The 56,846-nt window shown below is 70.9% G+C and carries 53 protein-coding genes and 2 pseudogenes (2 of these 55 cut by a window edge); 29 read left to right on the forward strand and 26 right to left on the reverse strand.

Features of this window, described 5'->3' with window-relative positions; translation table 11 throughout:
• Positions 1-261 carry the 3' portion of an SRPBCC family protein gene (locus BLS95_RS12400; protein ID WP_245765005.1) on the forward strand. Its footprint begins 165 nt before the window's first position, so only the last 261 of its 426 coding nucleotides appear in the window; the start codon falls outside the window, past its left edge; it ends in the stop codon at positions 259-261.
• Between the two features lie 36 nt (positions 262-297).
• Here the strand turns inward: BLS95_RS12400 and BLS95_RS12405 are convergent, their stop codons facing one another.
• Entirely contained in the window at positions 298-999 is a 702-nt protein-coding gene (locus tag BLS95_RS12405; RefSeq protein WP_090931104.1) for a CTP synthase C-terminal region-related (seleno)protein, read from the reverse strand.
• A gap of 70 nt (positions 1,000-1,069) precedes the next feature.
• Between BLS95_RS12405 and BLS95_RS12410 the strand changes: the two genes are divergently transcribed.
• Positions 1,070-1,951 (forward strand): LysR family transcriptional regulator, encoded by an 882-nt coding sequence (locus BLS95_RS12410; RefSeq protein WP_090931105.1) that lies wholly within the window; start codon positions 1,070-1,072, stop codon positions 1,949-1,951.
• A gap of 118 nt (positions 1,952-2,069) precedes the next feature.
• Here BLS95_RS12410 and BLS95_RS12415 read toward each other — a convergent pair whose 3' ends face one another.
• A complete protein-coding gene (locus BLS95_RS12415) occupies positions 2,070-3,203 on the reverse strand; it encodes a hypothetical protein (protein ID WP_090931106.1) in 1,134 nt (377 codons plus the stop codon).
• A gap of 308 nt (positions 3,204-3,511) precedes the next feature.
• Between BLS95_RS12415 and BLS95_RS12420 the strand changes: the two genes are divergently transcribed.
• Positions 3,512-5,398, forward strand: a complete 1,887-nt coding sequence (locus BLS95_RS12420; protein WP_176993156.1) for a calcineurin-like phosphoesterase C-terminal domain-containing protein — start codon at positions 3,512-3,514, stop codon at positions 5,396-5,398.
• Between the two features lie 54 nt (positions 5,399-5,452).
• Here BLS95_RS12420 and BLS95_RS12425 read toward each other — a convergent pair whose 3' ends face one another.
• The 5 genes from BLS95_RS12425 to BLS95_RS12445 all read right to left on the reverse strand — a co-directional run bounded on the left by BLS95_RS12425 (position 5,453) and on the right by BLS95_RS12445 (position 11,900).
• The gene (locus BLS95_RS12425; RefSeq protein ID WP_090931107.1) at positions 5,453-6,658 is read right to left on the reverse strand and encodes an MFS transporter; all 1,206 of its coding nucleotides are present in this window, start codon (positions 6,656-6,658) and stop codon (positions 5,453-5,455) included.
• 23 nt (positions 6,659-6,681) lie between these two features.
• Positions 6,682-8,013: a serine hydrolase domain-containing protein gene (locus BLS95_RS12430; RefSeq protein ID WP_090931108.1), complete on the reverse strand. Its 1,332-nt coding sequence runs from the start codon at positions 8,011-8,013 to the stop codon at positions 6,682-6,684.
• An 18-nt stretch (positions 8,014-8,031) separates the two neighbouring features.
• On the reverse strand, positions 8,032-9,597 hold the full coding sequence (locus tag BLS95_RS12435; RefSeq protein WP_090931109.1) for a hypothetical protein: 1,566 nt from the start codon (positions 9,595-9,597) through the stop codon (positions 8,032-8,034).
• A 30-nt stretch (positions 9,598-9,627) separates the two neighbouring features.
• Entirely contained in the window at positions 9,628-10,593 is a 966-nt protein-coding gene (locus tag BLS95_RS12440) for a CE1 family esterase (protein WP_090931110.1), read from the reverse strand.
• Between the two features lie 68 nt (positions 10,594-10,661).
• Positions 10,662-11,900, reverse strand: a complete 1,239-nt coding sequence (locus BLS95_RS12445; protein ID WP_090931111.1) for an MFS transporter — start codon at positions 11,898-11,900, stop codon at positions 10,662-10,664.
• A gap of 77 nt (positions 11,901-11,977) precedes the next feature.
• Here BLS95_RS12445 and BLS95_RS12450 point away from each other — a divergent pair, with 77 nt between their 5' ends.
• The gene (locus tag BLS95_RS12450) at positions 11,978-12,367 is read left to right on the forward strand and encodes an ArsR/SmtB family transcription factor (protein ID WP_090931112.1); all 390 of its coding nucleotides are present in this window, start codon (positions 11,978-11,980) and stop codon (positions 12,365-12,367) included.
• A gap of 18 nt (positions 12,368-12,385) precedes the next feature.
• Here BLS95_RS12450 and BLS95_RS12455 read toward each other — a convergent pair whose 3' ends face one another.
• Positions 12,386-13,534 (reverse strand): macrolide family glycosyltransferase, encoded by a 1,149-nt coding sequence (locus tag BLS95_RS12455; protein ID WP_090931113.1) that lies wholly within the window; start codon positions 13,532-13,534, stop codon positions 12,386-12,388.
• A gap of 72 nt (positions 13,535-13,606) precedes the next feature.
• Entirely contained in the window at positions 13,607-14,254 is a 648-nt protein-coding gene (locus BLS95_RS12460; RefSeq protein WP_218135724.1) for a CatB-related O-acetyltransferase, read from the reverse strand.
• Between the two features lie 93 nt (positions 14,255-14,347).
• On the opposite strand from BLS95_RS12460, the gene BLS95_RS12465 reads away from it, so the two are divergent.
• A complete protein-coding gene (locus BLS95_RS12465; protein WP_090931114.1) occupies positions 14,348-14,968 on the forward strand; it encodes a TetR/AcrR family transcriptional regulator in 621 nt (206 codons plus the stop codon).
• Between the two features lie 70 nt (positions 14,969-15,038).
• On the opposite strand, the gene BLS95_RS12470 is transcribed toward BLS95_RS12465, so the two are convergent.
• Positions 15,039-16,175, reverse strand: coding sequence for an NAD(P)/FAD-dependent oxidoreductase (locus BLS95_RS12470; RefSeq protein WP_090931115.1), 1,137 nt, complete (start codon positions 16,173-16,175; stop codon positions 15,039-15,041).
• Between the two features lie 101 nt (positions 16,176-16,276).
• A complete protein-coding gene (locus BLS95_RS12475; protein ID WP_090931116.1) occupies positions 16,277-16,738 on the reverse strand; it encodes a MarR family winged helix-turn-helix transcriptional regulator in 462 nt (153 codons plus the stop codon).
• A 60-nt stretch (positions 16,739-16,798) separates the two neighbouring features.
• Between BLS95_RS12475 and BLS95_RS12480 the strand changes: the two genes are divergently transcribed.
• Complete coding sequence (locus BLS95_RS12480) at positions 16,799-17,560, forward strand: SDR family NAD(P)-dependent oxidoreductase (protein ID WP_218135725.1); 762 nt, start codon at positions 16,799-16,801, stop codon at positions 17,558-17,560.
• Positions 17,561-17,690: 130 nt separating this feature from the next.
• Here the strand turns inward: BLS95_RS12480 and BLS95_RS12485 are convergent, their stop codons facing one another.
• A complete protein-coding gene (locus tag BLS95_RS12485; RefSeq protein WP_090931117.1) occupies positions 17,691-18,032 on the reverse strand; it encodes a VOC family protein in 342 nt (113 codons plus the stop codon).
• Between the two features lie 112 nt (positions 18,033-18,144).
• Here BLS95_RS12485 and BLS95_RS12490 point away from each other — a divergent pair, with 112 nt between their 5' ends.
• The 4 genes from BLS95_RS12490 (at position 18,145) to BLS95_RS12505 (ending at position 20,888) form a co-directional block, all read left to right on the forward strand.
• Positions 18,145-18,627 (forward strand): DinB family protein, encoded by a 483-nt coding sequence (locus BLS95_RS12490; protein ID WP_090931118.1) that lies wholly within the window; start codon positions 18,145-18,147, stop codon positions 18,625-18,627.
• 259 nt (positions 18,628-18,886) lie between these two features.
• Positions 18,887-19,348 (forward strand): hypothetical protein, encoded by a 462-nt coding sequence (locus tag BLS95_RS12495; protein WP_090931119.1) that lies wholly within the window; start codon positions 18,887-18,889, stop codon positions 19,346-19,348.
• A 147-nt stretch (positions 19,349-19,495) separates the two neighbouring features.
• Positions 19,496-20,143 (forward strand): FMN-dependent NADH-azoreductase, encoded by a 648-nt coding sequence (locus BLS95_RS12500; RefSeq protein WP_090931120.1) that lies wholly within the window; start codon positions 19,496-19,498, stop codon positions 20,141-20,143.
• A 142-nt stretch (positions 20,144-20,285) separates the two neighbouring features.
• Positions 20,286-20,888, forward strand: a complete 603-nt coding sequence (locus BLS95_RS12505; protein WP_090931121.1) for a DUF1707 SHOCT-like domain-containing protein — start codon at positions 20,286-20,288, stop codon at positions 20,886-20,888.
• A gap of 281 nt (positions 20,889-21,169) precedes the next feature.
• Here BLS95_RS12505 and BLS95_RS12510 read toward each other — a convergent pair whose 3' ends face one another.
• Both BLS95_RS12510 and BLS95_RS12515 read right to left on the reverse strand, forming a co-directional pair.
• Entirely contained in the window at positions 21,170-21,613 is a 444-nt protein-coding gene (locus BLS95_RS12510) for a hypothetical protein (RefSeq protein ID WP_143043679.1), read from the reverse strand.
• Between the two features lie 681 nt (positions 21,614-22,294).
• Positions 22,295-23,191, reverse strand: a complete 897-nt coding sequence (locus BLS95_RS12515) for an alpha/beta hydrolase family protein (RefSeq protein ID WP_218135726.1) — start codon at positions 23,189-23,191, stop codon at positions 22,295-22,297.
• Between the two features lie 154 nt (positions 23,192-23,345).
• Here BLS95_RS12515 and BLS95_RS12520 point away from each other — a divergent pair, with 154 nt between their 5' ends.
• Together BLS95_RS12520 and BLS95_RS56795 are read left to right on the forward strand one after the other, a co-directional pair.
• Positions 23,346-23,912, forward strand: a complete 567-nt coding sequence (locus BLS95_RS12520; RefSeq protein ID WP_090931124.1) for a helix-turn-helix domain-containing protein — start codon at positions 23,346-23,348, stop codon at positions 23,910-23,912.
• 183 nt (positions 23,913-24,095) lie between these two features.
• A complete protein-coding gene (locus BLS95_RS56795; protein WP_218135727.1) occupies positions 24,096-25,649 on the forward strand; it encodes an AfsR/SARP family transcriptional regulator in 1,554 nt (517 codons plus the stop codon).
• Positions 25,650-27,375: 1,726 nt separating this feature from the next.
• Here BLS95_RS56795 and BLS95_RS12530 read toward each other — a convergent pair.
• Positions 27,376-29,334, reverse strand: coding sequence for a vWA domain-containing protein (locus BLS95_RS12530; protein WP_090931125.1), 1,959 nt, complete (start codon positions 29,332-29,334; stop codon positions 27,376-27,378).
• A gap of 305 nt (positions 29,335-29,639) precedes the next feature.
• On the opposite strand from BLS95_RS12530, the gene BLS95_RS12535 reads away from it, so the two are divergent.
• From BLS95_RS12535 to BLS95_RS12555, 5 genes are all read left to right on the forward strand, one after another.
• A complete protein-coding gene (locus BLS95_RS12535) occupies positions 29,640-30,851 on the forward strand; it encodes an MFS transporter (RefSeq protein WP_090931126.1) in 1,212 nt (403 codons plus the stop codon).
• Positions 30,852-31,323: 472 nt separating this feature from the next.
• Positions 31,324-32,076, forward strand: coding sequence for a DeoR/GlpR family DNA-binding transcription regulator (locus BLS95_RS12540; protein ID WP_281249985.1), 753 nt, complete (start codon positions 31,324-31,326; stop codon positions 32,074-32,076).
• Positions 32,073-33,236 carry an MFS transporter gene (locus BLS95_RS12545; protein ID WP_245765007.1) on the forward strand — a complete coding sequence of 388 codons (1,164 nt, stop codon included), beginning with the start codon at positions 32,073-32,075 and terminating at the stop codon, positions 33,234-33,236. Before BLS95_RS12540 ends, BLS95_RS12545 begins: the two co-directional genes overlap by 4 nt.
• Positions 33,237-33,573: 337 nt before the next feature.
• Positions 33,574-34,305 (forward strand): SAM-dependent methyltransferase, encoded by a 732-nt coding sequence (locus BLS95_RS12550; protein ID WP_090931127.1) that lies wholly within the window; start codon positions 33,574-33,576, stop codon positions 34,303-34,305.
• 211 nt (positions 34,306-34,516) lie between these two features.
• Complete coding sequence (locus BLS95_RS12555; protein ID WP_218135728.1) at positions 34,517-35,293, forward strand: class I SAM-dependent methyltransferase; 777 nt, start codon at positions 34,517-34,519, stop codon at positions 35,291-35,293.
• 544 nt (positions 35,294-35,837) lie between these two features.
• Here BLS95_RS12555 and BLS95_RS12560 read toward each other — a convergent pair.
• From BLS95_RS12560 to BLS95_RS12565, 3 genes are all read right to left on the reverse strand, one after another.
• Positions 35,838-36,734: an aminoglycoside phosphotransferase family protein gene (locus tag BLS95_RS12560; protein ID WP_090931128.1), complete on the reverse strand. Its 897-nt coding sequence runs from the start codon at positions 36,732-36,734 to the stop codon at positions 35,838-35,840.
• Between the two features lie 1,176 nt (positions 36,735-37,910).
• Complete coding sequence (locus BLS95_RS54065; protein ID WP_143043680.1) at positions 37,911-38,129, reverse strand: hypothetical protein; 219 nt, start codon at positions 38,127-38,129, stop codon at positions 37,911-37,913.
• Positions 38,126-38,323 carry a hypothetical protein gene (locus BLS95_RS12565; protein WP_090931129.1) on the reverse strand — a complete coding sequence of 66 codons (198 nt, stop codon included), beginning with the start codon at positions 38,321-38,323 and terminating at the stop codon, positions 38,126-38,128. The genes BLS95_RS54065 and BLS95_RS12565 overlap by 4 nt, the downstream gene beginning before the upstream one ends.
• 105 nt (positions 38,324-38,428) lie before the next feature.
• Between BLS95_RS12565 and BLS95_RS55590 the strand changes: the two genes are divergently transcribed.
• Together BLS95_RS55590 and BLS95_RS12570 are read left to right on the forward strand one after the other, a co-directional pair.
• Positions 38,429-38,593, forward strand: coding sequence for a hypothetical protein (locus BLS95_RS55590; protein WP_176993157.1), 165 nt, complete (start codon positions 38,429-38,431; stop codon positions 38,591-38,593).
• A gap of 122 nt (positions 38,594-38,715) precedes the next feature.
• Positions 38,716-39,441, forward strand: a complete 726-nt coding sequence (locus tag BLS95_RS12570) for an SDR family NAD(P)-dependent oxidoreductase (RefSeq protein ID WP_218135729.1) — start codon at positions 38,716-38,718, stop codon at positions 39,439-39,441.
• 26 nt (positions 39,442-39,467) lie between these two features.
• On the opposite strand, the pseudogene BLS95_RS59795 reads toward BLS95_RS12570, so the two are convergent.
• The 3 genes and pseudogenes from BLS95_RS59795 to BLS95_RS12580 all read right to left on the reverse strand — a co-directional run.
• Positions 39,468-39,605 (reverse strand): annotated as a pseudogene (locus BLS95_RS59795) (hypothetical protein); the annotation flags it as partial.
• A 709-nt stretch (positions 39,606-40,314) separates the two neighbouring features.
• Positions 40,315-40,761, reverse strand: a complete 447-nt coding sequence (locus BLS95_RS54070; protein ID WP_143043681.1) for a hypothetical protein — start codon at positions 40,759-40,761, stop codon at positions 40,315-40,317.
• 395 nt (positions 40,762-41,156) lie between these two features.
• Positions 41,157-41,918: a TetR/AcrR family transcriptional regulator gene (locus BLS95_RS12580; protein WP_090931132.1), complete on the reverse strand. Its 762-nt coding sequence runs from the start codon at positions 41,916-41,918 to the stop codon at positions 41,157-41,159.
• Positions 41,919-41,996: 78 nt separating this feature from the next.
• Here BLS95_RS12580 and BLS95_RS12585 point away from each other — a divergent pair, with 78 nt between their 5' ends.
• Positions 41,997-42,323: a DUF1330 domain-containing protein gene (locus tag BLS95_RS12585; protein ID WP_090931133.1), complete on the forward strand. Its 327-nt coding sequence runs from the start codon at positions 41,997-41,999 to the stop codon at positions 42,321-42,323.
• Between the two features lie 100 nt (positions 42,324-42,423).
• On the opposite strand, the pseudogene BLS95_RS12590 reads toward BLS95_RS12585, so the two are convergent.
• Together BLS95_RS12590 and BLS95_RS12600 are read right to left on the reverse strand one after the other, a co-directional pair.
• Positions 42,424-43,103 (reverse strand): annotated as a pseudogene (locus BLS95_RS12590) (IS30 family transposase); the annotation flags it as partial.
• Between the two features lie 71 nt (positions 43,104-43,174).
• Positions 43,175-43,471 carry a hypothetical protein gene (locus tag BLS95_RS12600; RefSeq protein ID WP_090931134.1) on the reverse strand — a complete coding sequence of 99 codons (297 nt, stop codon included), beginning with the start codon at positions 43,469-43,471 and terminating at the stop codon, positions 43,175-43,177.
• 464 nt (positions 43,472-43,935) lie between these two features.
• Between BLS95_RS12600 and BLS95_RS12605 the strand changes: the two genes are divergently transcribed.
• From BLS95_RS12605 to BLS95_RS12615, 3 genes are all read left to right on the forward strand, one after another.
• The gene (locus tag BLS95_RS12605) at positions 43,936-44,868 is read left to right on the forward strand and encodes a phosphotransferase (protein ID WP_176993158.1); all 933 of its coding nucleotides are present in this window, start codon (positions 43,936-43,938) and stop codon (positions 44,866-44,868) included.
• 1,548 nt (positions 44,869-46,416) lie between these two features.
• Positions 46,417-48,594 carry an SF1B family DNA helicase RecD2 gene (gene recD2, locus BLS95_RS12610; RefSeq protein WP_245765008.1) on the forward strand — a complete coding sequence of 726 codons (2,178 nt, stop codon included), beginning with the start codon at positions 46,417-46,419 and terminating at the stop codon, positions 48,592-48,594.
• Between the two features lie 128 nt (positions 48,595-48,722).
• Positions 48,723-49,916 carry a L,D-transpeptidase gene (locus BLS95_RS12615; protein ID WP_090931137.1) on the forward strand — a complete coding sequence of 398 codons (1,194 nt, stop codon included), beginning with the start codon at positions 48,723-48,725 and terminating at the stop codon, positions 49,914-49,916.
• Positions 49,917-50,144: 228 nt separating this feature from the next.
• On the opposite strand, the gene BLS95_RS59800 is transcribed toward BLS95_RS12615, so the two are convergent.
• Positions 50,145-50,531, reverse strand: a complete 387-nt coding sequence (locus BLS95_RS59800) for a metallophosphoesterase (RefSeq protein WP_218135731.1) — start codon at positions 50,529-50,531, stop codon at positions 50,145-50,147.
• 47 nt (positions 50,532-50,578) lie between these two features.
• Positions 50,579-51,553: a radical SAM protein gene (locus BLS95_RS58975; RefSeq protein ID WP_281249986.1), complete on the reverse strand. Its 975-nt coding sequence runs from the start codon at positions 51,551-51,553 to the stop codon at positions 50,579-50,581.
• Between the two features lie 142 nt (positions 51,554-51,695).
• Here BLS95_RS58975 and BLS95_RS12625 point away from each other — a divergent pair, with 142 nt between their 5' ends.
• The 3 genes from BLS95_RS12625 (at position 51,696) to BLS95_RS12640 (ending at position 53,463) form a co-directional block, all read left to right on the forward strand.
• Complete coding sequence (locus tag BLS95_RS12625; RefSeq protein ID WP_090931138.1) at positions 51,696-52,019, forward strand: DMT family transporter; 324 nt, start codon at positions 51,696-51,698, stop codon at positions 52,017-52,019.
• Positions 52,016-52,948: a DUF952 domain-containing protein gene (locus tag BLS95_RS57780; protein WP_245765009.1), complete on the forward strand. Its 933-nt coding sequence runs from the start codon at positions 52,016-52,018 to the stop codon at positions 52,946-52,948. Before BLS95_RS12625 ends, BLS95_RS57780 begins: the two co-directional genes overlap by 4 nt.
• 140 nt (positions 52,949-53,088) lie before the next feature.
• Entirely contained in the window at positions 53,089-53,463 is a 375-nt protein-coding gene (locus tag BLS95_RS12640) for a nuclear transport factor 2 family protein (RefSeq protein ID WP_090931139.1), read from the forward strand.
• Positions 53,464-53,526: 63 nt separating this feature from the next.
• Here the strand turns inward: BLS95_RS12640 and BLS95_RS12645 are convergent, their stop codons facing one another.
• Positions 53,527-53,847 (reverse strand): hypothetical protein, encoded by a 321-nt coding sequence (locus BLS95_RS12645; protein WP_143043682.1) that lies wholly within the window; start codon positions 53,845-53,847, stop codon positions 53,527-53,529.
• Positions 53,848-54,196: 349 nt separating this feature from the next.
• Between BLS95_RS12645 and BLS95_RS12650 the strand changes: the two genes are divergently transcribed.
• The 3 genes from BLS95_RS12650 to BLS95_RS12660 all read left to right on the forward strand — a co-directional run.
• Positions 54,197-54,451, forward strand: a complete 255-nt coding sequence (locus BLS95_RS12650; protein WP_090931141.1) for a hypothetical protein — start codon at positions 54,197-54,199, stop codon at positions 54,449-54,451.
• A 504-nt stretch (positions 54,452-54,955) separates the two neighbouring features.
• The gene (locus tag BLS95_RS12655) at positions 54,956-56,659 is read left to right on the forward strand and encodes an enoyl-CoA hydratase-related protein (protein WP_090931142.1); all 1,704 of its coding nucleotides are present in this window, start codon (positions 54,956-54,958) and stop codon (positions 56,657-56,659) included.
• 16 nt (positions 56,660-56,675) lie between these two features.
• Positions 56,676-56,846, forward strand: partial view of a helix-turn-helix domain-containing protein gene (locus BLS95_RS12660; RefSeq protein WP_090931143.1) — the start only. 1,359 nt of this gene lie beyond the right edge of the window; the window shows 171 of its 1,530 coding nt (coding positions 1-171); it begins with the start codon at positions 56,676-56,678; its stop codon lies beyond the right edge, outside the window.

Below are 56,846 nucleotides of genomic sequence, written 5' to 3' on the forward strand. Positions count from 1 at the left end.
GGCTTCCTGGACACGATGACGATCACCCGGTGGGAGCCGCCGGACCTCGTGTGCGTCACCCACACCGGCCGGGTGGTGCGCGGGCGCGGCGCCATCCGGGTGAGCCCCCGCGACGGCGGCAGCCGCGTCGTGTGGGCCGAGGAGCTGTACCTGCCGTTCGGGCCGCTGGGCCGGGCGGTGTGGCCGTTCGCCCGCCCGGTGGGCCTGGCCCTGCTGCGCCACTCGCTGCGCAAGCTGGCCGCCCTCGCGCACCCCGGCTGAGACGGCCGCCTCCTGGCCCATCGGCCGACCATGGGGTCAGCTCGTGTGCGCGAGCCGCCGGGTGGCGTGCCGGGTGACCGCCGCGGCGAACGCGGAGACCACCGGGTGCGGCCGCCGCCCGTCCCCGGCCAGCTCCGGCTGGAACATCGTGGCCAGGAAGAACGGGTGCCCGGGCAGCTCGGCCACGCGCACCGTGCCGTCCTCGGCGTGCCCGGAGAACACCATCCCGTGGCGGGCGAGCGTCTGCTTGTAGTCCTCGTTGAGCCCGTAGGAGCAGATGTAGGCCTCCACGGTGGTGGGCGTGCCGACGATCTGCTCGATCAGTGAGCCGGGCGTCAGCCGTACCAGGCCCTCGTGCCCGGCCAGCGAGCAGGCCAGCGGCGTGAGCAGGAAGTCGCGCGCGCCTGGCTCGTTCTCGGCGTGCGCCACGTCGAGCCCGCACACGTGCCGCGCGTACTCCAGCAGCATGTGCTGGAACCCGCCGCACGTGCCGAGGAACGGGATCTTCCCCTCGCGGGCGATCCGCGCGGCCTCCACCGCGCCGGCCTCGTCGCGGTAGGGGCTGCCGGGCAGCATCCAGATGCCGTCGAACCCCTTTAGGCCGCTCACGTCGGTCGTGGGCATCCAGTACGGGTCGAGCGCGATCCCCTCCTCCTCCCGCAGGGCCTTGATCAGCATCGGAATCCTGACATGCGAACGAACGCTGGGGGAGCGGTCCCCCACAAGGGCGATTCTCATGCCCCCATCGTGACGAACCTGACCCGTTAAGCGCCAACGATGAAATCTGTACCTGCTATAAGAGTTGCTGATGGACCCTCATTTGCTGACGACGTTCGTGACGGTGGCCCGGCACGGCTCGTTCTCGGCGGCGGCGGCCGAGCTCGGCTACACGCAGTCGGCCGTCTCCCAGCAGATCGCCGCGCTGGAGGCCGACCTGGGGCTGGCGCTGCTGGGCCGCCGCCCGGTCAAGCCCACGGCGGCGGGCCGGCGGCTGCTGGAGCACGCGGGGCCGCTGCTGCTGCGGCTGCGGGCGGCCCGCGCCGACGTGCTGCGCGCCGCCGCCGTGCCCGGTCACCGGCTGCGGCTGGCGGCCACCCCGCTGGCGCTCAACCCGGTCCTGGCCATGCGGCTGGCACGGGCGCGTGCCGCGCAGCCCCGGCTGGAGGTGACGCTGCACACGCGCGGAGCCCAGGAGGTGGCCGCGATGGTCGCCGGGGGCGAGGCGGACCTGGGCCTGGCCGACGGCATCGTGGCGCCGAGCGACCCGCTGCGGCTGCCGGACACGGGCCCGATCACGACCGTGGGGGTGACGGAGGAAGAGCTGGTGGTGGCCCTGGAGGCGGGGCATCCGCTGGCGGGGCGGGCGTCGCTGCGGCTGGCGGACCTGGTGGACGCCCGCTGGCTGCAGACTCCGCTGTGCCCGCTGACCCGGCTGCGCGACCTGGTCGGCGAGGGGTTCCCGGTGGCGCTGGACTACCGGGGCGACGACGTGCGTACGGTGGCCAACCTGGTGGCCGCCGGCCACGGCCTGACCCTGCTGCCGGCCTCCGCCCTGCCCCCCACCCCCACCGCCATGGCGGCGCGCGGTGTGCCGCTGGGGGCGCCGCGGCTGGTGCACCGGGTCGAGCTGCTGCACGGCGCGCTGCCCCCCGGCCCGGCCGCCGACCTGGCACACGCGCTGTCGGGCTGAGCGCGCCTCGCTCCTCCACGCGGTGCGGCATCGAGGTGCTCTTTCCCGCTCCTCACGAGCACCGCTGACCCTGGGCCAGGGCCGCCACCGTGACGGGCGGCGGCCCTGTTTTCCGGTGCTACTTCCGCAGCACGCCCGTCAGCGGGTCGTAGCGGTAGGTGCGCGCGCTGGACTCGGCGTGGTCGCGCAGCCCCCTGATCCGGACGTTGAGCACGCCACGGCGTACGCGGTCCTCGGTCGCGATGCGGAGCCACGGCTGCCCGTCACGCAGCGCGTGGACCTCCTCGACCAGGTCGCCGTCGCGCCCGGCCGCGATCGCGTACCCGGGGCCCTGCGGCGGCTGGATGTCGATGCCGCCGTCCTCGCGCAGGGTGAGGGTGACGACGAGGTTCCCGCGGCCGCCGTTGGCGTCGCCGACGAAGTCGTACAGCGGGGCCGGGTCGCCGAGGCGGTACTGCAGGCGGCCCATCCCGGTGACGTCCATGCCGTTGTAGAAGTTGCGGCCCGCCGAGTCGAGCCACAGGTGCGGGTTGTGCGTGGGCGCGTTGAAGTCGGCGCCGGAGTTGTAGGAGATGTGCCAGTGCGGCGGGTTGTCGGCATGCAGGGTGTTGTTGGTCTCGAAGCCCATCAGCACGAACCGGTGCCCCTTCGCCGCGGCGACCTCGACCAGGCCGGAGTCGCGCAGGATCGCGTGCGCCGCGACGAGCTGGTGGACCACGGACTTGACCGGCCCGGCAGGCCACGGCACCGTCGTCCACGGGCCGGCGACGCGGTCGGGGTCGTTGTGCTCGATCCGCCAGTTCATGCCCGGCGAGACGTCGGGGAAGCTCCAGACCTGGAGCGTCGGCTGGTTCCCACTGGCCGTCGGCTGCGTCATCGGCAGCGTGAAGGTGAAGGCGTGCCGCTCGCCGGGGATGCCGCGCATCTCCAGCCGCTCCTCCTGGTGGACGACGGCCTCCACGCGCGTGTCCGGCCAGCGGACGGTGACCTCGATGCCCTCGGGGTTCCGCGGGCCGCGGACGAAGGTGTAGTACTCCGCCCGGGAGGCCACGGAGTAGTTCGCGCCCGGCAGGATCTCGTAGCCGGCGGGCAGCACGATCTCGGGCCGGCCGGGTTCGCCGGGCCGGCGGCGTACGACGCGGAAGGCGGCGTAGGCGGGGGTGTCGGCGTACGCGGCGCCCGGCAGCGCGGCCGCCAGGCCGAGCGCGGGCACGCCGGCGAGCAGGGTTCGCCGGGACAGGGATCCGGACATGAGGGGTCCTCTCGGTGGGGGGCTACGCGCGGGGTTTTCTGCCGGTCCATGGGCGGGTGCGCCTTCCATGATCCGCGCCGGGTTGACCGATGACCATCCCGTCCACGAACGCCGGGTAAAGACCAACCGTCCTTTCCGCGCCCCTTACTGGAGGTTGTCCGCGCGGTGAGAGATCATCTGCGGGTCGGCCGCCAGATGAGCGGCGTTCTTCCGCGAAGGGGTCACTGTTCAGGTGCGTCGTAAAAGATCGCGTTTCGCCGGCCCAGGACGGCCGGCGCTTTCCCCGACGATTCATCGGAGAACAGTGCATGTTGAGTGCCTCATCGCGAGACCGCAACAAGCTCCGTGTCCCCCTGGCCTTGACGGCCCTCGCGGTCCTGGCTTCGGCCGCGACAATCGTCCCCGCTACGGCCGCCCAGGCGAGCTCGGTGACGGACACCTGGAACGAGGCCGCCTACCGCGGTCACGTCGAGGTCGTCCGGGGCCGGGACGGCTCGTCTGACGCCTCCGTTCTGACCGGTACGGTCTTCGTCGACGACGACCGCGACAGTGTGAGCGACCGCAACGAGCGCGGGCTCGCCGGTGTCCTGGTGTCGAACGGGCGTGACGTGGTCACCACCGACTCCCGCGGGCGCTACCGGCTGCCCGTCTACGACAACATGACGGTGTTCGTCACCCAGCCGTCCGGCTACCAGGTGCCCGTCGACGAGTCGAACGTCGCCCAGTTCCACTACAACCACCTGCCCGAGGGCTCGCCCGCGCTGCGCTACGGCGGCATCGCGCCCACCGGGCCGCTCCCGGCCGCGGTGAACTTCCCCCTCGTACGCAGCCACCTCACGAAGTCGTCGGAGCAGCACTGCGTCATCGCCGGCGACCTGCAGACCTACGACAAGGAGGAGGTCGAGTACGCCCGCAAGGGGGCGATCGGCGACCTGTCCCGGCGCGACGACTACCGGGGCTGCGGCACCCTGTTCATCGGTGACGTCGTGGGCGACGACCTGTCGCTCTACCCCGACGTGAAGGGGCTCACCAGCCTGACCAACGGGCCGGCCAGGTTCCTGCCCGGCAACCACGACCTCGACTTCGACGCCAGGTCCGCCGAGCACTCCTTCGACACCTTCCGGGCTCAGCTCGCGCCCGCGTACTACTCCTACGACGTCGGCGACGTGCACGTCGTGGCGCTGAACACGGTGCGCTACCCGTGCACCCCGGAGGTCGACAACGCCGACGGCCGGCGGCCCCAGTGCAACAATCCGCAGACCCGGCCCGCCTACACCGGGCGGCTCGACGACAACCAGCTGGCGTGGCTGGAGCGGGACCTGGCCAAGGTCGACCGCCGCAAGCTCGTCGTGGTGGCCGGCCACATCGGCCTGCTGAACTTCGCCGACGAGAGCAGCCCCATCCACCAGGTCGCCCAGGTCGGCCAGGTGTACGACCTGCTCAAGGGCCGCAAGGCCGTCGCCGTGGCCGGGCACAGCCACTCGATCGAGAACATGAGGACCGGCGACCTCGTCAAGGGCTGGCGCGACGTCTACGGCGTCGAGCGGTTGCCGTTCCCGCACATCACGGCGGGCGCGATCGCCGGCGACTGGTACTCCGGCGCGCTGACCGCGGACGGCTACCCCGTCGCGGTCGGGCGTGACGGCGGCCGGCCGGGCGTGCTCACCCTCGACGTCAAGGGCAGCTCGTTCCAGGAGCGGTACACGGTGACCGGCGAGAGCGACCGGGTGCAGACGCAGCTGGGCGTCAACAGCCCGACCTACCGCCGGTGGTACGCCGAGCGCGATGCCTGGAACGACACCCGCGAGGGCACGGCGCCGGAGCTGGGCGACCCGAACGTCGTGGACCGGGCGGACCTGGCCGGGCGGACCTGGCTCACCACCAACTTCTGGATGGGCGCCACCGGCTCCACCGTCTCGGTGAGGCTCGACGGTGACCGGCCGCGCCCGGCGGTCCGCACCCAGCCGCTCCGGGGCGAGGCGCAGCTGGCCGGTCCCGAGTGGTCCGACCCGCACGCCGTGGCGCAGCAGCTGGTCAACGGTGGCAGCGTCGCGGACCGGGCGATGCACCTGTGGCGGTTCGAGCTGCCCGCCGACCTCGCCGAGGGCCGGCACCGCGCGGTGGTGACGGCGACCGACTCCTACGGCCGCCAGTTCACCGACACCCTGCACTTCCGCGTCGTCGAACAGCGCTGACACCCCGCTCCCGCGGCTCCCTGCCGCGGGAGCGGGCTCCCGCGGCCTCCAGGGCTACTGGGCCTGTCGCACGGGAAGGCGGGAGATCGCCCAGGTGACCGCCAGGGCGGCGGCGCACATGCCGGACAGGGCCCACAGGCCGGCGTCGAAGGACCCGGAGGCGTCCTTCACGGCGCCGAGGCCGAAGGAGAAGGTCACGCCGCCGAGGTTGGCGCAGAAGTTGCTGAACCCCGTGACCAGGCCCGTGTTCGCGGTGCCGACGTAGCGCAGCGGCACCGCGAACAGCGGCCCGAAGTAGAGCTGCAGGAAGATCGAGTTGACCGCGATCACCGTGATGAGCGCCGGCAGGGCGTCCATGAACGGGATGAGGAAGATCGTGAGGGCCAGCACGGCCAGCGAGGTTCCGACGACGGCCAGCGGCCGGCCGAGGCGGTCGGACAACCAGCCGCCCAGGAAGTTCGACGGGGCCGTGACGGCCGCGCCGACGGCCACGACCGCCCCCGCCACGCCGAGCGGGAACCCCTTGTCCTCGACGATGAGGCTGGGCAGCCAGAACGCCATCCCGGTCACCACGGCAAGCCGGACGAACTGCACGAACCCGGCCAGCCACACGGCCCGGTGCGACAGGATCTCGCGGGCGGCCGCCCAGGTCGGGGGCCTGGCGTCGGCCTCGCGCTGGGCGGGGTCGCCCAGCCGGGCGAAGGCCAGCACGACGAGGACCCCGGCGGCGGCGAACAGGATCATCAGCCAGCGCCAGCCCAGGGGGCCGACCAGCACCGGGCCGAGCGCGTTCAGCAGAACGCTGGAGGAGAAGCCGCCGGCCACGTACAGGCCCATGGCGGTGGCCCGGCGGTCCGCCCGGAACTGCCGGCTGATCAGCAGCAGGCCCGGTGCGAACACCAGCGCCCGGAAGACGCCGGAGACCGCCTGGTTGGCGACGAGCCAGCCGTAGGAATCGAGCACGGCGAAGCTGAACGAGAGCGCGTTGGTGCCGAGCAGCCCGACGACGAACAGGCGCTTGGGATCGAAGCGGTCCGACAGGTAGCCGGAGGGGATCTGCATCAGCGCGTACGTGAACGTGCCGGCGGCGGCCAGCAGCCCGGCCTGCGACGGGCTGATCGCGAGGTCCTGCCGGATGAGCGGCAGGAACAACGCGATGCCGCCGAAGGCCAGGGCCTGCATGCTCTGGCACACGACGATCAGCGCGGAGTTGAGCGTCCGGCGGCCACGCGCAGGCAGGGCAAAGGTCTCGGCGGCCATACGAGGTGCTCCGGGCTCCGGGGTCAGCCGTGCCAGCCGGTCACGCCGCCCGGCACGGGTGCGCCCGGGTCGTACGGCTCGCGGGTGAAGATGAACGTGTTGAGGTCGAGATGGTCGGCGGCCACCTTCAGGGTCTCCCCGGCGTAGTAGCCGTCGAGCCCCAGCCACGTCCCGTCGTCCTGCGGCACGAACCGGGAGGCCCGCCCGGGGCCGCCGACCGGCTCCAGCGACAGTTGCCGCCCGGGCAGCAGCCGCAGCGCGTACGGCTTGGGCCCCCAGTGCCACAGCCCCGTCAGCGCCAGGAGCCCGGGGTCGGCCGGGTCGGGCTGCCACTCGTCGGGCAGGCGCGGCTCGTGCTCCTCCAGGATGTCGAGCAGGTCGGTCGGCAGGGTGCCGCTGAGCCCGCTGGTGGTGTTGGCCATGAACAGCACCCCGGTGCCTTCGCCGGGATCGGTCCACACGGTGGCCAGGAAGCCGGGCATCGATCCGGTGTGCCCGGCCAGGCGGCGCCCGCCGGCGCGGGCCAGTTGCAGGCCGAGCCCGAACCCGCTGGTCCAGGTGTCGCCGTCCTCGACCCCCGCGGGCTCGTGCATCTCGGCCAGCGTGTCGGGACACAGCACGCCGCCGGTGTCGCCGCCGAGGAAGGCGGCCCAGCGGGCCAGGTCGGCCGGGCTGGACCAGAGCTGGCCGGCGGGGGCCATGGCGTCGGCGTCGTGTTCGGGCTCTTCGAGCACGACGTCGGCCCACGGATGCACGGCGTAGCCGGTGGCGTGCGGCGGGCGGGGGCGCGGGGTGGTGGCGTTCATGCCGAGCGGGTCGAGCACCTCGGCGGTGAGCGCTTTGAGCCAGGTGGTGCCGCGCAGCCGGGCGACGAGCTCGCCCAGCAGCGCGAAACCGAGGTTGGAGTAGTGGAAGCGGCGGCCCGGCCGGTGTTTGAGCTCGGCCGGGCCGACCCGCTCCAGCAGGTCGGCGGCGGGAACGCCGGGAGTGCGCTCCCACCAGTCGGTGGGCGGCTCGGCGGTCAGCCCGGCGGTGTGCGACAGCAACTGGGCGATGGTGACGTGCCCGAGCGGGGCTCCGGGCAGGTGCTCGCCCAGCGGGTCGGTCAGCGCGAGCGCGCCTTCGTCGCGCAGCCGCATGACGACCACGGCGACCATGCTCTTGGTGATCGACCCGATGCGGTACTGGGTGGCGGCGGTCGGCGGCGCGCCGTCGACGCGGCCACGGCCGCCGAACCACGCCATGCGCCCGTCGCGCACGATCGCGGCCGTCAGCGACGGCACCCTGCATTCGGCTTGTTCGACGGCCAGCCTGCGCAGCAGTGCGCGGGCCGTCGCGTGTCCCACCTGACTCATGGGCGACAAGACTAGCCGTTAGATCCGCACCAGCAGCGGCCCGATCAGCTCTCCCTGGTGCGGCTGCGGGTGGGCCTGGTCGTGGTAGTAGTGGCCGGCGTACCAGACGACGACGTTGGCGCCGTTGATGTTCTCGCCGTTGAGGAAGCGGTTGATCGCGGCCCGGTCGCGGGGGCCGGGGTTGCCGTCGTCGAGCTCGCGCGGGTGGTGCCGCAGGAACCACAGGTCGGACACGCCGTAGGCGTCGGCGGTGCCGTCGTGGTCGCCGGGGTGGATCTGGTAGCCGCGGCCGGAGGACTTGTCGCGGACCCGCCAGTAGCTGGGCCGCAGGTGGGCGGGGTGGCGGCGCTTGCGGGAGGTCTCGCGGACGATCGGCACGGGTTCGGGGATGAGGGAGCCGGTGTCGTCGATCTGCTCGACCACGTCGTTGCCGGCGCCTTCGACGTCGAAGTCCAGCCGCCAGTAGGCGTGGTGGCGGTGCACCAGGCACGTCATCGGGTTGGCGGTGGCGGCGAATCCGAAGCGGGGGGCGATGTCGCCGTTGTCGGCCAGCCGCCAGTCGCTGGCGTAGCGGTACCAGCCGGCCGCCAGCTCGCTGACGATGCGGAGTTCCTGGCCGTCGTGGTGGAAGGCGACGCCCTGGAAGTTGCCGGCGTCGGTGGAGGGCCGCTCCAGGATGGTACGCGGCGGGCTGGAGCACAGCCGCCATCCCCAGCCGACCGGGTCGCTGCCGGTGGCGTTGAAGCGGGTCTCGAAGCTGACGTCGTCGCGGAAGGTGGTGCCCTCCTCGTATTCGACGTTGAGGATGGGCACGTGGGCCTGGCGCAGTACGAGCCTGCCGCGGTAGCGGACGTCGCGCAGCTCGACGCCGCCGCCGAGGCCGGGGTTCTGCGGGGCCGAGGCGCGCGGCCGTACCACCAGCAGGTTCCACAGCTCGGTGGAGCCGCGGTGGACGCGTACCCGGACCTGGTCGGGGCCGCCGCGGTCGGCCAGGGCGTCGATGCCCGTGGGGACGCTGTCCTCGCAGTCGTGGTGCATGCGTACGTTGATGCCGGCCGGGGTCCAGTCGACGGCGCGGTTGACCAGGTCGACGGCGACGATGCGGTGGCGCAGCCCGGTGGGCTCGCCGGGAGTGTAGAGGCCGAGGGCAGGGCGGCGCACGGTGGTGCCGTCGGGGTTCTCGCGGTCGGCCAGGGGCGGCATGGGCCGGTAGACGACGACGTCGTCGCCGGTGGGGAAGCGGGGGTCGGCGCGCAGGATCTCGGCGGCGGCGGTGAGCTCGTCGCGGCTGGGCGGCGGCCGCCAGGCGCTGGGCCGCAGTTCGGCGTGTTCGGGCCGGTCGAGGGTGCCGCGCAGTTCGACGGCGCGGTTGCCGGCGGGGTCGAAGACGGTGGCCTGGAAGGGCGCGTTCTCGCCGGGGTCGTGGCCGAGGCCGGGGGCGAAGGAGACGGTGAGCCGGGCCGGGTCGGCGACCTCCAGGGCGGCCAGCGCGTCGGGGTGGTCGGCGACGGCCTGGCGCAGCCGTTGCGCGCTCAGCCCGGTGCGCGGGACGGCTTCGATCGTGACACGTACGTCGTCGCTCATGCTGGCTCCCCAGTGGAGGTGATCGGGCGGTCATCGGGGCGGGGTGTGGTCGAAGGCGTCGAGGATGATGCGGGTGGCGTCCAGGTCGCGGGCGGTGGCGCCGAGCCGGGGCACCTCGATGGGGCCCGGCCAGGTGTGCCCGCCGCCTTGGACCGTGTACAGGCGCAGTGTGATCCCGCGCGGGCAGGATTTCCAGCCGCGCAGCCGTACCTGGGGTGCGGGGCGGGTGGTGGCGGGGCCGGTGCAGCCGAGCGCGCGGGCCCAGCCGTCGGCGGTGGCGGGCACGGGCGGCAGTACCACCAGGCCGGCGAGCTTGCGCAGGTCGCCGGTGGCGTCGCGGAAGGGGTGGCCGCCGTCGTAGGGGACGATCCGGTCGGCGGTGCCGTGGAAGGCGAGGATCGTGGTGGGGGCGGGTCGGGCGCAGGGGCGGGTGATGGTCAGCCCGGCCACGGCGGCGACGCCGGCCAGCCGGCCGTTCATGGCGCACACGAGTGCGGCGGCCAGGCCGGCGCCGTAGGACATGCCGGCGGCGAACTCGCGGCGGGTGTCGACGCACAGGCCGCTTTCGAGGCGGTCGAGGAGCGCGGTCAGGAACGCGGTGTCGTCGGGTTGGCCGGTGTGCGGCAGCGTCCAGCCGATGCGTCCGGCGGCGGCCTGCGGGGTGACCACGATGTAGCCGCGGCGGGTGCCGAGCTCGGGCAACCTGCTGTAGGCGGCCTGCTCGGCGGCGTTGGAGCCGAGGCCGTGCAGGTTGAGCACGACGGGGTGGGGGCCGCGCCCGCGGGGCAGCGCCAGCAGGAACTGGCGCCGCAGCCCGCCGGACTCCAGCGTGTGCCGGCCGGGCTGGAGTTGCCGCGGGGCGGCGCAGCCGCTGGTGGGGGTGGCCCGGGTGGGGGTGGGACTGGTGGGCGGGTCCGGCGCGGGGGGTGGCGGGGCGGTCCCGCAGCCGGCGGCCAGCAGCACCGCCGCGATCACGGTGATGACGGCCTTGGTCATGGTGCCTCCCCCGCACGCCTGGTACGTCCCAGTGTGCGGGACACCGGCCGCCGGCGGGCGGGCCGCCGTCACGGTGTGGCGGGCGTGACGCGGTGACGGGAGCGGGCCAGCACGGCGGCGACGGCCACGCACAGCAGGGCGCCGGCGACGGCGAAGGACTGCACGGCGGGCAGGAGCCCGGCCGCGGTGGCCAGGAAGCCCACGCCGATGACAGGCAGGCCGACGCCGAGGTAGATGATCACGTAGAAGGTGGAGATGACGCCGGCGTGCCGGTCGGCGGGGGCGGACTGGTTGATCGCGGTCAGGCCGCCGAGGAAGGCCAGGCCCTGACCGGTGCCGCCGATCACGGTCGCGGCCAGCAGCAGTGCCAGGGACGACAGCGTGCCGGCCAGGGCGAGCAGGGCCAGCCCGGCGGCCAGCAGCGGCAGGCCGGTCAGTTCCAGGCTGCGGGCCGGCCTGCCGTAGCCGGCCAGCTGGGCGAGCGCGGAGCAGGCCAGCATGAGCGCCACGGCCGCGCCGCCGAGGAACAGGTTGGTGCTGCCGGACAGGGTGGTGACGTAGGTGGGCATCAGGGTGAGGAACAGCCCGGTCACGGCGAAGGCGAGGAAGCTGGTGGCGCCGCTGGTGGCGAACACGCCCCGCATGGCGGTGGGGATCTCGGGGCGGCGGGGCCGCCACCGGCCCCGGGCGGGCGCCGCGGGCAGTGCCGCGATCACCGCCGCCGCCGGGATGAGCAGCGCGATCTCCAGGGCGAAGGGCATGACGTACGGGGCCGGGGCGTACTGGGCGAGCAGCCCGGCCAGTACGGGACCGAGGCCGAGGCCGGACGCGGAGGCCACGGTGGACACCAGGGCCGCCTTGCGCCGGTCGCCGGTGGGCTCCAGTTCGGCCAGTGCCGCGGTGAGCGGCCCTGAGGCGGCGCCGAGCGCCAGGCCCTGCAGGACGCGGGCGACCAGCAGCCATCCGGTGTCCGTGGCCAGGGCGAACACCAGTGATCCCAGCGCGGCCAGGGCCGCCGCCGGCAGCAGCACCACGCGGCGGCCGAGCGCGTCCGACAGCGGGCCGGCCACCAGCAGGGAGGGGATGAGGACGACCACGTACGCGGCGAAGACCAGCGTGACGACCAGCGGTGAGAAGCCGAAGCGCGTCTCGTAGCCGTGGTACAGGGGGGCCGGCAGGTTCGTGCCGGTGAGCAGGATGAGCAGCGCGTAGGCGGTGCCCCAGAACCTCCACCGTCCCTTGCGGGCCCGGCCTGTCGGGGTGCCTGTTCCGGGGTGCGGGGTGGTGGCGGGTCGATCGAGCGGCATGACGTTCTCCACATGTTCGGGTTGTCCGAACATAGCAGATGTTCGAGAACGCCGAACATGTTGGGTATGCTGGGGTCATGGCCAGCCGCACCTCGACCGAACTCCTCCATCCCGACGTCGGCGAGCTCCGCTTCACCGACGTGCTGGCCGCTCTGAGCGACCCCGTACGGCTGGCCATCGTCGCCCGCCTCGCCGAAGCCGAATCTGAGGCCGAATCTGAGGCCGCGTCTGAGTCTGGGGCTGGGGCCGCCGGGGGCGAGCTGGCGTGCGCGACGTTCGCGCTGCCCGTCAGCAAGTCCACCCAGAGCGGCCACTTCAAGGTCCTGCGCGAGGCGGGGGTGATCCGGCAGCGGGACGAGGGCACCCGCCGGCTCAACCGGCTGCGCCGCGACGACCTCGACGCCCGCTTCCCCGGCCTGCTCGACCTGGCCGTCCCCCAGGGCCGCGCCGTCATCGCCGGCTGGTGACGCGGGCGGCATCACTGTTCAGCCCAGCATGTGCTCGATGAGGTCGGCGGCCCGCGTGGTGCCGCCCTCGGCCAGTGCGTCGGCCCGCAGTCGTGCCGAGCGGCGGGCGACGTCGGTGTCGGCGACCAGTTCGTGCAGGGCGGTCCGCAGGGCCTCGGCCGTGGCGTCCGCGGTGTCGATGCGGCGGGCGACGCCCAGCTCGACGAGCCGGTCGGCGTTGAGGAACTGTTCGGCGGCCTGCGGCACGGCGATCATCGGAACCCCGGCCAGCAGCCCTTCGCCGCAACCGCCCATGCCGGCGTGGGTGACGAAGGCGTCGGCCTGCTCCAGGATCGCCCGCTGCGGCACCCAGGAGTGCACCTCGACGTTGGCGGGGATGTCGCCCAGCTCCCGGGCGTCGGTGTACTTGCCGATCTGCAGCACGACGTGCCAGCCGGGCAGGTCGCCGAAGGCGGCCAGGCACTGGCGGTAGAACTCCGGCCGGCGGGTGTAGGCCGAGCCCAGGGAGATCAGCAGGACGTCGGCGGCTCCGGCGGGACGCTTCCAGCCCTCCTCCTTCCCGGGCGGGCCGTAGCAGGGGCCGACGAAGGTCACCGTGTCGGTGTCGACCTGGTCGGCGTGCGGTTGCATCGCGCGGGAGATCAGGGCCAGGGCCTTGGGCGGCAGGCCGGAGAAGGTGTCCACGTCGGTGGTGGAGGCCCCGGAATCGGTGAGCCATCGGGCGAACTTCGCCCGGTAGGCGTCGGCGCCCGGCAGCCGCCACAGGTGCGCGGCCACGTCCTGCTCGTAGCTCTTCCAGGCCACGAACGTGGGGGACAGTTGCAGCAGGGGGCGGTCCTGGGTCTCGGCGAGGGCGCGGGCGGCGTAGGCGCCGATGTCGTACAGGTAGAGGTCCGCGCGGTCGTGGTCGTAGGCGGCGCGCAGCCGCGGGAGGGCCTGGACGGCGTTGTCGAGGAAGAGGTCCATGGCGGCGATGGGGTCCTCGGGCCAGGTGTTGTCGGCGACGGGCAGCGTGGAGGCGCAGGGGACCAGTTCGGCGCCGGTGGCGGTGATCAGGTCGGCCACCGCCGGGTCGTTGGCGTAGGTCACCCGGTGGCCGCGCGTCACCAGCTCGCGGATGATCTCGAGACTGGGCAGGACGTGGCTGACGGCGGGGATGCCGATCATGGCGATATGGGCGCGGCGCTGGGCCAAGAGAGATCACTCATTTCGGATATGTCAGGAAAACTGGGGCGGGTCTCATGCCCGCGGGGCGGCCGCTTCCAGGTCGGCGACGGTGCCCGACATGATGGTCCGTACGTGCTCGGTGATGTGCTCGGCCGGCCAGTCCCACCAGGCCACGGCCAGCAGCCGGGCGACGTCCGCCGCGCTGTGGCGGGTGCGGATCAGGCGGGCCGGGTTGCCGCCGGCGATCCCGTAGTCGGGCACGTCCGAGGTGACCACGGCGCCGGAGCCGATGATCGCGCCGTGCCCGATCCGCACGCCGGGCATCACCGTCACGCCGTAGCCGAGCCAGACGTCGTTGCCCACGACGGTGTCGCCCCGGTTGGGCAGGCCGGTGAGCAGGTCGAAATGTTCCGACCACGAGCCGCCCATGGTGGGGAAGGGGAAGGTCGAGGGGCCGTCCATGCGGTGGTTGGCGCCGTTCATGATGAACCGCACCCCCGTGCCCAGCGCGCAGAACTTGCCGATGACCAGCTTCTCCGGCCCGTAGTGGTAGAGCACGTTGCGGGTCTCGAACGCGGTCGGATCGTCCGGGTCGTCGTAGTAGGAATACTCCCCGACCTCGATCAACGGGGACTTGACCAGCGGCCGGAGCAGCACCACCCGCGGCTGGCCGGGCATGGGATGCAGCACGGTCGGGTCGGCGGGCATCAGGGGCTTCATCGGTCGTTCCCTTCGATCACCACTGTTAATGCGACAACTCCTACATTAAGATGCTGTCATGACCCTGTCCGCCGGGCAAACCGATTCCCCGCGATGACGTCCGAAAATCCGTCGCCGGCCCGGCGCCGCCCGGGTGGCCGTACCGGCCGCATCCGCGCGCAGGTGCTCGACGCGGTCCGCGCCGAGCTGGGGGAGCGCGGCTACGACGAGCTCACCGTGGACGCCGTCGCGGCCCGCGCGGGCGTGCACCGCGCGACGGTCTACCGGCGCTGGCGGGATGTGGGCGGCCTGCTCGCCGACGTCTTCGATGCGGCGAGCGACGACGACTGGCAGCCCCAGGACACCGGCTCCCTGCAGGGCGACCTGGCGGCTCTGAACCACGAGAGCCTGGCGGCCCTGACCGCCTCGCCGCCGATCGTCGCCGCCCTGATCGCCGCCTCGTTCCGCTCCGAGGAGGCCGCCCGCGGCGTGCGGCGGCTGTGGGAGGACCGCTACGCGCGTTGCGAGGTCATCGTGCGCCGGGCCGTGCGGCGCGGCGAGCTCCCGCCGGGCACCGACGCGCGGCGGCTGCTCATCGCCGCCACCGCGCCGCTCTACCACCAGCTGGTGCTGCTCCGCCAGCCACCCGATCCGGCCCTTCCCGACGAGGCGGCCAGGACCGCCGTGCTGGCCGCGTCCGCCGGCGCCTTCGCCTGCCCCCCGCCGGCCCCCTGAGCCCCCGGCCAGGCGCCTGACCGTGGGCGGCGGACGGTCTTTCCTGGCACGCGCCTCTCCTGCGGGCCGGTCAGTGGGGGCGGTCGATGGCCGGGGCGGCGAGGTGCGGGACGACGTCGGGGAAGGAGCCGTCGCCGAACAGGACGCGCGCCGCCAGGGCACGCCCGGTACGGCCGCGCAGCACGGCGACCGCGGCCTCCGCCGCGGCGGGGGACCGGATGCCGGCGAAAGCGCGGCGCAGCAGCAACCGGCCCCGGAACCGGGCCCGCAGCGCGCCCCCGTCGTAGCGGCCGAGCACGTGCCGGTCGCCGGTGCGCAGGTAGTCGGCGGCGACCGCGGCGGCCAGTTCGGACATGCGCAGGCAGGGGTCCAGCCCGCCGGCCGTCAGCGGCGACACCGCGCCCGCCGCGTCCCCGACGAGCAGTCCTGCGGGGCAGGCCAGCCGGCGCAGCACGCCGCCGACCGGGATCGGGCCGCCCCGGCGCTCGATCGGCCCGGTCGGCGCCGCGCGGCCGGGCGCGTCCGCGGCGAAGGCGTCCAGCAGGTGGCGGATGCCGGTACGCATCGCGTGCGGGTATCCCGCGACACCGACATGCGCGTGCCGGCCGTCGTCGATCACCCATCCCAGGTATCCGGGGGCGACCCGGGGGTCCAGCACGCAGTGGAAGGCCGGGACGTCCGTGCCGGAGGCGATCGGGTGGACGAGCTCGGCGCCGACCAGCCAGCGCCGGTTGACGTCGAGGCCGAGATCGGATGCCACCCGGGAGCGGGCGCCGTCGGCGCCGACGATGAAGCGGGCCCTGACCGGTTCCGCGCCCGCCAGGTGGACGACGCCCCTCGTCGCGCCGAGGTACCGGACGCCCAGCACGACCCGCGCCCCGGCGGACTCGGCCGCGCTGCGGGCGTCCTGGTAGAGGGCGGGCATGTCGGCCACGCGGTATTCGTCCCGGTCGCTGGTGAGCCGGATCGGTGCCCGCCGCGACGGGGGATACAGCAGCACGTCCCGGATCCCGGGCCCGAGCAGGTGGCCGGGCAGGTCGAAGTCGTCGAGGGTGCGCCGTACGAAGATTCCCGTCGTACGGATACCGGCCGACAGCGACCTGCGGCGGTCGACCACCATCACGTTCAGCCCCCGCCCGGCGAGCAGGCGGGCGGTGTGCAGGCCGGCCAGGCCCGCGCCCACGACCAGTACGTCCACGGTTCGCATATCCGCCGACGGTAGAGGCGGTTCGCCGCCGATACGACGGTCTGCACGTTATCCGTCCCCGATCTCCACAAGGCCGCCACACCTCCCGGACGAGCCGTGGGTCATTCCTCGGTCAGGGGGCCTTCCCCGACCATCGCGCGGAAGGTGTCGTTGGCCTGTTCGAGGGCGGTCAGCACGATGGCGCGCTGCTCCGCGCCCACCTGGCCGAGCGCCTCGTCGGCGAGCTCCGCCCAGGCCCGTTCGATGTCCGGCAGGAGCCGGTGACCGGCGTCGGTGACCACGATGCGCACCTGGCGGCGGTCGGTGGCGACCGGCTCGCGCCGGAACCAGCCGCCGCCCTCCAGCCGGGCCAGGCTGCGGGTGGCGGTCGGTTGCTCGATCCCGAGCCGGGCGGCCAGCTGGGAGACCGTCATGCCGTCGCGTTCCTGCGCCAGCACCCACAGCAGCACGTCCTGGCCGGGATGCAGGCCGAGCGCCGCGAGCTTGCGCGCCTTGGCGGCGCGGTAGAGCTTGCTCATCTTGTTCAGCGTCCGGTTGACGCGCATCGCCTCACTTGCGTCCACGGCCTCATCCTACTATATCTATAGTCGGCTATTAGATAGTCGGCTATAGACAGGAGTTTGATGATGGACCTCGGACTCAACGGACGAGTCGCCCTGGTCACGGGAGCCTCCGGTGACATCGGCGGCGCGATCGCCACGGCACTGGCGCAGGAGGGAGCGCTGGTCGCCGCGGCCTGGCACAGCAACGAAGAACCGGCCCGCGCCCTCGTCGAGACGATCATCCGGACGGGCGGGAAGGCCGCCGCCGTCCGGATCGACCAGCGCGACCCGGAATCGATCCAGGCGGCCGTCCTCCAGGTCGAGCGAGAGCTCGGCGACATCGCGGTCCTGGTCGCCAACGCCGTGTCCTGGCCGGCCCGGACACCCGAGACCTGGCAGACCCTGGCCGACGGCTTCACCGCCAACGTGGCCGGGACGCTGACCGTGATCGATGCCGCCCTGCCCGGCATGAGAGCGGCGGGATGGGGACGGGTGGTGCTGATCTCCTCGGACGTGGTCGACCAGCCGATGCCGGCAACCGCGGTCTACCCCGCCACCAAGGGCGCGCTGGAGACGGCCGCACTGGTCCTGGCCGCCCGTGAGGCCCCGTACGGGATCCTCACCAACGTCGTCAGGCCGGGCTTCACCCTGACCGAGCGGGCCCTGACCCACCCCGGGTTCGGGCAGGAGGTCGTCGACGCCGAGGCCGCCCGGACGCCGACGCGCCGCATCTGCACCCCGCAGGACGTGGCCTCCGCCGTCGCCTACCTCGGGTCGGCGGCGAACGGGCACGTCAACGGGGAGGTCCTGTCGGTCGCGGGCGGACGCCACCTCACCCGTTGACGGCCGTGCGGGCCGGGTCCCGCCGGGGCGGGGCTCGGCCGGCACGGTCTCTGAGGCGTGTGTCGGCCGCTTCCTGCCCACCATGGGTCATGCCGCCGGCGCCGCGCCCGGAAAGGCGCCGGCCCGGCGGCTACCGGACGAAGCAAAACTCGTTGCCTTCCGGGTCGGCCATGACCTGGAAGGAGCCCTGTTCGTCGGTCATCGTCGCACCGATCCGGGTGGCGCCCAGCCGCAGGGCCCGGGTGACGGCGGGCTCGATCGCGTCGACCTCGACGTCCAGGTGCAGCCGGTTCTTCACGGTCTTGCCCTCGGGGACCGGCTGGAAGGCCAGCCGCACGGATCCGGGAGGTTCGACGTGGGACCAGCCCCGGGTGCGGTCCACCGGATCGCCGCCGAGCAGGGCGGCCCAGAACCGGACCAGGGCCCGCGGCTCCCGGCAATCCACCACGATCTGGTTGAGACGGGCACGCATGACGGCAGGGTAGCGGACCCGGCTCCACCACCCCCTGTTCGCCCGGCCGGCGGCTAGGGTGATACGTCGCAGTGCTCTGTTCGCCGGCGGGCGAAAGGACCCACGTGAGCTGATGGACGACGGCGAGAAGGACACCCTGCTGCTGTTCCTGGAGGCGCAGCGCGCGAGCGTGCTGGCGATCATCGACGGCCTGGACACCGCGGCATTGACGACGACCGTCCTGCCCTCCGGATGGACCCCGCTGGGCCTCATCGAACACCTCGGTCACGCCGAACGGCACTGGTTCCAGGAGATCGCCACCGGCTCCGCCGAACCCCTGCCCTGGTCCGACGACCCCGAGCCGCTCACCACCACGCGACCGCCGTCGACGGTGCTCGCGTTCTACCGCGCCCAGTGCGAACGCTCCAACGCCGTGCTGGCCGCCCTGCCGCTGTCGCAGCGCCCCCGGCGGCGCCACCCCGGCCCACTGGGGGAGGAGGTCACCGATCTGCGGCGGATCGTCCTGCACATGATCGAGGAGACCGCCCGCCACGCCGGCCACCTCGACGTCGTACGCGAACTACTCGACGGCAGGACCGGCCTCGGCCCCCGCTAACCGCCCGATCCTGACGGGACAGCCGCCCGCCTGCCCCCGCCAGCCGCCCGATACCGACGAGACAGCCGCCTGCCCTCACCGTGGACCGGGCCGGAAGGCGTCCCGCCCGGCCCTGGTGCCACCTCCTCCAGGGCCCGGTGACCGGACGCGCCCGCCCCTTCCCGAGGCTCCACTATCCTTCACCGGGTGGCCGAGACCGATCCCGCACCCCGCTCCAGGACGTCGAGGCCGACCCCCCCACCTTCTTGGAGACGCCTTCATGACCATGCCTGAGAGCCTGCCGACCTGGCGCGACGCCCGCTACGACATGCCCGTCAGCCGGCAGTTGGAGCGATACGACCAGCTGGCCGCCAAGCAGGACGGCGCTCGTGCCCGCGCCCAGCTGGTGGAACGGGGCCTCTACGACCCCGCCCGGCACGGGACCGGCGACCGTCCCGCGCTCACCGCGGACGAGCAGGTCGAGCTGCTGGCGCTGGCGGAGTGCATCGCGCGTACCGTACGCCATCCCTCCAACATCCACCACGCGATGCTGGCCGGCCTCACCTGGGCCGAGATCGCCCACGTCATCGACTCCGACGAGCTCACCCTCCGCCGGGACTACCAGCGGTGGGCCGACGACCAGTACGACCTCCACCGCCGCTACCCCGACCGCGGCATGACCGCAGACGAGCACGCCGCGGCCACCGCCCGGGCCACGCGAGGGCACGACGGCACCCGCTGAGCGGCCCCACTCGGACCCGCCACTTGAGGTTCCAGCAGGTGGAACGTGCACATTCGAGCCCTGAGGGCCACCGGCGTCGCACCCACCACGGACGCCGGCCCCGCACGTCCGTGTCCACCGGCGTGTCCATCGGCAAAGGGAACGACCATGCCCACTCTGCTCCACATCGACTGCAGCATCCGCCAGGACGGCTCGGTGACCAGGGAGATCACCGCGATCTTCGCCGAGGAATGGCGGCGGGCCCATCCAGGCGGCACCTACGTCTACCGCGACCTGGGCAGCTCCCCGATCCCGCACGTCGACGAGGCGGCCGTGGTCGCCGGCCTGCTCGCGCCCCAGGCGTTGACCGGCGAGCAGCGCGCGGCCCGTGCCGTCTCCGAGCCGCTCATCGACGAACTCCGCCAGGCGGGCACGATCCTGCTCGGGGTCCCCATGTACAACTACTCGATCCCGTCGGCGCTCAAAGCGTGGTTCGACCGTGTCACGGTCAAGGAGCACATGATCGAGGACCCGGCGGGCGAGGGCCTGCTGACCGGCAAGCGGACGATCGTCGTGTCCGCCCAGGGCGGCTCGTACGCGCCCGGCACCCCGCACGAGCACCACGACTTCCACCGGCCCTACCTCCAGGCGCTGCTGGAGCAGATCGGCCTGGGCCGGGACGTCACGTTCGTGCACGCGGAGATGACGCTGGCGCATTCCGTGCCCGCGCTCGCACCGTTCAGGCCGATCGCCGACGCCTCCCGCGAGGAGGCGGTCAAGGCGGTACGCGCGCTGGCCACCGGCGCACCGGCGTAGGAGCTCCCGCCGCCCGTACACGGGTGACCGCGTGACGTTTCGGCCCTGTCATCATCCACGTGACGGGGATGGGGCGATATAGGGTAATGACCTCCGGGGGATCTCCGGGGATGGTCCACCCCCCAACCCGAAAGCGACCACGATGGGCGACACGCACCAGCAGCACCAGCCCGTTCCCCTCCACCCCGACCAGATGCGCGTGTCACATGACGAGCGCGAAGCGGTGGTGGAGCGGCTGAACACCGCGGCGGCCGAAGGACGGCTCGACTTCAGCGAACTGGAAACCCGCCTGGACCTGGCCCTGAACGCCAAGACCTACGCCGATCTGGCACCTCTCACGGCCGACCTGCCGCAGGAGGCCCCAGCCGAGCCGCTGGTCCTCAAGGGAGGCGTGAACGGCGCGTCGCGGACCGGGCACTGGCGGGTGCCCGCGCAGATCACCGTGTACGGCGGCATGGGCAGCGTCAAGCTGGACTTCACCCAGACCGAATGCCGGCTGCCCGAGATCGCGATAGAGGCGCACGGGCAGACCGGCGGTGTCACCATCGTCATCCCGGACGGGTGGGCGGCGGAGACCTCGCAGATGAGCCCGGGCCTCGGCGGCTTCCGGGACAAGACCACATCGGAGCGGCTGCCCGGGACACCGCGGATCCGCCTCGCCGGCGGTGGCGGCGCCGGGGGAGTGGTCATCCGCCACCCGAACAGCTGGGAACGCCGCCTACAACGCCGCAACCAGGAGCGCTGACGCCTCGGTGTGCGGCAGCCACCGTACGGCCCTTCCATACTGAAACGTCCCCGCCCCCGGCACCCTGGCGGGCCGTGCAGAAGCCCCACCCCCCGACGCCTCACGCCCCAACGCGGCCCGGCTGAGCCGCGACCACGGATCCCTCACCGCACCCGGCCCGGGTCACGCCCCCGCTGACACCCGGCCCACCCGCTCTCACCCGGCCACGTCCCGGCCCCGACGACGGCACGGCCGCTCAGCTCACGTGCCGCAAGCGGGACAAAACAGGAAACCAGGAGCGATCAGAAGCCCGCAGGCTTGTTGACCGTCCAGCTGACTCTCGCGGACGTGCGCGGGTCGGTGTACATGTAGATGACGACCCAGGGCTGCCAGTACGTCTCCAGCGTCCGGGTGGTCCACACCCCGTTGCACTCCTTGGTCTTGGGGTGGGTGTCCCCGAGCCACTCGGTGGCCAGCCTCGCGCACCAGCCGTCACCCGGCCCGCTGTCCAGCAGCTGGGCGCGGATGGTCACCCACCGGTCACCGTTGGCGGCGTTCTTGTGCCACGTCACGACACCGTTGCGTACCTTGGCCACGGCCTTGCCGTTCACGTTGAACACCTTGGGCCCGAAGGACACACTCCTGGACTCCACGGCACCGCGCGCCGCCGAAGCGGGCAGAGCCGTCGCCAGGGTGGCGGCCAGCGCGGTGGTGACGGCAAGCGCGATACCCAACGTTCTCTTCATGGGATTCCTCACCGAAGTGACATCAACGACGAACATTCCGCCCATCAGCATGGCTCGGCGTTCACGCCCGCGCCTTTGCGTTGCGCGCCAACAAAGCGACTTTCCGCGCCATCCGGCGCCCCCCGAGCGCGGACCCCGGAACCACCCCCGGCCCGCGCCATGGCGTACGACGACGCCGAGAGCGCGGGATACCCCGCGTTCAGCTGCACTCCCATCGACTCCAGCGCCGAGAAGGAGGAGTGGGGCTCCTGGACCGCGACACTCACGATCTTGTGCAGCCACCCCTAGGACACTGACCCACCAAGGCGCAGAGCCGAGGACGGGGTGTTCACGGCCGATCGGCGACACGCATCCTTCAACGCCCCGTCCCGTCACGACGCAGCACGAGAGCCCGTTCCACCGGCCGACGCCGGACGGGCTGTGGCCGCCGGCAGGTGAGGCGCCTCGGCATAAGCGTTCCCGCGCTCGTGCACCAGGGGGATCTGTGCCCAACGGTCAGTGGATGCTCCCTGTCCCTCGGCCTTTCCCGGCGACGCCGCCACATCGTGACCTCACCTGAGCAGCATGTCTGTGGCGGCTGAACGTTCGAACGGTGGTGACGACGCGAGCGACCACCACGATGGCCTTCCTTGGGTCTCCCGACGTCCGGCCGCGAACAGTCGCCCATGGAGATCCGGTGCCCTACGGCGTCCGCAGGCGGGCGGCCGTCCATGTCGCCACGTCCGCCACCAGGCCCGGGTCCACCGGACGGCGGTACTGCTCGCCGTAGGTGCGCTGAGTGGCCGGGCCGGGGTCGCGGCGGAGCAGGTGGGTGAGATCCGGAAAGCGACGCGTCTCGACCGGGCCGGGCACCAGCTCGGCGATAAGGTCGAGGTCGTCGGGATCGACCTGGACGTCCTTGTCTCCCGTGATCGCCAGCAAGGGCACCCGAACGTCGGCCAGGTCCTTCCTGGGATCGTAGGTGAGGAACTCGCGGTACGCCCGGGCGCCGATCCGCATGCCGTACACGCGCGCCACGTCACCCGTGGTCGCCTTGACCTTGGCCACCATCCTCGCCGCCAGATCCCGCATCGTCCGGCGCCCCATCAGCAGCACCATGAGCCGCATGACCCAAGGCAGCCCGATCTCGTCCTGCCGGGCGGCCCACCACAGGAGCGTCTCTTCGCCGGTCTTGGCATGCCCGCACAGCATGACGACGGCCCTGGCGCCTTCGCGGGCGCCCAGGGCGGCGGCGTGCAGCGCCCCCTCGCTGTAGCCGATCGCGCCGGCGACGCTGACGTCAGGACGCTCCGCCAGTTGCCGGAGGGCCGCCGCGGCATCCTGCCGGTGCTGGTAGAAGGCCGTCGCCCGCCAATCTCCCGGCGTCGCCCCCACGCCGCGGCGATCGTACCGGTACGTCGCCACCCCCTGCGCGGCCAGCGCCGCCGCCAGCGCCCGGCCCAGCTCGACCCGCCCCTTGCCGGCGTTGCCCTCCCGGTCAAGGTTGCCCGGAAGGAGCAGGAGCACAGCCGGGTACGGGCCCTGGACCCCGGGCAACGTCATCGTGCCGGACAGGCGCAGCCCGTCATCGGCCGTCATCGTCTGATCGAACTCTCGAAGTGTTGCTTCCATCGCGCACATCTCCTCACCGCGAAGTCGCGACATGTCGTGTCTCTGCGCCCTGAACGGTAGCAAGCGGAGATAATGTTCGCAATGTTTGAGAACATTAGCGTTAGCGTGGAATGATGGGCCGGTGGACGCGTTGGAACTGTTCGCCCATCCCGTGCGGCTGCGCATCGTGCATGCCATGGCCGGCAACCAAATCTTCACGACCTCGCGGCTCTGCGAGCTGATCCCGGACGTCTCCAAGGCCACGGTCTATCGGCACGTCGGCGTGCTGGCCGACGCGGGCGTGCTCGAGGTGGAGGGCGAGGAGCGGGTACGCGGCGCCGTAGAGCGTCGTTACCGCCTGCGCAGGGACCGCGCGACGGTGGACGCCGAGATGGTCGCGTCCCTGTCCCCCGAGGACCATCGCCGCGTGTTCGCCGCGGCCATCGCCACCCTGCTCGCCGAGTTCAACGCCTACCTCGACCGCGACCACGCCGACCCGGTCGCCGACGCCGTGGGCTACCGGCAGCACGCGCTCTGGCTCAGCCAGGACGAACGCGACGACCTCATAGCCGGGCTCCGCGCCGCCATCCTTCCCCACCTGGGCCACGAACCCGCGCCGCACCGCAGGCGCCACCTCCTCAGCCCCATCCTGTTCCCCAACGAGGACGCGAAGGACTCCGGACCGGTCACGGGCGAATCCGGCGGGTGATGGACGGGCCGGCGACCTCGACTCCGGCCAGCGCGTCGCGGCAGATCTCGGCCGGCTCGGTCGGGCCTGTGGCCGGGCTCATCGGAGCCCTTGTAGGGGTTGCTGTGGGTGGCTGCTCTTGAAGGTCAGCTATCGTGCTGCGTAGCCGCCGTCCGACGGCTTGTCTTCCGGGGTGGTTAAGGCGTGGCAATCCCGATCCTGGCTCATGAGCGCGCGCTCCGGATCGAGGTCCTCGGTCCGTTGCGGGTCTGGCGGGACGGCGTCGAGCTGGATACCGGCCCACGGCAACAGGCCTTCCTGTTCGCGCTGCTGCTGGCCCACGCCGGCCGGCCCGTCAGCACGAACCAGTTGATCGACCTCATCTGGGAAGACGACGTGCCGGCCAGCGCGCTCAACATCGTCCAGAAATACGTGGGCGCGCTCCGCCGGCTCCTCCAACCCTCACTGCCGGCGCGGGAGAGCGGGTCCTATCTGCAGCGCCGGGGGAACAGCTACGTGTTCGTGGCCGAGTCCGAGACCCTTGATCTCGTCCGGTTCCGCCGCCAGGTGAGGGCGGCCGGGGCCGCTGTGGCCGAGCGGCGGCAGACGGCCGCGCTCGCCTGCTACGTCGACGCCCTCGGGCTGTGGCGCGGGTCCACGGCCGAGGGTTGGAATCACGGGGCCGCCGCCATGTCGACGTTCGTCGCGCTCGACCACGAGTTCTTCGACGCCTGCACCGCGGCGGCCGAGCTCGCGATCTCGCTGGGCCGGCCGGAGCGCGTACTCCAGCCCCTGCGCCTCGCCGCGTCGTTGGCCCCCCTGCACGAGCCGGTCCAGGCCGCCCTCGTCACGGTCCTGGCGACTGCCGGACACCAGGCCGAGGCGTCGTCCACCTACCTGCGGGTCCGCGAACGGCTGGTTGAGGAACGCGGCATCGACCCCGGTGAGGCGCTACGGGCCGCTCACCAGCGGGTGCTGGGTTCCAGCGTCCCGCCACCGCAGGCCGCCGCCGACCCGGTTGACGCCGGGCAGCCACCGCTGGCGGCCGCCGGGCTGGTCGGCCGGGTCGAGGAGCTCGCTGCGGTGTGGCAGGCGGTGGAGTCCGCTCTGGCCGGCCGTACCGGGCTCGTCCTGGTGGAGGGCGAGCCCGGAGTCGGCAAGACGCGGCTGGTCGAAGAAGTGACCGAGGCGGCCCACGGGCGAGGCGCACACGTCGTGTGGGGCAACTGCCTGGAGGACGCCGGCGCACCGTCGATGTGGCCGTGGGTGCAGGCCATCGGCACGGTCCTGGACGCCCTGGCGCCGGCGTCGCGTGAGAAGTGGCTGGCCAGCGAGCTCGGCTACCTCATCGAGTCGGACGAGCGGGCCCCGGCCGAGCCGGAGCAAGCCGACGCCGGAGGCCAATTCCGCCTGTTCGAACGGGTCGTCGCGCTGCTCCGCGAGGTCTCCGCCGCGCGGCCGGTCGTGCTCGTCATCGAGTCTCCAGTGGGCCGACGTCGCTTCGATGCAGCTGTTCGGTCACCTGGCCGTCCGGCTGCCGAGCCGCGTCGCGATCATCGGCACGCTCCGCGACCGCGCCCCCACGCCGGGGACGGAGTTGTCCCGGCTGCTCGCGGTGACCAGCCGGGTGTCCGGTCATCGCCGCATACGCCTCGCCCCGCTGGGACCGGCAGAAGTCGCCGAACTCGTCCGCCGCGAGGCCGGCCGCGACCTCGGGGACGGCGTCGTGCGCAGCATCCACGCGCGTACGGCCGGTAACCCGTTCTTCGTCCGAGAGCTGTCCCGGCTGCTCGCCGCGGCGGGCGACATCAGCAGGGACACGGCCGTGCCGTCGACCGTGCGGGACGTCGTGCGCGACCGCGTCTCGCACCTCGACGACGAGGCGCACGACCTGCTCCAGGCCGCGGCTCTCATCGGCCGCGACGTTGACCTCGGCCTGCTCGCCCGCGTTGCCGGGCTCGACACCCAGACCTGTCTCGACCGGCTGGAGCCTGTCGACCGCCTCGGCCTGCTCGGGCCGACTCCCGGGAACCCGTTCTCGCTGCGTTTCACACATGACCTGGTCCGCGAGTCGGTCGCTACGGCCACGTCACCGCACCGGATGGTCCGGCTGCATCTCCGCGTGGCGGACGCGCTGGAAGCCACCGAAAGCGGCGTCGAGTCCGTCGCCGAGCGCGTCGCCCACCATCTCTGGGCCGCCGGCCCCCTCGCGGACCCGTCCCGGACCGCGAGCGCGCTCATCGGTGCCGGTCGCCGGGCGGCCGCCAAATCCGCTCTCGAAGCGGCCGAGCAGCACCTCCGGTCGGCGACGCAGGTGGCCCGCTCGGCGGGTCTTGCCGAGCTCGAACTGTCGGCGCTGTCACAGCTCACCGCTGTCATCGCCATGGGGCCCGGATACGTCGGCTCCGCGACCGACCTCCTCGAACGCGCCGAGCATCTGGCCCGCGAACTCGGCCGCGAGGAGGAGGCCGTCAACTTCCTGCTGTCTCGCCTGGCGGCCTACTGCCAGGGTATGCGGCTCGACCGCGCCAAACGGTTGGCGCGGCAGTTTCTCGAACGGACCGAGGCGTCGGCCGATCCGGTCCTACGCGCCTACGGCCTGCACGCGTGGGCCATCTACCAGTGGGCCATCGGCGAGATCGGCAGCGCGTTCGAGTACCAGAGGCGGTCGGACCGCACGCTGCTCGAAGACATCGCCGGCTACAGCGGGGTTCCGCTGCGACGCGATCTCCACCTGATCGCGGCCGGGATGCACGCGGAGATCTCCGCGCTGCACGGAGACCTCGACGCGGCCAGGCCGGTGCTCGACACGTTGGAGGCCGCCGGTTCCGACCCGTACGCGATCACGCTGTGGGCGACGTTCGCCTCGGTGATCGCGGCGCTCGCCGGCGACCCCGCCTGGGCGCTGCGCGCCACCGAACGAGGCATCGCCGAGGACCCCGGATTCTCCTTCGCCTTCTTCGGTGAGCACCTCCGCATAATCCGGTGCTGGGCGCGCGCCGTGACGGGCCTCGACCCGGCCGGAGCCGCGGCCGAGGCCGAAACGCTGCTGACGGCGATGCTGCTCGGCCCGCCGCTCACCGGCCTCGCCACCTGGTACGGCCTTATCAGCGAGATGTGGCTCGCCGCCGGCAGGCCGGACGCCGCCGCCGTCGCCCTCGACCACGCCGACCGGGTCGTCGAGACCTACGGCGAGCGCTACGCCGAGGGGTTGTTGTTCCTGCTGCGGGCCCGGTTGCTGATGGCCGGAGGCGCCCGCGTCGAGGTGGCCCGGGCAGCCGCCGAGCGGGCACGTGCGTTGTCCGCCGAGCGGGGAGCTCACCTGTTCACCCGCCGGGCGGAGCAACTGGTGCGAGAGCTGGGCGGACCTGTTCCGTGAGCTGACGCCGCGCGTCACGCGTCGAGATCGGCGCAGGCCGTGAGCTTGTTCCGTCCCTGCGAGTGATCCTCGCCTGCGATCCGGTGTGCGATCCTGTGGTGGCCTTCACCCCCGCTGGCGGCGCCGGAGGGCAAGGACCATGAACACCGCTCCGCCGCCGAACAGCAGCACGACGAGCGGCACACCGGCCCACACGAGCGGACCCGCGTCCGCCACCAGCGCCCACGGGCCAGGCGGACGCTCGGCCGGTGGGCCGGGCCCGCGCTCGGGCTCCCGGGAGGAAGCCCCTGCCGACGGCTCCGGCTCTGGAGCGGAGTCGGGGACCCCGCTCTGCTGTGCCCCCGGCGACGACGACTCGCCGCCGAAGATCACCCTGGGCCGGACACCGCCCACATAGGCCGGCCCGGGCTCGCGCTCGCCGGCCACGGAGACCTCCAGCGTCACCGTTACGGCAGGAAGGGGGCCGTTGTCACGTTCGTAGAAGCCGTTCTGCACCGCGATGTAATACCAGCCGGCGACACTCTGCGTCCGCGCGCCGAGGGACTGCCGGTTCTGATATCTGATCGGCGCCGTGGTGACCGCGTCACGGTCGTTCGGCAGCTTCAGCGGGCGGCCGTCGTAGACGCCATGGAGGAACGCCTGCCGGTTGCGCCGCTGAGTGTACATGTGCGCGCCGACGTTGCTGCCGCCGTCAATGTCTCCGGAGAACCGGACCCGCCAGGCCAGTCCCTGGCCCCAGTCAAGCCATATCCGGTAGAACACGAATTCGCCGTACTGGATCGTGTCGGTGTAGGTCCCCGAGCCTTCCAGCGTCGTTGCGCCGCCGAACGACCCTCCACCGACGACCGGCCGAGGTGGTCCGGCCGGCTCCGTGAAGGGGATCTCCGTCCGGGTCGGCGGCGGGCCAGGATCCGCGACCGGCGGTTCCAGGCCGATCAGCAGCTCCAGCGCGGCGCTCCCGTCCGCCTGGAGCCTTTCGTCGCGCTCGACGCGGGCCACGAACCGGCCGGGACGCCGGCACGGATCGTCCCGCCGATCCTCGGCCGTGGGCACGGCCAGGCCCAGCACCACCGATGCCGCGGGATTCTGGTCGCTCTTGACGTCAGTGCGCCACACGCATCTGGAGCCGTCCGCGGCGTAGAGATCCACGCGCTCCACCTCTGACCCATGGAACGGCGGGAAGACGTATGAAGCGGTCAGGTAGAGCGTATGACCGGCAGGGACGTCGACCGCGTAATACTTCGCCTCGCCGCCGTCGATCTGGTCAAGGTAGGAGCCCGGCCGCAGCACGGCCGCCGTACGCGGGTCGGCGCCACCCTCGACAGGAACCCCCGCGGGCTCGTAGCCGCGCAGCGCCCGCTGGGTGACCCGGTTGAGCGCGCGGCCCAGGTCGTCGGCGTCCGGAGCGTCGCTGTAGGTGCCGCCGGTGGCCTGGGCGACGCAGGTCAGCTGCCGCTTGGTCTTACCGTCCACGTCGAAGCCGACGGTGTGCACACGCAGGTCCACACCCTGCCGGGCGAGCTCTTTCGCCACGTCGCAGGGTTCCGGCGGCGCACAGGTGTCCTCTCCGTCGGAGATCAGCACGATGGAGCGGGGCCCTTCCTCCGGAAGCGCTTCCGCCGCGACCCGCAGCGACCTGCCGATCGGCGTGTAGCCGGACGGCCTGACTCGCTGTGCGGCCCGCGCGATGGCCTGCGGATCGGCGCCTATCTCCTCGACCACCCGAACGTCCTGGCAACCGCGTGCCTTCTCGGCCGCCGAACCGCCCGTCCCCGTGCCGTACACCGTCAGGCCGAGCCGCGCCCCCTGCGGCGCCTGGCGCGCCAAGAGGCCGACCGCCCTTTTCGCGGCCCGCATCTTGTCGCCGCCACCCGGCGCGGCGGCCGTCATCGAGCCCGACGCGTCCAGCACCAGCATCACCGGAGCCAGTTCCGGCGCCCGCAGCCCCCGCTCGGCGACACCCGCGGGTCCGGTCAGCCCCGCCACCGCCACGCCTGGCAAGGACACACCGGTCGCGAGCGCGATGATGACCGCCAGCTTTCCGGCGATCGCTCTTGTTGCCATTTCCACCACCAATAGAGACGAACCCGACCCATCCTCGTGATCGGCCGACGCGCCCACCAGAGGGTTAACCCTGCAACCACGACCCCAGGACCAGGGATAACCCTCTGGTGGCCGGGTCTCGTCGCTTCCGATAATCGATCACGTACGCCGCCGGACAGGAGAGGAGGGTTCGACATGGTGAAGGACGGCTGGAGCTGGGGCTGATCACATCCCCGTGTGTCTGAGGAGGGCCGCTGATCGGCGGCCCACGACCGTACCGCGGCCCGCCTCGGCGGGCCGCGGCCTGCCGGTAGTTCGGGGGCTCGATGAGCGTGACGTTCCGCCAGGTGTTCGCGTCCGGCGAGTACCGGGCCCTCTGGTCGGCCACCGCGCTCTCCGATGTCGGCGACCAGCTCGCCCGCGTCGCCGTGTCGGTGATCGCCTATGAGACGACCTCGTCGGTCGCGCTGACCGCCGCGACGTACGCGCTGACCTTCGTACCGGCCCTTCTCGGCGGGCCGTTGCTCGGCGGGGTGGCCGATCGGCTGCCGCGTCGCGAGGTCATGTTCGCCTGCGACCTGGCCCGTGCGGGCCTCGTCGCGCTGATGGCGGCACCCGGGATCCCGCTCGCGGTGATCTGTGTGCTGTTGTTCGCGGTCCACCTGCTGGAGGCCCCGGTCCGGGCGTCCTACAGCGCCGTGCTGCCGCACATCCTGGACGGCGGCCGCTACGTCACCGGTCTGTCGGCGATCCAGCTCGCCTCCCAGTCGGCGCGGTTGCTCGGCTTCACTCTCGGCGGCGTCGCCGTCGCCACGATCCAGCCCTCAGGGGCCCTGCTGCTGGACGCCGCCACCTTCCTCGCGGCGGCCCTGATCGTCCGTCTCGGCCTCGCCGCCAGACCCGCGCCCGAAGGACTCTCCGGCGACTCGCCGCTGCGGTCGATCGCGGCGGCTGTACGGGTCGTCACGGCCGATCCGCGGCTCCGCCTGCTGGCCGCTTCGGCCTGGCTGGCCGGCTTCTACGCCGTCCCCACCGCGCTGGCGGTGCCGTACGCCGGCGACCTCGGGGTGGGCAGCGGGGCGACCGGGCTGCTGATGGCCGCGGGGCCCGCCGGTGCGGTGGCCGGTGTGCTGGTGCTCGGCAGGTGGGTATCGCCCGCCGCACGGCAGGCGCTGCTCGGCCCGCTCGCGGTCGCGACGAGCCTGCCCCTGACCGCGATGGCGCTGCGGCCCGGACTGGTGGTGACCCTGCTCCTGTGGGTGATGGCGGGTGCGCTCTCGGCCTACCAGGTGATCGCCAACGCGGAGTTCGTCCGCGGCGTCCCTGACGAGCGGCGCGGGCAGGCGGTGGGCCTGGTGGGCTCGGTGCTGGTCGCGGTGCAGGGGATAGGCATCGCGGTGGCAGGGGCGGTGGCGGAGCTCACCGGCACCGCCACGGCCATCGCGCTCTCCGGGGCGGCCGGCGTCGCCGCCGCGCTGCCGATCGCGATCGGCTGGCACACCGCCGGCCGGTCCCCGGCCAAGTCCGGCGCAGGATGACGGTGAACTCCGCCGGTGCGGCCGTCAGCCGGTAGGCCGGGAGGGTGTCGGGGCCGTGCTGGGCGAGGTCCAGGTTGACGAATTTCACCCAGATCTGCCGGCGTGCGCCGGTGTTCGCGCACTGGGTCGCCCGAGTGCGCCAGCCGGCCATGTTCATCAGGTTGTTGGTCTCCAGGATCATCGTCGACCTGACGGCGCGCCGGCCAGCAGCGCAGACGAGCAATGGAGCAGAAACACTGTAGACGTGACGGAACGGTGCAGGCAGCGTGTTCACCGCACTCGACACGCGCCTGTCACCGTCGGCCCTGGCGGGCTCACCCCACCGCGGCGCGCCTTGTTCTCGGCGATGATGTGCACGCGGTCCGCCCCCGCCGAAGTGACGACAGCCGTATAAGCGAGCCCATCAGTCCCAGTCCGGGACCCCACATAGCCGTCATTGCATTTCGCACAATATCGGTGTTTATATGAACACATGGAACGTGTGCGAGCGATCATGAACGCCTTGAGAACCTCCGACAGCGTGTCCGTGGCGGAGTTGGCCGCCGAGCACGGCGTCTCCGAGATGACGATCAGGCGCGACCTCGACGAGCTCGCCCAGCAGGGCGTGGTGCGACGGGTCAGGGGCGGCGCTCTGTCGCTGCTGCTGCGCGGCGAGGAGCCGCCGTTCGGGGTGCGCGAGCGGGAGGCGGTGGAGACCAAGAGGCGCATCGGGGAGGAGGCCGCGTCGCTGATCGCCGACGGGGAGGCGGTGATCCTGGACGGCGGCACGACCGCGCTGGAGGTGGCCCGCGCGCTGTCCGACCGGCGCCTGACCGTGCTGCCGCTGGCGCTGCAGGCGGTCTCGCTGCTGGCCGCCGCGCCTCGCGTGCGACTGGTGCTGCCCGGCGGCGAGGTGCGTAAGGGCGAGTTGAACGTCATGGGCCCTCTCACCGAGGCCTCGATCAGGGCGCTGCGCTTCGACACGGCGGTGGTCGGCTGTTGCGGGCTGTCGGCCGAGCACGGCCTGACCGCGCACGACCTGCCGGAGGTGGCGGTCAAGCAGGCGGCCATCGCCTCGGCGCGGCGGGTGATCGTGGTGTGCGACTCCGGCAAGTTCGCCCGTACGGCGTTCGGCGCGGTGTGCCCGATCACCCGGCTGGACGTGGTGGTGACCGATCCCGGCATCCCTGCCGAGGAGCGCGATGCCCTGGTGGCGGCCGGGGTGACGGTCAAGGAGGCCGCGTGACGGGTTCGCGCGGCGGTCTGATGCGTGAACGTACGGCCGTCTATCTGCTGTTCTTCCTGTCCGGCGCGGCGATCGGCACCTGGACGGCGCGCATCCCCGCGATCAAGGAGCGGCTGGGGATCGGCGAGGGACAGCTCAGCCTGGCCCTGCTGGCGATCGCGGCCGGGTCGGTGGTCGGGATGACGGTGGTGGGCCGGCTCGTGGACCGGTATGGCAGCAGCCGCGTCGTGATCCCCGCGGCGCTGCTGATGGGGGTGGTGCTGGTGCCTCCCGCCCACGCCTGGGACCTGGGCTCGCTGGCGGGGGCGCTGTTGCTGTTCGGGGTGGTGCACGGGGTTCTGGACGTGTCCATGAACGCCAATGCCGTGGAGGTGGAGCGGGCGTACGGGCGGCCTATCATGTCGTCGTTCCACGCCGTCTTCAGTGCGGGGGGATTCGCCGGGGCCACGGCGGGCGGGGTGTTCGCCCACTTCGCGCTGGCGCCCTGGGTGACGTTCTGGTCGGTGGGGGCGGTGCTCGTGGCGCTGGCGTCATGGGCGGCGCGGTGGGCACTGCGCGCGATCCCGTCTCACGTGCCCGGCGCGCACGGGCGGGCCGGGCTGCCGAAGGGGATCGTGTTCCTGGGCGTGCTGGCGTTCTGTTGCCTGGTGGGCGAGGGGGCCGCGGCCGATTGGAGCTCGGTCTATCTGAATGAGGACCTGGGCGCCTCACCCGGGTTCGCCGCCGCCGGGTACGCGGCCTTCTCCATCATGATGACGGCGGGCCGGTTGGCCGGTGATCGCCTGGCCGCCCGCTTCGGGCCGGTGCCGCTGGTGCGCGGCTGCGGGCTGCTGGCGGCTACCGGGCTCGGCTTGGCGCTGCTGGTCGGGCAGCCGGTGGCGGGCATGATCGGGTTCGGCTGCTTCGGGGCGGGGCTGTCGTGCATCGTGCCCCAGGTGTTCTCGGCCGCCGGGCACCGGGATCCGGCCTACGCCGGGCGGGCGCTGGCGCGGGTGGCGTCGATCGGCTACCTGGGGCTCCTGTCCGGGCCGGTGTTCATCGGGGGCGTGGCCGAGTTGACGGGGCTGCCCCGGGCGCTGGCGATCCCGGCGCTGCTGGCCGCGTTCGTGGCGTTGACGGCCACGGCACTGCGCGTACGCACGGGGGAGCAGGCGCAGTGAGCCAAGGGCGATCGCCGCTGTAACATCGAGGACAGTGATCACGCCAAGGGCGGCCTGATCGACGTCGATGTCCGCGCCACCTACATCGCGCAGATGCGCGCGGCCGCCGACCGTATCGGGGTGCCGCACCGTTGGGCAGAGCTCCCCGGTGCCGGCTCCGACTCATCGGAGATCTACGACGAACCCCGATGCCGGGAGGCCGGACGAGGGCCTTGCGGGCCCCGATCACCCCGGCGCCGTACGGTGAGCCGGAATCGGTGATTGCGACGGTCGCAACGAGGACAAGGCCGACTTGTCCGATACACACGACAACTATCGGGTGTAGAGTCGATCGTTTATGGACCGTTCCCTGATCAGCAACATCGCCCATTCCGACCACCCGATCGCCGCTCCGGTGAGCGCCGCCAACCTGGACAAGCTGCTGCGGCGGACCAAGCTCGGCGAGGGTGCCCGCATCCTCGATCTCGGCTGTGGCGAGGCGATGTGGACGTTGCGGGCGCTGGAGCTGTTCCCCGGCTCGACCGCCGACGGCGTGGACATCTCCAGTGGCGCCCTGGCCGCCGCGGCCAAGGACGCCGAGGCGCGCGGGCTGAGCGAGCGCATCCGGCTGCACGAGATGGGGGCGGCGGAGTTCAGGGCTGCCGAGCCGTACGATCTCGTGCTCTGTGTCGGCTCCACGCACGCCTTCGACGGTCTCACGCCGAGCCTGCATGCGATCAGGCAGCTGACCCGGCCGGAGGGGCTGGTGCTGGTGGGCGAGGGCTACTGGGAGACGCCCCCGTCGCCGGAGCTGGAAGCCGAGATCGGCAAATACCCCGACTTGGCCGGACTTGTCGCCCAGGCCGAGGAGCCCGGATATCGCACCATCTACGCGCACACCAGTTCGTCGGCCGAGTGGGACGAGTACGAGTGGTCCTGGACCGGCTCGCTGGTCCGCTGGGCGATGGACAACCCAGGACCCGACGGCGACACCGCGCTCGCCGCCGCGCTGGAGCACCGTGACATGTGGCTCAAGGGCTACCGCGGCAAGCTCGGCTTCGTCACCCTGCTGCTGCGTCACACGTCATAGGACGGACTGAACGAGCAGCGTGTTGATGAATTCCCCGAACCAGTTGATGATCTATTTCGGGTTGGCGCTCACGGTGCGGCCACCAGCGTCCCGAAATGCCGGAACGCCGAGGTTCACGGTAGTGGCGCGGCAGGCGAGCCGGGCGAGTTTCTGTTCCGTTCCAGCGAGACCCGAGTAGCCGGTTCCGGCGAGGCTCACTAGCGTTTGCCGCGTGCCGGACTATGACATGCTCATCGAGCAGGCCATCGCGGCGTCCGCCGGTGGAGAACGGCGGGGCTGGGACTTCAGCTGGCTGCGCGGGCGGACGAGCGGCGGAAGGCCACCGTGGTCCTACTCCCGCCGGGCTTCCAAGCTCCTCGCGGCGGCGCGCCGACCGCTGGATATCGACACGGGTGGAGGCGAGGTCCTGGCCTCGCTCGCTCCGCCGCCCCGGCACATGGTCGCGACGGAGGCATGGCAGCCCAACATCCCCGTCGCGGCCGAACGGCTGCGGCCGTACGGGGTCGTGGTGCTGGGCGGTGCCGCCGACCGAATCCCGATACGCGACGTCGCCTTCGACCTTGTGCTCAACAGGCACGGCGGGCTGAACGCGGCCGAGGTGGCCCGCGTTCTCATGCCGAATGGCCGGCTGCTCACGCAGCAGGTGGGCAGCCGGAACGGCCTGGCTCTGAACAACGCCCTGGGCGCGCCACCTCCCGCGGATCCGGACGGCTGGACCCTGCCCATCGCGGTGGAGCGCCTGCAGAGCCACGGGCTGGACGTGCTGGACGCGCGCGAAGAGATGATCGACTACCTCTTCCACGACATCGCCGCTGTCGTCTTCCAGTTGCGCGCTGTTCCCTGGCAGATTCGCGACTTCGACCTCGCCCGCTACGACGGCGCGCTGCGCCGGCTCCATGACCGCATCCGCACCGAGGGCCCTCTCATTACGCACGACCATCGCTTCCTCATCGAGGCACGCCGGCCACGTCACGGATGGGCACAGTGAGCCCGCGTAAGTCGCGTCGTGCCGCGCTTGGCCGAGTTCGCCGGCATGGCCCACCCGCAGGGGCCTGCGGAAGCCGTCGGCCCGTATGTGCCACGGTCGCGTAAGACGGCATGCTCGGCATTCCGAGATCGGTCGGAGCGACTCTGACGAACCGGCGGGTCTGGCCTCGCTTATGACGCACGTAAGGTCAGGGCGAGGTCGATGGCTTCTCCGAACTACGGGCTTCTTCCGGACCCGCACCACGTTAGCGAGGCCGTCGGCCACCTGGGGTTGCCGACGGTTGGTCCGCCCGTGTGCGCCATCTGGACGTAGCCTTCGGCAGGCACGGAAGCGCCTCGACGCATGTCGTCGAGCAGGCGTTGACCAGCAAGGGCAGAATGCCAGCGCCCGATGTCCATAGTGATGTCCAGACCTGGCGGAGGTTCACACCCCGGCAACGATCCGGGCGTTCGGGAAGGCCATCGGCCAGCTGAGCATCGAGGAGCTCGTGGGCAGCCGCGTCAGCCTGCCACATGGCCCTCAACCGAGTTCACAGCTGCGTGCATCAAACGCCCTTCAGAACACGATCAAGTGCCGCCCGGCCTGCAGGTCCCCAGTGCGGCTTGCCGCCGGGGAGGCCGCGATCTCCGTTCTGCCCCATGAGCATCAGGAAGAGGCTCTTCATAGCGGCAAGCCCGCGGGCGCGCCGGATCGCCGCCTCATCTGCTTGCCCGTACATGTCGAAGAACCGTGCGGCCGTGCCCGCGGGCAGCAGCACCCATGCGGCGGCGAGATCCCACGCCGGATCGCCGGCGAACATGTCACCGAAGTCGACGATGCCCGAGAGCGTTCCGTCGGAAACGACGACGTTCGCGGGATGGAGGTCGCCGTGCACCCACACCGGAGGGCCCTCCCACTCAGGGGCCGCAACGGCGTCGTCCCAGACGGCCCGGACGTCGGCAGCGATGTCGTCGGGAGCAACGGCCCGGAAGAAGTTCTCGAAGCCGTCCGCGCAGTTCCTGGGATGGGCTCCGCGGTCTGTAGCGATCGGTGCCTCGGCGGGTGCCTCCACATGGAGTGCCTGGAGGAAGCCCGCCAGCGTGTCGGCCGCGTGGGCGCCGCGGCTGATCGTGCCGTGGTCCAGCGGCTCGCCGGGAACCCACGTCATCACGGTCCAGTGCTTGGGGAAGCGCTCGGACGGTTCGCCGAACCGCACCGGGGTCGGCACCGGCAGCGGCAGGCGCGGGGCCAGCACGGGTAGCCACCGCCGCTCCTTGAACTGGAGCTCCGGGGTGGGGTCCATACGCTGCATACGCACGGCCAACTCATCCCCGAGGCGCCACATCTGGTTGCCCCAGCCGCCCGCCACCTCGCGGATGGTCAGCCCCGCAAGGTCTGGATGTTGCTCCCGCAGCAGGTCGCGGACCAGGTCTGCGGTTACGTCGATCTCGGTGTCCGTCATGCGAAGTCAGCGTACTGAGGCAGCGAAGCAAGCGTGTTCATGACCACAAGGGCTTGAAAGGGCGCGAGCTGCGCACGTCGGCTCCCGTGCGATCATTCGCTTCGAGAACGAAGGCGCGAGCGGATACGCCAGAGAATCCGCGAACCGGTTTGGTGCGATCGTGGTCATCCCTGCGAGGAGGCCGGGGATCAGCTCGTGTCGCAGGTCGTTGAGCCGGTTCAGGAAGGCGTCGATATCGGAGCGCCGCTCGGTTCTGACCCGACCCCGCGGACGATCTCGTGCAGGACGTGCCCGCGTTTCTGGCCCAGGCGGGTCACCCGGCTCTGTACAGCTGGTCGGCCGCGCTGGAGACGCTGTTCGCGTCGACGCGACGGATCGCATGGTCGGCGTCCACTCGTTCTGCGCCCTCTGCGGGGGAAGTTGGCACGTAAACGCATGGGACTGGCGCTCATCGACAAGGACATCCGGTGACAGCCATGTAACCGTCAAGATGCTGGTCACGAACACCACGAAGGGAACCCCGCCGTGCTGATTCGCAAAGCCCTCTTATCATTGACCATTGCCGGAGCCGCTGCCATGACGGCGCTTGTGCCGTCATCGGCACAAGCGTCATCGACGGCATCGGGATGGGAGTTCTGGGGCTATTACCCCACCAAAGCCGCCTGCCAAGCTGCGGGCGCCGAATTGGTGCGCAATGGCCGTGCCTACTACCAGAGATGCGATCCACCGCATCTCGAGATCAGGCAGTGGTCCCTCTTTATCTCTTAGGTGACCTCGCGCGCCCGCTCCGGTGAACCGACGGGCGGTGCATAGCGCGATGAAACGGCCCGACGTCGGAGCGATGCCGGGCCGTTTCGTATGCCGTGGCGGTCGGCTCGGTGGGCGTCGTGGAAGACTTCGACCGAGGCGGGCAGAGCGGGATCTGGCCCAAGTACGCCTGACGGTAGCCGATGGATCAGGGGCGAAGCCCAAGGTCAGGCGAACGCAGGCGGATGCCTGAAAGGGGAACCGGCTTCCGGAAAGCCGCGTTACCCTAGCAGCCGGAGGCCGTTCAATACACCTTCTGGCAGCCTTCCGGGGACCAATCGTTGGGTGAGACCGGCCCTGGCCTCCGGGCGGCACGCTGACGAGGCCGCCTGACCGGGGGAGAGGGCCAGGGCGATCTCATGGCGGTTCTCACTCGGCCGAAGCATTGTGATCACGTCTCCGCGGCTCGACTTCTACTCCCCAGCGCTTGCGTAGCCATTCGACGCCCGCGTAGAAGGCCATGACGGCCGGGATGGTGAAGGACGCCGAGCCCCAGCCCTGCTGGAGAAACACGTTGACGATGGCGAAAGCCAGCAGTGGGCCGAGAAGTCCCCACGTCCGCCAATCCGAGGTGAGAACCCATTTCACGCGACGATGCAAGCGAAAGAATGCAGGCTGGTCAGGGACCCGGAGAGCGGTGCGTAGGTGCCATATGTGGCGGCACTGCTGAATGGAGTATGGATTTGCATCCAGTTCGTGCCCTGCAACTCCGCCATCGCCAACAACTCGGCCTGTAATTCTTCCTCGTAGCGCTCGCGCTGTTCGTAAGGGAGGACGCGCATGGCTTGCTTGATGATGTGTCGAACAGCGGGCGCGGGAGGCGGTGCGGGTGTCCGGGGGGCGGCGATCGATCGGGGGGTGGTGGCGTTGTTCCCGGAGGAGAGCGTGTGGAGGTGCTGCGGGAGGGGCCGTTCAGCGAGGCGTACCGGTCGCTGGCGTTCATGGCCGAGCGAGGACTGGTGGCGGCGGGGCCGCGTCATGAGGTATATCTGACGAGGCTGGATGATCCGGCTCCGCGTACGGTGCTGCGGCAGCCGGTGTCGGCGGTGTAGCGGGGCGGATTTGAGGGGTGTGTAGGGGTTTTCCGGTGGACGGGTGCGCCCTTTACTGATCTTCACCGAGACCCCTGCACCCACCCACGGAGCATTTCATGTCCGGACCCCTGACCGGCAAGGTGGCGCTGATCACCGGCGGATCTCGCGGCATCGGCGCGGCCACCGCCCGAGCCCTCGCCGACGCCGGTGCCGATGTCGCGATCAGCTATGCCAGTGCGGCCGACCGTGCCCGTCAGGTCACCGACGGGCTGCGTGCCGCCGGGGTGCGCGCCGGCGCCTACCGCGCCGATCAGGAGCATCCCGCGCAGGTGGCCGGCCTGGTCGGCGACGTGGTGTCCGATTTCGGGCGGCTCGACATCCTGGTGAACAACGCGGCGGCTCCCGCGATGGGCCTGATCGATGATCCGGCCACCGATGAAAAGGCTCTTGACCGGCAGTTCGTCATCAACGCCGGCGGGGTGGTGGCCACGATCCGGGCCGCCGCCGCCGTGCTGCGGGAGGGTGGCCGGATCGTCACGGTCGGCTCGGTCCTGGCCAGCCGCGCCGGCTACCAGGGGGTTGCGGACTACGCCGCCGCCAAGGCCGCGATCACGGCCTACAGCAAGGCGGCCGCCCGCGATCTGGCGCCGCGGGGGATCACGGTCAACGTCGTGCAGCCCGGTTCCATCGAGACCGACACGAATCCGGCTGACGGCCCGTACTCCGACATGCAGCGCGGCCTGAACGCCATGGGGCGTTTCGGCCGCCCCGAGGAGGTCGCCGCCGGCATCGCGTTTCTTGCCGGTCCCGGCGCGTCCTTCATCACCGGCGCAGTCCTGGACATCGATGGAGGCTACCTCGCCTGATCGTGCCTGATCGGGCCGGGCCGGTGTCAGCGCCATGCCACATGCTCCTGTGCCCTGTCCGATCGCATCACGGTGCGGATGTCGTGCAGCAGACCGCCGCCGGCGTACACGCGGGGGAACGGTTCGCCGGGTACGGCGGCGCCGAGGAACCGGCACAGCGGCTCCCATCCTTACCGAGCAGGCTCAGGCCGCGATTCTCTCGTGCCGTCTCGGAGGTGTGGACGCCACCGACCGACGAAGGGCGATCGATCCGCGGATGCCGGCCCGTGAACGCGCTTTGGCGCCGCCGGCAAGAAAAGCGGGCATTTATGGTTGCGGCATTACTAGCGAGACGCCTGGTTCAACGGGCTTGCGAACGTGCGCGAGCGATGCCCCGCTGCTCACGGATGATGGCCGCCAGCTCCTCGACGGAGCGACCCCCTGGTATGTACGCGGCACGGGCGGCGTCCCCCGGGGGAGAGGGCGTCCCGAGCGGCCCGCACGTCGGCGAGGACCCACCCCGCGACAACACGAGCTCGGCGCGGGCAGTCGACAGATCCACGTTCGCACGAGCGTTCGAGATCCGCATGGCCGAGCATGGCCTGGAGACGCTCGACGAGGCGATCGAGGTACTGCTACACGCCACTGCTGCATGCGATGCACGGCGACGGCCACGAGGACGTCCTGCCGGTGTTGGAAGGCGACGCGGCCACCGCCCGCACGCGTGTGCTGGGCCAGGTCGCCGCCTGCAGGGAACGCTACGGCGAGGCGGCGACTGCGCCTGTTTCAGCGCGTGGCCGGGCCGCCGACCCGCTCCAGGCGCTCCGTGAGGGTGCTCACATCGATCCGGTGCGAGTGGCGACGATGCGGCTGGAAATCGACCGAGCCTTTTCTCTATTGCGCGATGAGCGCATACGCAGCGCCGATGACTTCGAGTACCACCATGACGACAGCCGCGGCGCGTGACCGTCTATCCGCCGCAAGGCGAGAGGCGGAACGAGCGTAATATCGATCTACCAGTCGCAGCGAGTCCAGACGCAGTTTAACGGCGAGATCATCCTGAAGTTCTTTAAGCGCGTCTTCAGCAAGCTCCGCACGCCGTCGCACGTCCATGCCCTGCCAATACCCGATCATGGTGAGTGGAATCGCGCAGGCACAAATGGCAGCAGCGCCCCAATAAGATTTCACGCTCAGCGAGCCAACATACGCGGTCGCGAGGATGGCCAATCCGATCAAAAGGAAATTAAGGACTTGGTACGCGCGCCCGATGTGGTGCTCATACCAGCGCCATACATGATCGAACGCCAGGGTTCGGATCTCTACCTCGTCGTCGGAGGCCACGGCAACACCATGACAGTCGCCGCCGGGCGCGTCCAGCGCAAAAGCCAATGGCACTCACATGAGGAGCAGCATGCAGGTCATCATTACAGGTGAGCCGATGCGATATGGACTTCGCCTGGTCGCCTACCAGCCGAACGGGTAGGCACGGTATGGCCCCTCGATCGACCGCCCGCACATGGATTCCTCCGCACGGGACCCATCCGCCGTCCTTGCTTGCCGGGCGGATATGACAGCCGCATGACTGATTCTGCCCGGCTTGCAGACTGCGTGCGCCTGATCGCCGCGGCTCGACACTCAAGAGCCCCGTCCATCTCTCGGCGCATTCGAGGGGTCGTCGCCACACAGTAATTACTTACTGGTGGCGAGAAGCACAGCGAGACGGGACGACGCGTGTGTCATCCCCGAATAGCTTGTTCATGTCCGCCGGCGACTGGAGGCGCTAGGCCCAGTGACCTGACCAGGTCAAACATGTCGGCGCGGTGCAGCGCAGCCGGGTTGCCTGCGACAGGATGGATGTGGCCGTCGATCTCCAGGGCCACCAACCCGTGCATTCGGCCCCAGACGCGCAGCGCGAGCGCTGCCGCTGCAGGTGGCACGTCCGGGAGGTCTGCCTGGATCTTAGCGACGTAGTCCGGGTGAAGATCGGACCAAGAGGTGTCCTCGGGCTGGTGGTGCCGGGCATGGGGCCATGCGGTGGCCACCAAGCGGGTGAGGTCGCGGCACACCCGGCGTGCCGTTCGGTCCACCGGCCCGTCCTCTGGGGGCTGGTAGCCGGGGACGGGGTGGCCGTAGAAGAGTCGGAAGCTCTCCGGGTGAGCCAGCGCCCATTCCCTCAGGGCTTGACCCCAGGCCATCAGCCTGCCTCCGGGATCGGTGTCGGGCACGGCGCTGGTCGCGGACTCCACCGCCTCCGCGAGCGAGGTGGCGATCCCGCTGATCAGTTCGGTGATCAGGTCGTCTCGGGTGGGGAAATAGCTGTAGATCGCGCGTGGGGTCATCCCCATCTCGCGGGCGATGCCGCGCAGCGAGATCGCCCCCGGCCCTCCGTCGGCCATCTGCCGCAGCGCGATGGCCTTGATCTCATGACTCGTCTCCGCCCGCAGGCGTTCCCGGCGGCTCATCACGGCCACGACGCGTTCGCCCTTGTCCTTGCTCATGTTGACCCAGGGTACAGGAGTACATTAGGTTCCGGCGTGACAAAAGTACACACCGTGTCCAGGAGATCAGGAAAACCCATGTCCGCTTACGTCATTGTCGGAGTCGACGTGCTCGACCAGGAGGCCTGCCTGGCCTACGCCGCTGTGGCCCAGCCGTCCATCCTCAGCCACGGCGGGCGCTACCTCGTGGCGGGCCCCACGCCCGAGCCGGTCGAGGGCACTTGGGACGCCTCCCGGTTCCTGGTCATCGAGTTCCCCGACATGGACCGGATCCGGGAGTGGTATGACTCCCCCGAGTACCGGCAGGCCCGGGAGATGCGGAAGAGCGCGGCTCGGGTGCGGATGCTGTTCGCCGAGGGCTCACCGCCTGAGGGCTTCTCGCTTCCAGCCCAGCCGGTGCGGTGACGGAAAGGATTGCCGAGAAAAGTCGCGGCAATCCGACGCGCTGTACCAAACGCGCCGGCCGATCCGCCGAATTCGCCCGGTCAGGGCTTAGCTGCTGGTGGAGAGAAGCACGGCGAGGTGCTCGGCTATCCCAGCCGAGCGTCTTTCGTGGCCCGGCGTTCAATTCAGCAGCGACGGCGTCACGATGTCGCAGAGGTGGACGGGCATGTCGGCGGCGATGGAGAACTCGTGATGGCGGCCCATCTCGCTGCCCTGGTCCCAGGTCAGGGAGCGCTTGAGCTGGGCAGGCAGCGTGGCCATGGTCTCCACCTGGGCGTCGCGCATGCGCTCGGCGGTACGGTCGATGGGCAGGTGGACGAGCATCACGTAGCGAGTGCCGCGCTCCACCAGGGTGCCGATCGCCGATGCCTGGTTCTTGCCGATGATCAGGTCTCCTTCCCAGTGGCCGGGGACGGCGCGGTCGTCGGCCTCGGCTGGCCGCTCGCTGATCATCACCATGGGCGCGCTATAGCGGGGCTGGCGTTGCTGGGCCAGGCGGCGGGGCTTGCGCATCGTGCGGCCGGTACGCAGGGCCCGGGTCAGCTCGCGGCCCAGTTCGCCGCGGCCTTGGACGTAGAGCGCCTGGTAGATGGTCTCGTGGCACACGTGCAGAAGGCCGCGCCTGACAGGCCGCCGAAGGTGTGCCGGGTGCCCGTACCGGACGAGCCGTGGCCGTGCTGGTACCCGGCGAGGTTCCACGTGTAGACGGGCACCCGCTCGGAGATGTGGGCGATGGGGTTGCTGCCAAGACGGCCAGCATGCGTCTGCTCGTCGGTGATGATGACGACGCGGGGCCGCGTCCCGCCCCGACCTCAGCTGCGCGTGCGGATCAGCATGACCAGCCCGGCGATGAACGACCCAAGCAGGACCGGCGACAGGACCGCGAGGCCGCCCCACACGACGAGGCCGAGATAGCCGAGCGCGGACGAGCTGTATGTCGGGTCGGCGTCAGCGGCCGCGAACAGCCCCAGGCCGAGGACGACACCGGCCACCGTGAGCGCGATCGGTGTCCACAGCAGCACGTGGGCCCACACGCGGTACCTCCGACTGTAGACACGCCGGGCCGACGGCACGTTCGGCCGCGGGGGATACCCGATGGATTCGCGCATGCCCCATTTGTACCAGCCCGCATGGATCCCGCACCGCAGGGCCGGCCGTGGCGGTGCGGGGATCGTCAGTGGGTCGTCGCGGGGTGCAGGCAGAGGTTCGGCGTGCATCCGTACTCGCCCGGTTCCAGCAGGGTGCGGTCGAAGTCGGTGAACGGGAAGGACCTCTCTTCGTGGTCGCGGACGTGCCTGTACGGCCTGGGCGGCGTTGGTGCCGCCCATGTCGTCGTACCGCTCCAGGACACGCAGCAGCCACTCGCCCTGACGGAACTCGACCGGCTTGGAGCGGGTGCCGAACTGCACGAGGTCGGCGCTCGCGCTGCGCCTTTTACGAGAAAAAAGTAACCGGGGCCTTGCGCACCGGGAGAGGTGGAGATCGTCGCGCAACAAACACTGGCGGAGTTGCTCGTGTGATGCACCAGAAATTGTCGGATAAATGCTTGTGGCCCTCGCTAGGGTCGAAGCTCGTGACGAGCGACTACTCCGAGGTGTTCCGGTGGTTCGGGATCGAGCCGCAGGAGTCGATGTATCTCTACGCACCCGTATTCCGTGGTGTGATCGGCGGAAAGACCGTCGCCGTCAAGCGCACCCACTCGCCCGAGGCCATGGGCAGGTGGGTGCGACATCTCGCGGGCCTGGGGGTGCCAGTGGTGACGCCGCTGGCCGGGCCACGTCGGATCGGCGGGTACGACTGGGTCGCCTATCCGTGGATCGATGGGCGCACCTATGACGGCTCCCCGGCGGACGTACGCGCCGCCGGCGAGTTGCTGGGACGCCTGCATGTGGCCGGTAACGCCGAAGGCTCAACCGGTCTGCCCGGCTTCGAGTGGCCTGATCACGATGAGGAGTCGGTCGAGGACGATGTCACGGGTCTCGACAGGGTACTCAAGGCCTACCGGCCGGACCTGCGAGGGGAGGTGCTCGGCCGGCTCGCGCCGCTGCTGCGGTCGTTCATGGCGACCACGCTCCCGGCCATCCGCGACGCCGACCTGCCCGTGGCCGATGTGACCATGGACTTCAAGGCCGTCAACCTCGTGTACAGCCAGGCCGGACCCGTACTGGTCGACCCCGACAACGGGGAACGGGCGCCGAGGCTGCTCGACCTGGCCCTGGCCGTGCTGCTGTTCCACAACGACTTGCCCGATCGTCCGGCGAGGCTGTTCGACGAGATGGAATGGGCCGCCTTCCGCGATGCATACCTTGGGCACGTGCGGTTGACGGTGCGAGAGCGAGAACTGTGGCCGACCGCTCTCACCTACATGCTGCTGGAGTGGGGGGTGTGGACGGCCGTCAACGGGGGCGAGGTCGGCGACTGGGACGATCCGCGGCAAGCAGCCTTCCTCGCGGCCCTCCTCACCGTGGACATCACACGCTACCCGCTGGAACCGCCTACGTTATGAGCCTGCAGGGCGCCGCACAGCGGTTCCCGGACGCGGGATGGCGCGTCTCTGACGTGCTGCATGCCCTGGACACCAAGCCCGACGGGTCTGAATGGACCCACACGCCGCACCGGCACGGCACTCCGCACTGGGCCGTCTACCGGCTCTCGGCCTGGCTCGACAGGCTCGGCCGGCCGTACCCGTCGCGGTCGCAGATCCTCGCCGAGCAGGCCGCCCGCCAGTACGCGGAACAGCAGCGAGATCGGCAACGCTGGGAGGAGCTGCACGCCACCCGCTTGGACGACGTCGCGGACGCGGCCCGGCGGGCACGGGAGATGCTCGCCGCCGTCTCACCGCGCGCAGCCCTGGAGATCCACCGCCGCCAACCGCCGAGTCGCACGAGCCGCTCCGAGCCAGTCAACGACCTCGACCGTGCGGCTCGGCTGCGATGGGAACCGCTGGTTGAACAGACTCAAGCCGCGACTCTCGCCGGCGCCATCTCGCAGGTGTGGACACCGTCGGCCGACGAGGGGGCGATCGATCCGCGGATGCTGGCTCATGAGCGCGCCTTGGCGCGGGCCCGGCAGGAGAAGCGCAGCAGGAACTCTAACGTTAAGGCCCTGAATGGGACGTGGCTGCCTGTTCCCCGACCCTCCGAGAAGACCCCGGCGCCTGACCTTGGCGCCGGGGTGACTCTGGAGGGCTTACCTGGGTCGAAGAACCTACTTGTACAGCGCTCCGGTATCACCCACAGCGGTATGTGCCGTGGTAGGCGTCCATCCTCCGCCACTTGTGTTTTCCGGTGGCGGACGTCGGGCCCACTGCGACTCCCTTCCGGATGTGGAAGCACGCACTGTTCGGTCCCTCCTTATCGACATACCAGCCGAGCGCGTATGGGCAGCGGTTTTCGACGTACACCGTCTGGGTCAACGCCCCCGTCGTGTGCTTGACGTACACGCAGGACGGCAGATTCCAGCCAAGGGCTACCGCAGTAGTGGGGACAGAGCGGGCTGCGCTGGTACGGGTGGCCGCGTTCGCGGATCCACCAAGCAGCGTCGCCCCTGCGAGGGCTGATGCCGCTGTCGCAATTCCGATGTTCCTGATTAATGTCACTGATGAATTCCCTTCGCTTGGATTGAGGCCGAGCCCGTTCCGAGTTGGACGCGTTGAGCTCCTCCTTGACGGTCAGAAGACGGGTGACGAAGACGACGATCTACGTGATGGCCGGTACGTTTCCCTAGCTAAGACACCACCGCACCTGGGAATGTGACACGCCAACCCGGGATGATGGCCGCCCACTCCTCGACGGAACGACCCCCTGGTATGTACGCGGCACGGGCGGCGTCCTCGGGGGAAAGGGCCTCTCGGCGGGCCCGCGCTTCGGCGAGGACTCGTCCGGCGGCAGCAAGGGCTTCAACGCGGGTTCTCATGATCTCCACCCCGCATGTGCGATGACGCCTCCATGATCGCGCGGCGTCACCTCTTCCCGGCCGCTGCTCTAATCTTTCCCAGAACGGAGGGAGGGGAAATCCGGTGGCACATGGTCCAGACGGTCCACCCGTTGCAACCTTGGATGCCGTCCTCGAACGGGTCACCTACGCCAACGAGGAGACCGGCTACACCATCGCCAGGGTCGCCACCGAACGCTCCGGGTCCGACCTGCTGACCGTCGTCGGCCCCCTGCTCGGCGCGCAGGTCGGGGAGTCGCTGCGGCTGCGCGGCCGCTGGACCTCCCACCCCCGCTACGGCCGCCAGTTCGAGGTGTGGTCCTACACCACCGTGCTGCCCGCCACCGTGCAGGGCATCCGCCGCTACCTCGGCTCCGGCCTGATCAAGGGCATCGGCCCCAAGATGGCCGAACGCATCGTCGACCACTTCGGCACCGGCACCCTCGACATCATCGAACAGCAGCCCGAACGGCTGGTCGAGGTGCCCGGCCTGGGCCCCAAACGCACCAAGATGATCGCCGCCGCCTGGGAGGAACAGAAGATCATCAAAGAGGTGATGATCTTCCTGCAGGGCGTCGGCGTGTCCACCTCCATCGCGGTACGCATCTTCAAGCAGTACGGCGAAACCTCCATCGACGTCGTCCGCACCACCCCCTACCGGCTGGCCGACGACGTATGGGGGATCGGCTTCAAAACCGCCGACACCATCGCCCAGGCCGTCGGCATCCCGCACGACAGCCCCGAACGCGTCAAGGCCGGGCTGCGCTACACCCTCTCCCAGGCCGCCGACGACGGCCACTGCTACCTGCCGGCCCCCAACCTCACCGGCGACGCCGTCAAGATCCTCCAGGTCCCGGCCGACCTCGTCACCACCTGCCTGGACGAGCTCATCACCGAGGAAGGCGTCATCGCCGAGCAGATCCCCGCCGGCGACAACCTCCTGCCGGCCGTCTACCTGCCCCCCTTCCACCGCGCCGAGCAGTCCCTCGCCTCCGGCCTGCTGTCCCTGCTGCGCTCACCCCACGACCGGCTCAAGACCTTCGCCGACGTCGACTGGGCCAAGGCCGAGACCTGGCTGCGCGGCCAGACCGGCGCCGACCTCGCCCCCGAGCAGCGCCAGGCCGTACGGCTGGCCCTGACCGAGAAGGTCGCGGTCCTCACCGGCGGCCCCGGCTGCGGCAAAAGCTTCACCGTACGCTCGATCGTCACCCTGGCCCGCGCCAAACGCGCCCGCGTCATCCTGGCCGCCCCCACCGGCCGGGCCGCCAAACGCCTGGCCGAGCTGACCGGCCACGAGGCCACCACCGTCCACCGGCTGCTGCAGCTGCGCCCCGGCGGGGAGGCCACCTTCGACCGCGACAACCCCCTCGACGCCGACCTGGTCGTCATCGACGAAGCCTCCATGCTCGACCTGCTGCTGGCCAACAAACTCGTCAAGGCCGTCGCCCCCGGCGCCCACCTGCTGTTCGTCGGCGACGTCGACCAACTGCCCTCCGTCGGCGCCGGCGAGGTGCTCAAAGACCTGCTGGCCGCCGACGACGTGCCCCGGGTCCGCCTGACCCAGATCTTCCGCCAGGCCCAGGAATCCGGCGTGGTCGTCAACGCCCACCGCGTCAACACCGGCCGCCACCCCGTCCTGGAGGGCATGAAGGACTTCTTCCTGTTCCCCTGCGAGGAACCCGAGGAGATCGCCGCCCTGACCGTCGACGTCGTGGCCCGCCGCATCCCCGGCAGGTTCCGGCTCGACCCGCGCCGCGACATCCAGGTCCTGGCCCCCATGCACCGCGGCGCCGCCGGCGCCGGCGCCCTCAACACCGCCCTGCAGGAAGCCCTCACCCCCGCCCGCGAGGGCCTGCCCGAACGCCGCTACGGCGGACGCGTCTTCCGCATCGGCGACAAAATCACCCAACTACGCAATAACTACGACAAAGGCGCGGCCGGAGTGTTCAACGGCACCGTCGGCATCGTCACCGACATCAAACCCGACGAACACAAGCTCACCGTCCTGACCGACGAGGACGAATCCGTCGACTACGCCTTCGACGAACTCGACGAACTCGCCCACGCCTACGCCGTCTCCATCCACCGCTCCCAGGGCAGCGAATACCCCGCCGTCGTCGTCCCGCTGGCCACCAGCGCCTGGATGATGCTGCAGCGCAACCTCCTCTACACCGCCATCACCCGGGCCAAGAAACTCGTCGTGATCGTCGGCTCCCGGCGGGCCCTGGCCCAGGCCGTACGGACCAAGGGCGCCGGACGGCGCCACACCGGCCTCACCCACCGCCTGTCCACCCACTGACCGGCGCCCCCCTCCCAGGCACAAGTAATTGAAATGTGACCGAACTCGCGCAAATGATCCCTCGTCTTACATGCAGGAGCATTAAGGTTTTTGGGGTGCATTTTGGTGCCCTGGGGGAAAGGACAGCCTTGAACGTTGCGCCCGCCTGGCGAAAGCCCACCGCCGCAGCCGCGCTCCTCGCCGCGGCCACCCTGACGGCCGCCTGCTCCAGCGCCCCCACCACCGAGAAAACGGACACACCAGGCACCACCCCCACCAGCGCCACCCCCCAGGCCCCCACGGTCAGCATCACCCCCGCCGAAGGCGCCACCAAAGTCAGCCCCGAGAAAAAAGTCGTCGTCACCGCCGCCGGCGGCACCCTCGACGACGTGAACGTCACCGCCGACGACGAACAACTCGACGGCACCTTCAACATCGACCGCACCCGCTGGGTCTCCAAAACCCCCCTCAAACCCTCCACCAGCTACGACGTCACCGCCAAAGCCGGCGTCACCGCCGCCACCGCCACCTTCACCACCGCCAAACCCCAGCGCGCCCTCCAAGTCGCCGACGTGACCCCCAACGCCAAAGGCGAAACCGTCGGCGTCGGCGCCCCCATCATCGTCACCTTCAACCAGCCCATCACCAACAAGGCCACCATCGAACGCGCCCTGGAAGTAAAGGCCGAAAAACCCGTCGACGGCGCCTGGCGCTGGATCAACGACACCGTCGCCATCTACCGCACCGCCAAATACTGGCCCGCCCACCAGAAAGTCACCTTCAACGCCAACATCACCGGCATCAAAGGCGGCAAAGGCCTCTACGGCGTCAAGGACTACACCGCCACCCTCGACATCGGCGCCAAGCAGATCAGCAAGGTCGACGTCGACAAACACATGATGTACGTCTACCGCGACGGCAAACGCGTCCAGACCATGCGCATCAGCGCCGGCATGGCCACCACCCGCGAATACACCACCACCTCCGGCGTCCACCTCACCATGGAACGCGGCAGCCCCGTCCGCATGATCTCCCCAGGCCGCAAAAAAGGCGACCCCGGCTACTACGACGTCATGATCGACCACGCGGTCCGCATCTCCAACTCCGGCGAATACGTCCACGCCAAGGACAACGTCTGGGCCCAAGGCGTCCGCAACGTCAGCCACGGCTGCATCAACGCCCGACCCGACCAGGCCAAATGGTTCTACGACAACGTCCAGCGCGGCGACGTCGTCGACGTCACCGGCACCGACCGCGAACTGGAATGGAACAACGGCTGGGGCTACTGGCAGATGTCGTTCTCCCAATGGAAGAAGGGCAGCGCCCTGAACAAGAAAGCCTGACCCCCGCAACGGCCCGGCCGGCACGCAACGGCACCGCGAACCCCGCACACCCCCGGGCCCACCCGCTCAGTCAGGCAGCGCAGGCACCACCACCCCCACCGCCGCCACCTCGCCCACCCGGCGCGGCATCCGGCACTGCCGCACCAGCACCGCCTCATCAAGCCGCCCAGTACGGGCCTGGAACAGCAACCCCGCCGCCCGATGCCCCGCAACGCGGCCGGGCCCAGCTCACCGGCCAGCCGCCGCGCCGCCCCCACCACCGCGGGAAACGCCGACCGCACCTGCGCGGCCCACCCCCCGACCCCCACTCCCGGGTGGCCCCGTCCTCCCGCTCACCACTCGTCGAGCCGCACAGAATGTCCTCCCACTGATCCGCCGGCGCGACCCCGGACACCATCGCCGCATGAACGACCCGGACATGCTCGTTCTCGAAGAAGTACGGCAGCGTCCGCCCACCTCACCCGGCGCCGGACCACGATCGACCACATCACCGACGCTCACCAGCAGGTCATCCGGGCGCAGGCCGGCCCTCTCCAGCAGCTCCAGCAACTCCTCGACAAACCCATGGACGTCACCGACGACGACAGCACGCTGCCCCCCGCAGAGCCTGGACACCCACCACAACCGCGGGCCAAGCCATTACCCCGCCCCAGACCCAGGGCTCACACCAGCGCCAGCTGCGCCGCGGCCGGCTCACGCCGCTCGACCGGCGCCGGCCCGCACCCCATCCCGTACACCCCGCACAACTGCGCGATCTGCCCCGTGATCCGCTCCTCATAACCGGCCGACGGCATCCCCGCCCGGTCATACAGCTCCTCATACCGCTCCACCAGATGCGGATGAGCCTGCCCCAGCCACTCCATATACCACTGCCGCGTCCCCGGCGGCAGCCGCAACACCACCGGCTCCACCGCCCGCGCCCCCGCCGCCGCCACCCGCCGCACCGTCGCCGCCAGCTGATCGGCCGCGTCACTGAGCAACGGCAACACCGGCGCCATCAGCACCCGGCAATCCACCCCAGCCTCCACCAGCGCCGACACCAGCTCCAGCCGCGCCTGCCCACCCGGCGCCCCCGGCTCCACCGCCCGCCGGATCCGCTCGTCCACGAACGCGATCGACACCGCCACCCGCGCCCCCGCCCGCGCCAGCAACCCCGCATCACGCAACACCAGCGCGCTCTTGGTGTAAACCGTGAACGGCACCGCCGCCTCACCCAGAGCCGCGATCACCCCCGGCATCAACCGATACGTCCGCTCCGCCACCTGATAGCAGTCACCGCTCACCCCGACGGCCAGCTCCTGACCGTCCCACCGCGCCAGCTCCGCCCGCAACCGGTCCACCGCGTTCGGCTTGACCACGATCCGCGTGTCGAAATCAGGCCCCGCGTCCAGCCCCAGCCGCCGATGACCCGCGCGGGCACCACAGCCGCGGCAGGCATGGGCGCAGCCACGGTAGGGGGACACGGCCCACCGCTGCGCGATGCCCGCGACCTGCGGCACCCGCTCGATCACCGTGCGGGCCTGCACCTCGTAGAAGCCGTCACGCACCACCGCGCGCCGCTCGATCAGCGGTCGCTCATCGGCGGCGTCGACCAGCGACAGCGCGTCCCAACCCACATCCACCAATGGAACACGCATTCGACAGCCTTTTCAAGCGGTTCCCGCCACACCAGAAGAACATCACCGTACGGGACGACGCCGGGGGAGCACCACCCACCCGCCACCGGGGGAGCGGACGATAAAATGGCACACCCGTACCACTTTTGCCCCGGGAGACCCCATGCCCTGGCTCCTGCTCACCCTCGCCATCACCTCCGAAGTCCTCGCCACCTCCGCCCTCAAACTCAGCAACGGCCTCACCCACCCCGGCTGGACCATCGCCGTCGCCACCGGCTACATCACCAGCTTCACCCTCCTCGCCCAAGCCCTCAAACTCCACCTCGACATGGGCACCGCCTACGCCATCTGGTCCGGCGCCGGCACCGCCGCCATCGCCCTCATCGGCGCCGCCTTCATGGGAGAGACCCTCACCCCCCACAAGATCGGCGGTATCCTGCTCATCATCGGCGGCGTCATCGTCCTCAACCTCGCAGGTGGCCATTGAACCCGCACCCCGACCCCACCCACCCAGCACCCCGCGAGCAACCCCCCGCACCACACCACCCCGCCACACCGGGGGAGCGGCACCCCACCCTCACCCCACCCCCCGCCCAAGCACGCGGCCGACGCCGCCGCGCCACCCTCCTCAACGCCGCCGTCGACCTGCTCACCGACGGCGGCTTCGCAGCCGTCACCCACCGCGCCGTCGCCCAACGCGCCCACCTGCCCCTGGCCGCCACCACCTACTACTTCACCTCACGCGACCAACTCCTCGCCGAAGCCTTCGCCCAGCTCGTCGAAGCCGAACTCGCCACCACCCGCACCTGGATCACCCAGCACGGCCTGGCCACCCTGCCCGAACACCTCGCCACCACCGACCGCACCCGCCAGCTCGGCCTCTGGGAGCTCTACGTCCACGCCGGCCGCGACCCCGTCCTCCAGCACATCGCCCGCCGCTGGACCGACGGCTGCGTCCGCATCATCGCCGACACCCTCCACCTACCGGCGACCGACACCCGCGCCCGGCTCCTCTACACCACCATCTCCGCCCTCTGGCTCGAGCAGATCGTCGAACAACGCCCCACCGGCGAAACCCGCACCCTCCTCACCACCGCCATCGACCACACCCTGAAGGCCATGACCGTCCACCACCTCGCCCTGCGCACCGACTGGGAAGCCGCCCAGCACACCGGCGAATACCGCATCTCCACCCTCGGCCGCACCCTCGACGACGAAGGCTTCATCCACCTCAGCCGCGACCTCACCCAACTCCACGGCGTCCACACCGCCTACTACCAGAACGTCACCGAACCCCTGCTCATCCTCGACATCGACCCCACCGGCCTCGACATCCGCCTCGAGAACGGCTACCCCCACCTGTACGGCCCCCTGCCCACCACCGCCGTCACCGCCGTCCACCCCTACACCCGATAAACCCCGCAGGACAGACCCGACGACAGAAACCCGGGGGAGCAGGGGAGCGGAGCACACCCGGCCACCACCCGACACCCCGGCACACCCGACACCACAGAACCGCACGCAACCCCCGCCCGCGCACCCGCACAATGGTCCCCATGGACACCCGAACAGCCGCCCAACGCTTCGCCGACACCTGGCAACACGGCTGGACCCACCACGACACCGCCGCCATCACCGCCCTCTACCGCGACGACGCCGTCCACACCAGCATGCCGTTCCGCCCCCCGCACCACGGCAAACAAGCCATCACCGACTACATCCAATGGTCGTTCACCGGCGAGACCCAGCCCCGCGTCACCTTCGCCACCCCGATCGTCGACGGCGACCAGGCCGCCATCGAATTCCGGGTCCACGCCCACGACAACGGCCGCCCCATCACCCTCGCAGGCTGCGTCTTCGCCCGCTTCGACCCCGACGGCCTCGCCGTACAGACCCGCGACTACTGGCACACCGCCGACGGCCACCAATAACCCACCCGACCGCCGGCCCCCACGGCCCCCACACCAAACCCGCCGAACCCCCGGCGGAAACGATCAGCGCACCACCCGCAACGGCGGCGCCCCACGACCAGGACCCGCCGCCACCGGCGGCGGAACCGGAACCGGCGCCGGCTGCGGCACCGAACCAGGACGCCCCATCTGCTGCGTCACCTGCTGCGCCGGAACCTGCTGCTGCACCGGCCGCGGAACCTGCTGCGTCCGCTGCGCCTCATCCTCCGCATGCCGCTCGGCGCACCCACCCCCGCAGTAACCGTTCGTCACGATCAGCCGCCCACGCAACGGCGTGTACGCCTCCCGGCCGGTAGCGGGCACCACACCCTGGCACACCGGGCATAACACCGTCTGGGTCCCCACGTGCTGCTCCTCTCGCGACGCGAATAGCAGGAGCTCCACCCTAAGTCCACACGTCCCGCCAAGGACAGCGAATCAACATAACGTCAAACCAGCCGTCAAGCCCCGCAAGGGGACCACACCCGATCACTCTCCGCGACGAAACCCCGCTCAGCACCGCCACCGGCCCCCGCCGCCACCCCCGGCACCACCACCCGGCCCGCCGAAAAAACTTCCCGCCGCACCCACCGGCGCCACCCGAGCGGAGGAGCGGGGAACCCCTTCCGGAACGCGTCTACTTGACATAATGTTCATTATCGAGCAAACAAAGATGTGCCGAATAAGGCACCCGCTCCAGGGCAGACGCCAACGCATGCCCACCCTGGAGATCGCCGGCCCCCACATCGTCGCGCTCACCGCCGTCATCACCGCCGCCGCCATCTGGGCGATCATCATGGCCGCCCGGCTCACCCGGCGCCCACGCAACCGGCTCGGCCCCAGCGTCGACCTCGTTGACCAGGCCCGGGAGCTCAAGTCCCACGGCCAGATCCAGGAAGCCGTCTTCCTCGTACGCGGTGAGACCGGCATGAGCCAGCGCGCCGCCGCCCGCTTCGTCAACCGCCTCTGACCCCTCTCGGGTTAAAACCGACATTCACTCTCATACCGGACAGAACATGGATTCTGTTGGGTATCAGATCTGTCGGCAGGCCGGCCCCGCCAGGCGGTCGCGCACCGGTTCACCGCGCCCCGCGACGTCGATCGCGCCAGGACAGGGCCGGCGGACGCCGGTCGGCCCCTGCGGCGGCGAGAGGGCCCGCCCGGCTGTGGCGCGTGCCAGGGGCGGGCCCTCTCCCCCGCCGGAGCGGGCTCTCCGTCCAGAATGTGGGGTCTCCTCCCCCCGGCTGCAGCGGGATGTTTTCGGGCAAATCAGGTCAATTTGGGCCGGTCAGGGTGGCTATTTGCCGGATGGGTCAGCACAGGTGGAAGATTCGTGTCAGCATCAATGGCATGTATGGGTCATATGGGACCGCCTTAAATGCCGGTGGCCGGTGGGATCGCCCGTCCGCCTGAGCAGTCCCGTGCCCTGCCCGTTCCTGACCGCTCGCTCCCCTGTCCGGAAAGAAGTGTCCGCGTGCGTATCTTGCTGCTCTGTTCCGCGTTCAACGGCCTGACCCAGCGTTGCTGGCTGGAGCTGCGCCGGGCCGGTCATGACGTGACCGTCGAGCTGGCCGTGTCGGAGGAGGTGATGGTGGAGGCGGCCGATCTGGCCAAGCCGGATCTGGTGATCTGCCCGTTCCTGAAGGAGCGGGTGCCGGCGGGGTTGTGGCGGTCGCACCGTACGGTGATCATCCATCCGGGTCCGCCCGGGGACCGGGGGCCGTCGTCGCTGGACTGGGCGATCGCGGATGCCGAGCCGGAGTGGGGGGTGACGGCGTTGCAGGCGGTGGAGGAGATGGACGCGGGTCCGATCTGGGGGTATCGCAGGTTCGCGATGCCGGCGGAGGCGCCGCGGAAGTCGGCGTTGTACAACGGGCCGGTGGCCGATGCGGCGGTGGAGCTGGTGGTGGAGGTGGCGGGTAAGGCGGCGGACGCGTCGTTCGTGCCGGAGCCGCTGGATTACCGGTCGCCGGAGGTGCGGGGGCGGTTGCGGCGGGCGATGCGGCACGCGGATCGGGAGTTCGTGTGGGCGGAGCCGACGGAGGACATCGTGCGGCGGGTGCGGGCGGCCGATGGGGCGCCGGGCGGGCGGGCGCGGTTGTGCGAGGTGCCGGTGCGGGTGTTCGACGTGTACGCGGGGCCGCAGGTGGCGGGGACGGCGGGGCAGGTGGTGGGCCGGCGTGAGGGTGCGCTGCTGGTGAGGACCGGGGACGGCACGGTGTGGGTGGGGCATCTGCGGGTGGAGCAGGAGGGCGGGATCAAGTTGCCGGCCGTGATGGCGCTGGGTGAGCGGGTGGCGGGGGTGCCGGAGCGGAGCGGGTACAGCGAGATCACCTATGACCGCAGTGAGGCGGTGGGGGTGGTGAGTTTCGACTTCTACAACGGGGCGATGTCGACGGAGCAGTGCCGGCGGCTGGCGGCGGCGTTGCGGTACGCGGTGGCGCAGGATACGCGGGTGCTGGTGGTGCGGGGCGGGGAGGTGTTCTCCAATGGCATCCACTTGAACGTGATCGAGGCTTCGGCTCATCCGGAGGTGGAGGCGTGGGCGAACATCAATGCGATCAACGCGGTGTGCCGTGAGGTGATCGGGTGTGTGTCGCAGCTGGTGGTGACGTCGCTGGGCGGTAATGCGGGTGCGGGTGGGGTGATGATGGGGCTGGGTGCGGATCAGGTGGTCGTGCGTGACGGGGTGGTGCTGAATCCGCATTACCGGACGATGGGGTTGTTCGGGAGTGAGTTGTGGACGTATGTGCTGCCGCGGCGGGTGGGGGCCGAGCAGGCGCGGCGGTTGACGCAGGAGGCGTTGCCGATCGGGGCGGCGCAGGCGGTGGAGCTGGGGCTGGCGGATCAGTCGCTGGGCGGGTCGCGGCTGGAGTTCGAGCGGCGGGTGCTGGAGTATGCCGAGCGGCTGGCGGCGGATCCGGGTTATGATCGGCTGCTGGCCGGGCGTCGGCAGGTGCGTGAGGTGGATGAGCGGCGTAAGCCGTTGGCCGCTTATCGTGCCGAGGAGCTGGCGGAGATGAGCCGTGACATGTTCGACGATCGTCATGGGTTCCGGGCGGCGCGGCGGGCGTTCGTGCGGAAGGTGAAGGCGTCGGCGACTCCGGAGCATCTGGCGGGGCATCGGGAGTTGTCCGGCGCGTCGGCCGCGGCCGGCGCGGGGGCATCTCATATGTGAGATATGGTCTCCTGTTGTGGCAGATGATTATCTTGTGCGGATCGGCCGGCTGATCAGGGACGCGCGTCAGCATCGTGGATGGACGCAGCTGCAGCTGGCCGATGCGCTGGCGACGAGTCAGAGTGCGGTCAACCGGATCGAGCGCGGCAACCAGAACATCAGCCTTGAGATGATCGCCCGGATCGGT

The organism is Nonomuraea jiangxiensis, assembly GCF_900099965.1.
In the GTDB taxonomy this organism is placed as follows: Bacteria; Actinomycetota; Actinomycetes; order Streptosporangiales; family Streptosporangiaceae; genus Nonomuraea; species Nonomuraea jiangxiensis.

Coding starts and splice junctions, on each gene's coding strand:
- BLS95_RS12405 (WP_090931104.1), bottom strand. CDS start 999: ATGAGAATCGCCCTTGTGGGGGACCGCTCCCCCAGCGTTCGTTCGCAT.
- BLS95_RS12410 (WP_090931105.1), top strand. CDS start 1,070: ATGGACCCTCATTTGCTGACGACGTTCGTGACGGTGGCCCGGCACGGC.
- BLS95_RS12415 (WP_090931106.1), bottom strand. CDS start 3,203: ATGTCCGGATCCCTGTCCCGGCGAACCCTGCTCGCCGGCGTGCCCGCG.
- BLS95_RS12420 (WP_176993156.1), top strand. CDS start 3,512: ATGTTGAGTGCCTCATCGCGAGACCGCAACAAGCTCCGTGTCCCCCTG.
- BLS95_RS12425 (WP_090931107.1), bottom strand. CDS start 6,658: ATGGCCGCCGAGACCTTTGCCCTGCCTGCGCGTGGCCGCCGGACGCTC.
- BLS95_RS12430 (WP_090931108.1), bottom strand. CDS start 8,013: ATGAGTCAGGTGGGACACGCGACGGCCCGCGCACTGCTGCGCAGGCTG.
- BLS95_RS12435 (WP_090931109.1), bottom strand. CDS start 9,597: ATGAGCGACGACGTACGTGTCACGATCGAAGCCGTCCCGCGCACCGGG.
- BLS95_RS12440 (WP_090931110.1), bottom strand. CDS start 10,593: ATGACCAAGGCCGTCATCACCGTGATCGCGGCGGTGCTGCTGGCCGCC.
- BLS95_RS12445 (WP_090931111.1), bottom strand. CDS start 11,900: ATGCCGCTCGATCGACCCGCCACCACCCCGCACCCCGGAACAGGCACC.
- BLS95_RS12450 (WP_090931112.1), top strand. CDS start 11,978: ATGGCCAGCCGCACCTCGACCGAACTCCTCCATCCCGACGTCGGCGAG.
- BLS95_RS12455 (WP_090931113.1), bottom strand. CDS start 13,534: ATGATCGGCATCCCCGCCGTCAGCCACGTCCTGCCCAGTCTCGAGATC.
- BLS95_RS12460 (WP_218135724.1), bottom strand. CDS start 14,254: ATGAAGCCCCTGATGCCCGCCGACCCGACCGTGCTGCATCCCATGCCC.
- BLS95_RS12465 (WP_090931114.1), top strand. CDS start 14,348: ATGACGTCCGAAAATCCGTCGCCGGCCCGGCGCCGCCCGGGTGGCCGT.
- BLS95_RS12470 (WP_090931115.1), bottom strand. CDS start 16,175: ATGCGAACCGTGGACGTACTGGTCGTGGGCGCGGGCCTGGCCGGCCTG.
- BLS95_RS12480 (WP_218135725.1), top strand. CDS start 16,799: ATGATGGACCTCGGACTCAACGGACGAGTCGCCCTGGTCACGGGAGCC.
- BLS95_RS12485 (WP_090931117.1), bottom strand. CDS start 18,032: ATGCGTGCCCGTCTCAACCAGATCGTGGTGGATTGCCGGGAGCCGCGG.
- BLS95_RS12490 (WP_090931118.1), top strand. CDS start 18,145: ATGGACGACGGCGAGAAGGACACCCTGCTGCTGTTCCTGGAGGCGCAG.
- BLS95_RS12495 (WP_090931119.1), top strand. CDS start 18,887: ATGACCATGCCTGAGAGCCTGCCGACCTGGCGCGACGCCCGCTACGAC.
- BLS95_RS12500 (WP_090931120.1), top strand. CDS start 19,496: ATGCCCACTCTGCTCCACATCGACTGCAGCATCCGCCAGGACGGCTCG.
- BLS95_RS12505 (WP_090931121.1), top strand. CDS start 20,286: ATGGGCGACACGCACCAGCAGCACCAGCCCGTTCCCCTCCACCCCGAC.
- BLS95_RS12510 (WP_143043679.1), bottom strand. CDS start 21,613: ATGAAGAGAACGTTGGGTATCGCGCTTGCCGTCACCACCGCGCTGGCC.
- BLS95_RS12515 (WP_218135726.1), bottom strand. CDS start 23,191: ATGACGGCCGATGACGGGCTGCGCCTGTCCGGCACGATGACGTTGCCC.
- BLS95_RS12530 (WP_090931125.1), bottom strand. CDS start 29,334: ATGGCAACAAGAGCGATCGCCGGAAAGCTGGCGGTCATCATCGCGCTC.
- BLS95_RS12535 (WP_090931126.1), top strand. CDS start 29,640: ATGAGCGTGACGTTCCGCCAGGTGTTCGCGTCCGGCGAGTACCGGGCC.
- BLS95_RS12540 (WP_281249985.1), top strand. CDS start 31,324: ATGGAACGTGTGCGAGCGATCATGAACGCCTTGAGAACCTCCGACAGC.
- BLS95_RS12550 (WP_090931127.1), top strand. CDS start 33,574: ATGGACCGTTCCCTGATCAGCAACATCGCCCATTCCGACCACCCGATC.
- BLS95_RS12560 (WP_090931128.1), bottom strand. CDS start 36,734: ATGACGGACACCGAGATCGACGTAACCGCAGACCTGGTCCGCGACCTG.
- BLS95_RS12565 (WP_090931129.1), bottom strand. CDS start 38,323: ATGCGCGTCCTCCCTTACGAACAGCGCGAGCGCTACGAGGAAGAATTA.
- BLS95_RS12580 (WP_090931132.1), bottom strand. CDS start 41,918: ATGAGCAAGGACAAGGGCGAACGCGTCGTGGCCGTGATGAGCCGCCGG.
- BLS95_RS12585 (WP_090931133.1), top strand. CDS start 41,997: ATGTCCGCTTACGTCATTGTCGGAGTCGACGTGCTCGACCAGGAGGCC.
- BLS95_RS12600 (WP_090931134.1), bottom strand. CDS start 43,471: ATGCGCGAATCCATCGGGTATCCCCCGCGGCCGAACGTGCCGTCGGCC.
- BLS95_RS58975 (WP_281249986.1), bottom strand. CDS start 51,553: ATGCGTGTTCCATTGGTGGATGTGGGTTGGGACGCGCTGTCGCTGGTC.
- BLS95_RS12625 (WP_090931138.1), top strand. CDS start 51,696: ATGCCCTGGCTCCTGCTCACCCTCGCCATCACCTCCGAAGTCCTCGCC.
- BLS95_RS12640 (WP_090931139.1), top strand. CDS start 53,089: ATGGACACCCGAACAGCCGCCCAACGCTTCGCCGACACCTGGCAACAC.
- BLS95_RS12650 (WP_090931141.1), top strand. CDS start 54,197: ATGCCCACCCTGGAGATCGCCGGCCCCCACATCGTCGCGCTCACCGCC.